Here is a 57,042-nt window from a genome sequence, read left to right as displayed (position 1 = left end):
CGGCTCACCGTCTGCACAGAAAGCTTGAGGTCGTCGGCCAGACGTCGATGGGTCGGCAGCCGCGCGCCATTGGCGAGGCGCCCGTCATGGATGGCGCGCGCGAACTGGTCGGCCAGCGATTGATAGGCCGGGCGCCGGATGAGCGCGGGATCGGGTTGCCACAATGTCATGACTTATTAGAGATCGAAATCAGTGCAATTGACAATCGAAATAATGCGCCGTCATGGTACTCGGACGAAAAGTGAGCTCTGATGACATCCGCGAAACTCGACCCGATCGACCTGAAAATCCTCGACGCCATCCAGCGCGACGGACGCATCACCAAGTTGGCGCTGGCTGAGCAGGTCGGCCTGTCGCCGACGCCGTGCTGGATGCGGCTGCGCAAGCTGGAGAAGGCCGGCATCGTCTCGGGCTATCACGCCAGGATCGCCATGCGCGTCGTCGCACCCGTTGCCACCGTCCTGATGGAGGTGACGCTGGCAAACCACCGCCAGGCCGATTTCGACCGCTTCGAGCGCGTCATCCGCGATGTTCCCGAGATCGTCGCCTGCTGGTCTGTCGGCGGCGGCGTCGACTATGTGGTGAAGGTGATGGCGCGCGACATCGACGCCTATCAGCGGCTGGTCGATGGCTTGCTCGAACGGGAAATCGGCATCGACCGCTACTTCACCTACATCGTCACCAAGACGGTGAAGGACGAGATCGCGCTGCCCATAGCCGACCTGCTGCCGGCGTCGGCTTAAGGCGGAGAGATCATCTGTCGGGGCGGGACAAAAGAGAGAGTCTCTCTCCTTCGAGGCATCCAAACAGCCTCTCTATCTGCATCGGGCGGATAGTCTTCCCGCATCAGTCCGAACCGGGAGGTCTCGACCATGTCCGCGCATTTCGCCCGCTCGCATCGCCATGAAGCGCTCGACCGCCTGACCGACCGCCGGCTGCTGCGTGAACTCGCCTATGTCGATGGCCACTGGACGGCAAGCGAAGCCGCTGAAAGCTTCGAGGTCACCGATCCGGCCACCGGCACGACTGTCGCTTTCGTCGCCGCGCTAGATGCACGGCAGACGACAAAGGCGATCGATGCCGCCGCACGCTCCTTTCCGGCATGGCGGTCGCTGTTGCCGCGGGAGCGCTCCAAAATCCTGCGCAAATGGTTCGAGTTGATCATCGGCGCCAAGGATGATCTGGCTCTGCTGATGACGCTGGAACAGGGCAAGCCGCTGCAGGAATCGCTGGGCGAGATCGACTACGCCGCCTCTTTCATCGAGTGGTATGCCGAGGAAGCAAAACGCCTGAACGCCGAGAGCGTCACCAGCCATCTGCCGAACGCCGAAATGATCGTGCGGCGCGAGCCGCTCGGTGTCGTCGGCATCGTCACGCCGTGGAACTTTCCGTCGGCGATGCTGACCCGCAAGGCTGCGGCAGCCCTTGCCGCCGGCTGCACCATCGTTGCGCATCCGTCCTCGGAAACACCGCTGTCGGCGCTGGCGCTGGCCGAACTCGGTGAGCGCGCCGGCCTGCCCGCAGGCGCCTTCAACATCGTCACCGGCAAGGCTTCGACCATCGTCGGGCGGATGTGCGAAGACCCGCGCGTTCGCGCCATGAGCTTTACCGGCTCGACCGAGATCGGCCGGCTGATCGCCGCGCAGAGTGCTGCGACCATGAAGCGGCTGGTGATGGAGCTTGGCGGCCATGCCCCGCTGATCGTCTTTGCCGATGCCGATCTGGACAAAGCGGTTGATATCGCCATCGACGCCAAATTCGCCACGTCGGGCCAGGACTGCCTCGCCGCCAACCGCATTTACGTCCAGCGTCCGATCTACGATCGGTTCTGCGCCGCCTTCGCCAAGCGCATCGAGACGCTGCGGACCGGCAATGGCCTTGCAGATGACATTGACATCGGGCCACTGATGCATAAGCGCGCCATCAAGAAGGTGGAAGAGCAGGTCGCAGACGCGCTGACCCATGGCGCGCGCTGCCTCACCGGCGGCAAGCGACATCAGGCTGGCCCCCTGTTCTACCAGCCGACACTGCTGGCCGATGTTTCCGACGAGGCGCTGATCATGCGCGAGGAGACGTTTGGCCCGGTTGCCGCCGTGACGCCGTTCGACAGCGAGGATGAAGTGATTGCCCGCGCCAACGCCACCGAGTATGGCCTCGTCGCCTATGTCGTAACGGAGAATGGTGGCCGGCAGCAGCGCATGGGCCGCGCGCTCGACTACGGCATGGTCGCCATCAACCGCGTCAAGATCACCGGCGCGCCGATCCCGTTCGGCGGCGTCAAGCAATCGGGCATCGGGCGCGAAGGCTCGCGCCACGGACTCGAGGCTTTCACCGATCTCAAATATCTCTGCCTCGATGTAGCTTAAGCTGCACCGGAATCACCCTTTTGTCAGGAGTTAAAAGAATGCTCGACCAGTCCAACGAACTCGCCGCCTGGGATCGCGACCACTTCTTCCATCCCTCGACGCATATGGGCACGCATGCGCGGGGCGAAAGCCCGACGCGCATCATGGCCGGCGGCGAAGGCGTCACCGTCTGGGACAACAATGGCAGGAAGAGCCTCGATGCCTTCGCCGGCCTCTATTGCGTCAATGTCGGCTACGGCCGCCAGAAGATCGCCGACGCCATCGCCGCCCAGGCGAAGAACCTCGCCTACTACCACGCCTATGTCGGCCACGGCACCGAAGCCTCGATCACGCTCGCCAAGATGATCATCGACCGCGCGCCGCAAGGCATGTCGAGGGTCTATTTCGGCCTCTCAGGCTCGGATGCCAACGAAACCAACATCAAACTGATCTGGTACTACAACAACGTGCTCGGCCGGCCGGAGAAGAAGAAGATCATCTCGCGCTGGCGCGGCTATCACGGCTCGGGCGTGATGACGGGATCGCTGACCGGGCTCGACCTGTTCCACAACGCCTTCGACCTGCCGCGCGCGCCGATCCTGCACACCGAGGCGCCTTATTATTTCCGCCGCGCCGACCGCTCGATGAGCGAGGAGCAATTTTCGCAGCATTGCGCCGACAAGCTCGAGGAGATGATCCTGGCTGAGGGCCCGGAAACGGTCGCTGCCTTCATCGGCGAGCCGATCCTGGGCACCGGCGGCATCGTGCCGCCGCCGGCCTTCTATTGGGAAAAGATCCAGGCGGTGCTTAAGAAGTACGATGTGCTGCTGGTCGCCGACGAAGTGGTGACGGGCTTCGGCCGGCTGGGCACCATGTTCGGCTCCGACCACTACGGCATCAAGCCGGACCTGATCACCATCGCCAAGGGCCTGACCTCGGCCTATGCGCCGCTGTCGGGCGTCATCGTCGCGGACAAGATGTGGCAGGTGCTGGTTGAAGGCTCCGACAAACTCGGTTCGCTCGGCCATGGCTGGACCTATTCCGCGCATCCGATCTGCGTTGCCGCCGGCGTCGCCAATCTCGAACTGATCGACGAGATGGATCTTGTGACCAATGCCCGCGAGACCGGCGCCTAATTGCGCGCTGAACTGGCCAAGGCGGTCGGCGGCCACAGGTATGTCGGCGACGTCCGCGGCGACGGCATGCTGGCGGCGGTGGAGTTCGTCTCCGACAAGGACGACCGGGTGTTCTTCGACGCTTCGCTCAAGATCGGGCCGCAGGTGGCGACGGCGCTTGCCGCAAGCGGCGTCATCGGCCGCGCCATGCCGCAGGGCGACATTCTGGGCTTTGCGCCGCCGCTCTGCCTGACCCGCGAGGAAGCCGACATCGTCGTGTCGAAGACAGCCGATGCGGTGAAAAACGTGTTTGCCGATCTCTGAGAGTGACTATGAATGCCATGACCAGGACCCTCCCCGCCACCATGGCCGCCGTGCTGCTTACCGGGCACGGCGGACCGGAAAAACTCGTCTACCGCAGCGACGTGAAAGTGCCCTCGCCCGCTCCCGGTGAAGTGCTGGTCAAGGTCAGCGCTTGCGGGATGAACAACACCGATGTCTGGGTGCGCCAGGGCGCCTATGGCACGGAGGAGGACGCTGCCGCCGTGTCGACATGGCGCCGCCAGGGCAACACGCTTGTTTTCCCGCGCATCCAGGGCACGGACACCGTCGGTATCGTCGCCGCTGTCGGCGAAGGAGTGTCGCCGGACCGTATCGGCGAACGGGTGATGGTCGATTTCTCGATCTACAATCGCGACGACGATTCGCTCGCCGACATCGACTATATGGGCCACGGCCGCGACGGTGGTTACGCCGAATATCAGGCCGTGCCGGCCGAGAACGCTCATGTCATCGACACCGACATGAGCGATATCGAACTCGCCACCTTCTGCTGCGCCTATCTGACCGGCGAACAGATGCTGGAACGCGCCGCGCTCAAGGCTGGCGAGCGCGTGCTGGTCACCGGCGCCTCGGGCGGTGTCGGCTCCGGCATCGTGCAGCTGGCACGGGCGCGCGGCGCCATCCCCTATACCGTCGTCGGCAAGGGCAAGGAGCAGGCGGTGCGCGACATCGGCGCCGAGGCTGTCATCACCCGTGGCGTTGCCGACCTGCCGCATGCCGTGCATGAGGCGACCGGCGGCCAGCCGATCGACGTTGTGGCCGACCTCGTTGGCGGCGCCATCTTCAACGACCTCTTGCGCATCCTGCGGCCCGAGGGCCGCTACACCACCGCCGGCGCGATTGCCGGCCCGGTCGTCCAACTCGATCTCAGGACCATGTATCTGAAGCAGTTGCAGCTGCATGGCTCGAGCCAGGGCACGCGCGCCGATTTCCGCCGCATCGTTGGATATATCGAAGCGAAGAAAATCCGGCCACTGGTCGGCGGCGTCTACAAGCTCTCCGATTTCCACCATGCGCAGGCGGATTTCATCGCCAAGGATTTCGTCGGCAAACTGGTGGTGGTGCCGGATGCGATGTGGGGTTCGGCTGGCTGAATAACCCGACTATCCCTCAACCGTGCTGGGCCGCTCTGAGCAGCATGCCAAACAGGTCGCGCGGCTCGTCGGGGTCGGCCAGCATGTCGAGTTCCTGATAGAGGCCGGTCGACTTCAGCTGATCCCTGACATAGCGCAGTGCCGAAAAATCCTCGATGGCGAAGCCGACCGAATCGAACAGTGTGATCTGGGTGGCATCGCGCCGGCCTTGCACGGCGCCTGACATGACCTGCCACAGCTCGGTCACCTTGTGATCCGGCGCAAGCTGCTGGATCTCGCCCTCGATGCGCGTCTGCGGCGGGTATTCGACGAAGATATCGGAGCGCAGCAGGATGTCGCGATGCAGTTCGGTCTTGCCGGGACAGTCGCCACCGACCGCGTTGATGTGGACGCCGGAGCCGACCATGTTGTCGGTGAGGATGGTGGCGTACTGCTTGTCGGCGGTGACGGTGGTGACGATCTGCGCGCCTTCAACCGCCTCTTGGGCGGTGCCGCAGGCGACCATGTCGAAGCCAAGGCCGGCGAGATTACGGATGCATTTTTCGGTGGCCGTGCGGTCGATGTCATAAAGCCTCAGCCTGTCGACGCCGAGCAGCGCCTTGAAGGCCACCGCCTGGAATTCGGCCTGGGCGCCATTGCCGATCAGCGCCATGCAGTTCGAGCCGGTCGGCGCCAGGTATTTGGCCGCAAGCGCCGACATCGCCGCCGTTCGCAGCGCGGTCAGGATCGTCATTTCCGACAGTAATACCGGGTAGCCGTTGTGGACATCGGCGAGCATGCCGAAGGCGGTCACCGTCTGGCGGCCTTCGCGCATGTTCTTGGGGTGGCCGTTGACATATTTGAAGCCGTAGACCTCGCCGTCGCTGGTCGGCATCAGCTCGATGACGCCCTCGGCGCTGTGCGAGGCAACGCGCGGCGTCTTGTCGAACAGCTCCCAGCGGCGGAAATCGTCCTCGATGTAGCCGGCAAGTTCAACGAGGAAGCGTTCGACGCCGATCTTCAGCACCAGCTTCATCATATGATCGACGCTGACGAAGGGCACGATGTTGAGATTGGGGATCATTTTTTCTTATCCTTGCCGCATGCAAACGGTCAGTCCTGGCGATGCGCGTTGTGCGTCTTCATCATCATCGCCAGCGCCGGATCGTTTTGCTCCAGCGCCGTGATGGCTTCGCTCGTGTCGTAGAGGCGCTCATCCTGCCCCATCTTGAACTTGGCCTCGAGCCGCTCGATCGGCAGGTCGAAGCCTATGATACCCGGTATACGCCGCTCCATGCCACCTGGCCCGAGCTCGCGCATGCGCCAGCGGTCGTCGCGATCTTTTTCCAGCACGTCGACAAGCTGCAGGAGATGCCTTGCGGTGGCATGATCGTCGAGCGGAACCGGACGCCCATGGCAATGCACGACGGCAAAGTTCCAGGTCGGCGCGCTGTCGCGCACCGGATTGCGCGGATACCAGGACGGCGAGATGTAACCATGCGGACCGTGGAAGATGGCGGCCGTCTCCCTGCCTTCGCTGATCAAGGTGCTGTGCGGATTGGCCCTGGCGAGATGCGAGACCAGCGTTCCGTTTTCACCACGCGCGCGATCGAGCACGAAGGGAAGATGCGAGACGGCAAGGCCCTGCGGTCCCGCTGTCACCACCGTGGCAAAGGCCGCGGCCTCGATCAGGCCGAACACCTCGTCGCGCGACAGCGGCGCAAATTCAGGCTTTGTATACATCAGGTCAGCTTCGCTGGGCGCGAACCGCCGGGATCAGGCCTTGCGGGCGAACCAGCAGCACGGCGATGACGCCCGACAGCACGATGGCGTCGCGATAAGGGGCGATCGCTCCCGGCAATGTCGCCTGCAACAGCACCTCGATGATGCCTAGCAGGAAACCGCCGGCTACAGCACCGGGCAGGCTGCCGAGCCCGCCGACGACGGCGGCGATGAAGGCCTTCAGCACCGGCGTGAAGCCCATCAGCGGATCGACCGAGGCACGCTGCGCCACCCACAGCATGGCCGCCAGCCCGGCCAGCAGGCCGGAGAGCAGAAAGGCGGTGGCGATGATGCGGCTGGCCGGAATGCCCATCAGGCGCACGACGTCGAAATCTTCCGCCGCGGCGCGCATCGCCGTGCCGGTTACCGAGCGGCGCAGGAAGACTTCGAGCGCAATCAGCGCTAGTGCCGAGACAACGATGGAGATGCTCGGACCAACGCCGATGGTGAAATCGCCGAAGGAGAAGGCGCCCGTCATCCAGCCGGGCATGGCGACGGCCTGCGGCCGCGCCGAGATGCCGTTCTGGAAGACGACCTTCAGCAGGCTGGAGACGGCAAAGCTGGTCAACAGCAGACTGGTGACGCTGGCGCCGCGCATCGGCCTGAAGGCGATACGCTCCATGGCGACTGCGGCGAGCGCGCCGCAGGAGACGGCGACGAGCACCGCCACAGGGAAGGGAAAGCCGAGCACCAGCGAGGCCAGAAGCGCGTAGCCCGACAGCGTCATCAGCTCGCCATGGGCGAAGTTGATGAGGCCGACGATGGAAAAGACGATCGCCAGCCCGAGCGCCAGCAGCGCATAGACGCCGCCGAGGCTCACCGCATTGATGATCTGCTGCGCGATCATGCTTCTCAAGCTCCCAGATAGGCTTGGCGGACGAGGTCCGAGGAGGCGAGTTCTTTTGCCGTGCCCGACAGCACCACCTCGCCATTGGCGAGCACGACGGCGCGGTCGGCGATTTCGAGCGCCAGCGCCACATTCTGTTCGACCAGAAGGATGGTCAGGCCCTTGCGGCGCAGTTCGGCGATCAGGTCGAAGACGGTGTCGATCAGTTGCGGGGCAAGGCCGAGCGAGGGCTCGTCGAGCAGGATCATGCGCGGCTTGCCCATGAGCGCGCGGGCGATGGCCAGCATCTGCTGTTCGCCGCCCGACAGATTGCCGCCCTTGACGCGATGGTAGCGGCGCAGGATCGGGAACAACTCCAGCATCTCCTCCTCGCGCAGCCTTGCCTCGGCCGCCGGCTGATGCACCGCGCCGCCGAGACGCAGATTGTCGGCCACCGTCAGGCTGGCGAAGATACGGCGGCCTTCGGGAACCAGCGCGACGCCCTTGCGGGCTATCGCCTCCGGCGCCAGGCCGGTGATGTCGACACCGTCGAAGACCACCTTGCCGGATGCCGCCGGCACCAACCCGGCGACGGCGCCGAGCGTCGAGCTCTTGCCGGCGCCGTTGGCGCCGACCAGCGCGATGATCTCGCCGCTGCCGACGGCGAGGTCGACGCGGCGTACCACCTCGACCTCGCCGTACCGGATTTTCAGGGCTTCGACGCTCAGCATGACATCACGGCGCGGAAACGTCGGCAGCGTCGGGGATCAGGGTCTGGACATGCTTGCCCTCGCCGCCCTCGTAGCGCATCAGCGCCACTGGCCGCAGCGGCATGCGATCGGTGCCGGCATAGGTGATCTTGCCGGTGATGCCTTCGAAATCCTTGAGGCCGGCGATGGCGTCGCGGATCGCTTTCGGGTCGTCGGAGCCGGCCGTCTTGACCGCCTGGTCGAGGATCAGGCCGATCTCATAGCCATTGACTTCATAGGTCGATTCCGGTGCGTGGCCGGCATATTTGGTGAAGGCGGCGTTGAAGGCCTCGAGCTTGCTGCCCGGCTCGGCATAGCCGGCCGCGGTGTAGACGACGCCGTCGACCAGCTTGCCGAGCGCTTTGATGGTCGGCGTGCCTATGGCATCGGCGCCATAGACCGGGATGGTGACGCCGGCGCCACGCAACTGCTGGATGAAGGCGGGGAAGTCGGGCTCATAGGCCGCCGTCATGATCAGGTCCGGTCTGTCGGCTAGGCCCTTGATGTTGGTGATCTCGGCGGAAAAATCGGGCTGGCCCATGCTGAAGGTGCCGCGGCCGACAATGGCGCCGCCCTTCTTCTCGAACACCTTGCCGAAATATTCCGGCAGATTGGCGGTGTAGGTGGAGTCCGGCGAGGTCAGCAGGAACACCTTCTTCTTGCCTTCGGAGACGGCGAAGTCGGCGACCGCCGTCGCTTGCACATTGTCGGCCGGATAGGTGCCGAACATGACGTCGCCGACCGCGCCGGTCAGCACCGGGGCGGAGCCGCACAGCGTCAGGGTCGGAATGCCGAGCGGCTGGGTGAGCTGGCCGGCAGAAATCGAAGGGTCGGCATCGCAAGGCGTGATCATGATCTTGGCGCCGGCGTCGATCAGCTCCTGGGCGACAGTGGCGGTCTGCGCGGTGTCGGAGCGCGTGTCCTTGATCAGCAGCTTGACGGTGTATTTGCCGCCGAGCCCGCCCTTGGCGTTGAGTTCGTCGAGCGACATGCGCAGGCCGGCAAGTGCCGGCTGGTCGTAAGGGGCAAGGCCGCCGGTCTGCGCGGTCGCGGCACCGATGATGATCTCCTCGGCGCTGGCCGTCGAAACTGCGGCGATGCCGAACACGGCAGCGCACAGGGCGGCGCGATGGAGGCGATAGAGGCTTGGCATGTCGGTTCTCCTTCTGGATTTTTGTGATTGGTTGTCGTTGCAGGTCATGCGGTCTGGTTTTCAGCTGTTGCGGTCTTGGCACGCGCCGTGCGGCTGCCGAGATAGGCGGCGATCACGGCGGGGTTCTTCTGGACGTCGCCGGGCCTGCCGTCAGCGATGACGCGGCCATGATCGATGACGACGATGCGCTCGCACAGGTTCATCACCAGCCGCATGTCATGCTCGATAAGCACGACGCCGATGCGGCGCTCGGTGCGGACCGTCGATAGGATCGAGACCAGTTCGGCGGTCTCGACGGCGTTCATGCCGGCGGCCGGCTCGTCGAGCAGCAGGAAGCGCGGCTTCAACGCCAGGGCGCGCGCCACTTCCACCCGGCGGCGCTGGCCGTAGGCGAGCCTGGCGGCCGGCTGATCGGCAAATCTCTCCAGCCCCATGCGCGCAAGCTCGCTCATCGCCGCCGCCTCGGCATGGCCGAGATCAGGTTCCACCTGGCGTGCTGCGACAACGACATTTTCGAGCACCGTCATGTGCGGAAAAACGCGGATGTTCTGGAAGGTGCGGGCAACGCCGGAGCGGGCGAAGCGGAAGGCCGAAGCCTGCCGGGCCACGCCACCCACCGACACGGTGCCGGCACTTGGCTTGATATCACCGGCCAGCATGTTGAGCAGCGTGGTCTTGCCGGCGCCATTGGGGCCGATGATGCCGGTGATGCTGTCGGTCTGGAAGTTCAGGCTGACGTCGTCGACGGCGACAACGCCGGCATAACGGCGCGACAGATGGTCGGCGGTGAGCCGGTCACTCTCGACATGCCGCGGTGGTGCCGTTGAAGCCATCACGGCCTGATGTCCGGGCCGGCGCAGGAGGTTCAGTTCACGCTCGCCAAACAGACCGGTCGGCCGTCTCCAGATGACCAGGATCATGGCAATGGCCAGCACGCCCTGGGTCAGGCCGAACAGGACAGGCAGATGCAGGCCGAGCACCTCGCCGCCGCCCTCGAAGCGGCGCACCACTTCGACCAAAACGATGGTGACGATGACGCCGGCGAAAGCGCCGAGCGACGAGGTCATGCCGCCGACGATCAGCATGGCGAGCATGGTGAAGCCGAGGTCGAAATAGAAATCACGCGGCGAAAACGCGCCAAGGAATTGCGCCATCATGGCGCCGGCGGCCATGGCGGCGACGACGCCCGCCACCCAGGCGGCCAGACGCGCCGTGCGCTGGTCGACGCCGACGGCGGCCGCACCACGCTCGTCATTGGCGGCGGCGCGGGTGGCAAGGCCGAAGGAGGTTTCGCGAAACAACCTCGCCGCCACCAGCGCCACCGAAGCGACAGCGGCAGCCGTCCACAGCCCGACCTCGCGCGGCACGCCGTAAAATGGCTGGCTGCCGCGGGTGATTTCGCGTCCGGCGACCAGCAGCGTGTAGACGATGATCAGCATGGCAAGCGTTGCGATCGAAGCGCTCGATCCGGAAAGCCTGAGCAGCGGCGTGCCGGTCAACAGGCCGACGATGACCGCGAGAGCAAGGACGACGGCCAGCGCCGCGACAAAGGAGAGTTGATGGCCTGCGAGGAATTGCGGCAGGTCGCGCAGCGCCGTTCGCTGCAATGCGGTCGGCATGGTGAGGATGCCCGTAGCGTAGGCGCCGAGGCCGACAAAGGCGGCCTGGCCGAACGAGACGATGCCGCTGTTGCCGGAGAATATCTGCAGGCCAAGCACCGCCGTCAGCATGATCGCTGCATAGGTGACCACACGTTGCATGGCGGCGCTGCCGAAGACAAAGGCGGCAAGCGCCACCAGCAGCAGCACCGCGACCATGCACAGGGCATCGGCGGTGGCGTTGCGAAACGCGGCCGGCATGAGGCCGCGTGAGTTGCTCTCGCTCATCGTCGGCGACGCCATCACGCGGCCCTGAAGCGATCGGGCGAAAACGGCGCCAGGATCGGCTGTGCTCCCTCGGTGACCAGCCTGGCCACGGCCTCGCCGACGGCTGGACCGGTCTTAAAGCCGTGGCCGGAGGATCCGGCAGAAACGACCAGCCCTTCGACCCCAGGCATGGCGCCGATGACAGGCAGATCGTCGGGGCTCATGTCGTAGAGCCCGGCATAGCCGGGGCGGATGCCAAGTTCGGCCATGGCCGGCAAGCGGGTGGCGAAGGTCTCCAGGATCTCGACCGATTCAGCTTCCTCGACACCTTCCATGTAGTTGTCGGGATTTTCGACAAGGCGCGGACGGCCTGCATGCTCATGGCGCAGGCCGGTGCCGCCGCCGGCCCAGGTGCCGGCCAGGATGACGCCGTCATTGTCGGGCCGTGCATAGTTGCAGGAAATGTCGTCGCACCAGGCGAACGGCATGACCTGCCTTGCCTTGCCGGCAGCGTCCAGCACGGCCATCGGATGGCGCTCGACATGCAGCGGCAGATCGAGGCCCACCGTCGCCAGCAGCCGACGCGTCCACGGCCCAGCGGCCAGGACGACCGTATCGGTCTCTAGCACCGTTCCGTCAGTCAGGATGACGCCGATGATGCGGTCGCCCTGCCGCCGAAGGCTCTCGACCAACGTGTTCTGCAGGATTTTCGCACCGTTGGCGCGGGCGGCGCGGGCGATGGCGTTGGTAGCGCCGAAGGCATCGGCATAGCCATATTCCGGCTCCCACAAAGCCAGCGCGACATTGTCCGGCGCAAAGCCGGGTGCCGCGTCGGCAAAAGCCTGCGGTGACAATGTCTCGATGCGCGCGCCCTCGCCGCGAATACGCTCGGCGGCCGCCGTCCAGCTCGCCTTGTTGTCGTTGCCGCAGACCCACATCATGCCGATTTCGGTGACAAAGGATCCTTCGCCCGCGATTTCCGGCAGCGACACCAGGATCTCTCGGCCACGGATGGACAGCTGCGACAGTTCCGGCATCAGGTAGAAGGCGTGCAGCAGCGCCGACGATTTGCCCGACGGGCCGCCGGCGGGGTGGGTCTGCTCGATAAGGCTGACCTTCACACCGGCCTTGGCCAGGTGATAGGCGGTGCTCGATCCGACAATTCCCGCGCCGACGACGATGACGTCGCTTCCATTTCGCATGGCTGTTCCCCACAGTCTCTTGGTTGCTTTCCGACAAGGTAGGGCCAGCGATCACACAATGTCAACATCTCGTCATTGTTGACCAAGATTCAAATCTCTGTAATAAACTCGACAAAACAAGAGAACATGGATTTCGGGGAGGCCCATGGCGATACGCGATGTTCTGATGCGCGGGGATCTTGCGCTGACGCCGTCGGAAGAGAAGATCGTCCGGCTGCTGTTGACGGACTATCCGACCTCCGGCCTCGGCACCGCTTCGTCGCTTGCGCGGCGCGCTGGCGTCAGCGATCCGACCGTGGTGAGGCTGGTCGTAAAACTCGGCTATGAAGGGTTTCCGGATTTCCAGGCGAAGCTTCTGGCCGAAGTCGAGGCAAGACTGCACTCGCCGCTGCTGATGATGGAGGCCAAGCGGCAGAGCGGTTCCAACGACAGCGCCGTGCTGGCCTATCTCGATAGCGTCACCACGGCCTTGCAGAAAGCCACCGCCGCGACACCCATCCAGACATACGAACGGGCGGCCCGCCTGCTGATGGAGGTCAAGGGCGAGGTCGTGCTGGTTGGCGGCCGGTTCAGCCGCCACATCGCCGGCATGCTGGCCGGCTATCTCGTGCAGTTTCGCTCCGGGGTTCGCGATCTTGGTGTGCTCTCCCCGCAGACCTTCGACACGCTCGCCGACCTCGACCGCCGCAACGTGCTCGTCGTGTTCGACTATCGCCGCTATCAGCTTGATGTGATGGCCTATGCGAGCCAAGCGGCAGCGCTCAATGTGCGCATCGTCCTGTTCACCGACCAATGGCTGTCGCCGATATCAGATCTCGCCGAAGTCACCATCGTCAGCCCGCTCGAAGTCGCCTCGCCCTACGACACGCTGGCGCCGGCGATCGCCCAGATGGAGGCGCTGGTCGCCCATATCGTTTCGACGCTGGGCGACGAGGCCCGCGCCCGCATCGAGCGGCTCGAAAGGGTGCGACATGCCAATGCCGTGACGCTCGACAGCGACCCGCAAGAGAACGGCGCGCGCAAGATACCCGGACCCCGCAAGACGCCGGGACCCAAATCAGCAAAGCAGGACGACAAAGCATGACCCAGGCCCTACCCAAACGAGACGAAGCCTTCCGTGCCGGCGAAACGGCACTGCTGCTCGTCGACATGCAGCGCATCTGGCTGGAGCCGGGCGCCGATCCGTCGCATCCGGAGCGTGGCCCCGATCACTATTTCTACCGGCAGACATCCTCGCGGACGATCCCCAACCAGGAGCGCCTGCTGGCCGCGGCGCGGGCCAATGGCGTCGAGGTGCTGCACACCATCATCCAGAGCCTGACCGAAGACGGCCGCGACCGCTCGCTCGACCACAAGCTGACACCGATCCATATTGCACCCAGCCTCCCCGAGGGACTGCCGGTGGCATCGCTGGCGCCGGTTGGCGACGAGATCATGCTGCCGAAGACGTCGTCGGGCATCTTCAATTCGACCAATGTCGACTATCTCCTCAAGAACCTCGGCATCCGCTATCTTGTCGTGGTCGGCGTGCTGACCGATCAATGCGTCGACATGGCGGTGCGTGACGGCGCCGACCGCGGCTATCTCGTCACCTGCGTATCGGATGCCTGCGCCACCATCACGCAGGAACGCCACGACATCGCGCTCAAGGCCTTCGGGGGCTACTGCTGGGTGGCCGACACCGACACGGTCGTCGCCCGCTTCAACGCTTTGGGAAAACCGGCATGACATCGACCGTCGAGCCTCTGGTTGCCGTCGTCACCACGGATCTCTCCGCCGTCACGCGGGGCCGTTTCGTTGCCGAAAGCAAGTTGCAGAAGACCGCCACGACCGGCGTCGGCTGGCTGCAGGCCAATCTGTCGCTGACGCCGTTCAACTCGATCGTCGATCCCAACCCCTGGGGCTCGTCGGGCGACCTGCGGCTGATCCCCGATCTCGAGGCGCGCTTTCGCACGACACGCACCGGATCGGCGACGCCGTTCGACATGGTCGCCGGCGACATCGTCGAGCTCGACGGCAGCCCATGGCTCGGCTGCACCCGCACGATGCTCAAAGAGGCGTCGGCCGATTTGAAAGCCGCGACCGGCCTGTCGGTCATCGCCGCCTTCGAGCATGAATTCAACGTCGCCGACGGCGGCTTCGCGCCGGCGCATTCGATGTCTTTCGCCGCGCTCAGGCGAACCGACCCCTTCGCGCCCAACCTGATGGCGGCGCTGGAGGAGGCCGGCGTCGCACCCGAAGTGGTCATCGCCGAATTCGGCGACGAGCAGTTCGAGGTGACGCACGAGCCGGCGGACGCGCTGACGGCAGCCGACCGCGCCGTCGCCATCCGCGAAATCACGCGCGAACTGGCGCGCAATGCCGGCTGGCGTGCGAGCTTCGCGCCCAAAACCGCGCCAACTGCCGTCGGCAACGGCGTCCACATCCATTTCAGCTTCGTCGACGAGGCCGGCAAGCCGGTGACATACGATCCGGCACTGGCGGGCGGCCTTTCCGCCAAAGCCGGCGCCTTCTGTGCCGGCGTGCTGCGCCATCTGCCTGGAATGACCGCGATGACGGCGTCGAGCGTGTCGTCCTTCTACCGGCTGAAGCCGCACAGCTGGAGTTCGTCCTATACCTGGCTCGCCGACCGCGACCGCGAGGCGTCGCTGCGCATCTGCCCGACAGTGACGATGGGGGGGCGCGATCCGGCGCGGCAGTACAATATCGAGTACCGGGCGGCGGACGCCACCGGCAATCCCTATCTGTCGCTGGCGGCGATTATCCGCGCCGGGCTGGAAGGGCTGAAGGCGGGCCTGCCGTCGCCACCTTTGGTCACCGGCGACCCGACGCTGATGAGCGAGGCGGAGCGCGCAAGTCTCGGTCTAGTGCGCCTGCCCGAAACCCTGCCCGCGGCACTGGACGCGTTGCTGGCCGACGGCACCGTGACGGGATGGTTCGCGCCTGTCTTCATCGACACTTTCGTCGGCCTCAAGCGACATGAAGCCGAGCGTCTTGCCGGTCTCGATCCGGCCTCCATCTGCGATCTCTACCGGACGCTCTATTGATGACCGCACAGACCGAAAAAGATTGGCCGGAGGCCGTCGAGGTCCTCAACGAGCACGGCCGTTCCGATATCGTGCTGTTGTGCGAGCATGCCTCCAACCACATGCCGGCCGAGTATCGACAGCTCGGCCTCGATGCGAGCCATCTGCAGCGCCACATCGCCTGGGATATCGGCGCCGCCGAGGTGACCCGCCTGCTGTCGTCGAAGCTCGATTCACCAGCTTTCCTCAGCGGCTACTCCCGGCTGCTGATCGACCTCAACCGGCCGCTCAATACCCAGGGCAGCATTCCGGTGCTGTCGGAAGATACCGGCATTCCCGGCAATGTCGGCATCGACGCGACGGAGCGGACCCGGCGTGCCGAGATCATCTTTTCGCCGTTTCATGACCGGGTGACCGCGCATCTCGACTGCCGGGCACAGGCAGGCCGGCGGACGCGGATCGTGACGATCCATTCCTTCACGCCGGTCTTCCTCGGTGTCAGCAGACCCTGGCATGCCGGCGTGCTGCACGACCAAGCAAGAGATCTCGCCGAAGCGATCCTTTCGGGCCTGCGCACCGACGCCGGGCTCAATGTCGCGGCCAACGTGCCCTATGTGATCAGCCGTGACGCCGACTACGCCGTGCCCATCCATGGCGATGATCGCGGCATCGCCGCCGTCCTCATCGAGATCCGGCAGGACCTTTTGTCGACACGGCGCGGCATCGAGGAATGGGCGGACCGGCTGGCGGCGGCACTGCCGGCACAGAAGGCGGAGAAAGTGTCGTGAGCAATCTCAGCTTGCGCGAACGTGACGCCGCGACCATCGCCCAGATCGGCAAGCTGCGTTTCTCGCCGCTCAGCGTCATCGGCGGCCGGGGCAACCGGCTGATCGAGGAAGACGGCCGCTCCTTGCTCGACCTGTCGGGATCGGCCGGTCCGGCGGTGCTCGGCTACGGCCATCCGGCCATCGTCGAAGCGGTCGAGACGTCGATCCGCGACATGGCCGGCGCCAGCCTGCTGCTCTACCCGAACGAGCCCGCCGTATCGCTGGCGGAGCGGCTGCTGGCGATTACGCCCGGAGAAGGCGAACGGCGCGTCTGGTTCGGCCATTCCGGGTCGGATGCCAACGACTGCGCGGTGCGCGTGCTGCAGGCGGCCACCGGCCGTTCGCGCTTCATCTCGTTCATCGGCTCCTATCACGGAAATCTCTCCGGCTCGATGGGCATCAGCGGCCATACCGCCATGACCCACACGCTGCCGCGGCCGGGCGTGCTTCTGCTGCCTTATCCCGATCCGTTCCGACCGAATTTCAGCAGCGAGGACGTGCTTGCCCTGCTCGACTACCAGTTCGAGACCACCTGCCCGCCGCATCAGGTCGCGGCGGTGTTCATCGAGCCGTTGATGTCGGATGGCGGGCTGATCGTGCCGCCGCCTGGCTTTCTCAAGGCGCTGCAGGAGCGTTGCCGCAGGCACGGCATCAAGATTGTCGTCGACGAGGTCAAGGTCGGGCTCGCTCGCAGCGGCATGATGCACTGCTTCCAGCATGAAGGACTGACGCCGGACCTCGTCGTCTTCGGCAAAGGCATCGGCGGTGGCTTGCCGCTGTCGGCCGTGATCGGCCCTAAGGAGATCATGGACCATGCGCCGGCCTTCGCGCTGCAGACAACCGCAGGCAATCCGGTGGCGACATCGGCCGGCAACGCGGTGCTGAAGACGATCGAGACGGACGGCCTGGTCGAGCGCTCGGCGCGGATCGGCATGCTGTTTTCCGACGCGCTGCGAGCCCTTGCCGCCAGGCATGAGATCATCGGTGATGTGCGCGGGCGCGGCCTTGCCATCGGCGTCGACCTGGTCAAGGACCGCACGACACGTGAGCCGGTTGCGGCGGCGACCACGGCCAAGATCATCTATCGCGGCTATGAGCTGGGTGCAGCCTTCACCTATGTCGGGTTGAAGGCCAATGTGCTGGAGTTCATGCCACCGCTGACGCTGACGGAAGACGAAGTGGCGGAGGGCGTGGCGATCGTCGACCAGGCGATCGCCGACGTCAACGCCGGCGAGGTCTCGGACGCGGACGTCGCCTCCTTCATGATGTGGTGAACAGAAAGGCGCGGCCACGGCTGCGGCAGAAATTGCCTAGAGCAGTTCACCGTTTCACGGAAACGGCGACCCGCTCTAACTCCTTGTTTTTACGCAATCCGGACGGAAAAGCGTTTCACACTTTTCCTGAAATTGCTCGAGGCAGCCCCGACTGATTGTTGCGCAGCAACTATTCCGCGATACGCACGATCAGCTTGCCGAAATTCCTGCCTTCGAGAAGGCCAAGAAAGGCCTGAGGCGCATTTTCGATCCATCCACGATATCTTCCCTGTATCGAACCCGGCCGGATGCTATCCAGTCGGCCATCTCGCGGTAGAAGGCCGGGCGCTGGTCGACAAATTCGCGCTGGATGAAACCTCTGATCGTCAGGCTGCGGTGCAGCACTTGCTGCATCAATGTCGGCAACCGGTCGGTGCCGGCATCCGCGATGACGTTGTACTGCGCGATCAGCCCGCAGACCGGCACACGCGCAAACTCGTTCAGCAGCGGAAACACCGCGTCCCAGACAGGACCGCCGACATTCTCGAAATAGATGTCGATGCCGCCGGGGCAAGCTGCCTTCAATTGCTCGGCAAAATCGTCGGCCCGGTGATCGACGACCGCGTCAAAGCCCAGCTCGTCTCGCACGAAGGCGCACTTTTCGGCACCGCCGGCAATGCCGACGGCACGCGCTCCCTTGATGCGCGCGATCTGGCCGACGGCCGACCCGACCGCACCGCTGGCGGCCGCCACGACGACCGTTTCGCCAGGCTTCGGCTGTCCGATGGTGAGCAGACCGGCATAGGCCGTGAAGCCCGGCATTCCGAGCACACCCAGTGCGGTCGTGATGGGCGCCGCCGCGGGATCGAGCTTGCGCAGCCCGACACCGTCGGACAGGGCGAAACTCTGCCATCCGGAGTGGGACAGGACGATGTCGCCTTCAGCAAACTCCGGATGGCGAGAGATCATCACACGCGCGACGGTGCCGCCCTCCATCACACCGTCGACATCGACCGGCTTGGCATAGAATTTGGTGGCGTTCATACGACCGCGCATATAGGGATCGAGCGACAGATAAAGGATCTGCAACAGCAGTTCGCCCTCTCCCGGCTGGTCAAGGTCAACCGTCTCGATGCGGAAATGATCCGGCTTCGGCCGGCCTTGCGGTCGCGCCGCGAGCACGATGCGGGTGTTGGACTGGATTGACATGGAGACCTCTCCGCGAAGGATGTTCTACTCGAAAAACCGGCTGGGCGGCCGCTTCAGGCCGAGATTCTTGCGCAGTGTCGACCCCTCATATTGCCGCCTGAAGATGCCTCGCCGTTGCAATTCCGGCACCACTTTCTCGGCAAAATCATCGAGCCCTGCCGGCAGGTAGGGAAACATGATGTTGAACCCGTCGGAGCCCTCGGCAACCAGCCATTCCTCCATTTCGTCGGCGATTGTTTCAGGCGTGCCGACAAAAGCAAGCCCGGAATAGCCGCCCAGCCGTTGCGCAAGCTGCCTGACGGTCAGGTTCTCCTGGCGTGCCAGTTCGATGACGCGCTCGCGGCCGCTCTTGCTGGCATTGGTTTCGGGAATCTCCGGCAAGGGCGCGTCGGGATCAAAACCGGACGCATCATGTCCGATCGCGATCGACAGCGAGGCGATGCCGCTCTCGTAATAGACGAGGCTGTCGAGCTTGGCCCGTTTGGCCTGCGCGTCCTCGACGCTGTCGCCGACCACGACAAAGGCACCGGGCAGGATTTTGATGTCGTCGCGCGAGCGGCCAAGTTTCTCCGCACGGCCTTTGACGTCGGCGAAGAAACGCTGCCCCGAGGCGAGATCGGCATGGGCGGCGAAAATGACTTCCGCCGTTTCGGCAGCCAGCTGTCGCCCCGCCTCCGAGGCGCCGGCCTGGACGATGACCGGCCAGCCTTGGATAGGCCGCGCAATGTTGAGCGGACCGCGCACCGAAAGATGCTCGCCCTTATGGTCGAGCACATGCAGCTTTGCGGGGTCGAAATAGAGCCCGCTTTCGGCGTCGCGGATGAATGCATCGTCGGCGAAGCTGTCCCACAGGCCGGTGACGACATCGTAGAATTCCCGTGCCCGCCGATAACGCTCATCATGCTCGACATGCTCGTCGAGGCCGAAGTTCAGCGCCGCGTCAGGGTTGGACGTGGTGACAATGTTCCAGCCGGCGCGTCCACCGCTGATATGGTCCAGCGAGGCGAAGCGGCGAGCAACATGATAGGGCGCGTCGAACGTCGTCGATGCGGTAGCGACCAGCCCGATATGGTCGGTGACGGCGGCGAGCGCCGACAGCAGCGTGAATGGCTCGAACGACGTGACCGTGTGGCTGCGCCGCAACGCCTCGATCGGCATGTTGAGAACGGCCAGATGGTCGGCCATGAAGAAGGCGTCGAACTTCGCCGCCTCCAGCGTCTGGGCGAAGCGTTTCAGATGCGCGAAATTGAAATTGGCATCGGGATAGGCGCCCGGGTAACGCCAGGCGCCGGTGTGCAGACTGACGGGGCGCATGAAGGCGCCGAGGCGCAATTGTTTTCGTGTCATGTGGCGGATATCTCGGACGTTGGAGATTGAACAAATCTCGACGAGGATCGACCTCCATCAAGGCACGGGGAAGGTATTGCGTTCCCCCGCCACGCGCTTCCGCAGCATTCGCTTCCCCGCCGCCAGCGCAAAATGGCACAGCGCTCCGCCGGCGAGCTTTATGGGCTCAGTGTCGCTGCGACCGGCGCAGATATGTCTCCAGCCAGAGGCTGTAGCGTGAGCCGCCGAAGCACAGCACGAAATAGATCAGCGCAGCGAACAGATAGGCCTCGTCGTAGTAGCCGAGCCACTGCGGATCGGCCGCCGAGGATCGGGCCGCATTGAGCAGGTCGAAAATGCCGATGACGGCAAGCAGCGATGTCGCCAGCAGGAAGCCGATCGCCAGATTGACCATGCCGGGAATGACCAGACGCAGCGCCTGCGGCAGGACAACGAGCTGCATCGTACGCCAATAGCCGAGGCCAAGCGCAGTCGCGGCCTCGTGCTGGCCCGCCGGTATCGCCTGGAGGCCGGCACGAACGACCTCGGCGACATAGGCCGACCAGAACAGCGTGATCATGATCATCGCCCGGACATTCTTGTCGATCAGCTGGCCATTCGGAATGGCCATTGGCAGGATGAGCATCGCCACATAGAGGATGGCCACCATCGGCGTGCCACGCATCAGTTCGATAAAGGCGATCGCAAGCGTGCGCAGGCCGCCCATGCCGGAACGCCGCGCCAGGGCGAGCAGGATCGCCAGCGGCGTCGCCAGTCCGAAGCAGACCGACCATACGAACAGCGTCACGGCCAGCCCGCCCCACTGGTTCGATGGGACGGCGGGAGGCACCAGCGTGCCGGACATCAAGATCCAGCTGGCGACGATGACGACAGGCCAGGCGACGAGCAATCCCTTGCGCCAAAATCGCGGCTGAGCGGTGATGACGAGGAGCCCCAGCAGCAGCACCATGACGACGAGCGGGCGCCATTGCAGCGCCGGCGGATAGAAGGCGAACAGGATGAAGCGGAATTTCGCCCCCACGAACGCCCAGCATGCGCCGTTGGCGAGTGCACAGTCGGCTGAGGTTCCGGTCCATGTCGCGTCGAATACGCCCCAGCGCAGCAGTGGCGGTACGATCCAGCCCAGCAACGCCACCGTAACCAGGGTGATGACTGAATTGAGCGGGGTGCCGAAAAGCCCGATCTTCAACGTCCGCAGCGTTGCCGACGATCGCCACGGTCGTAGGTAAACAGCGTCGGAGATGCTCATGTCCTCGCAATTCCTCTGAGAGCGACACGCCGGTTGTAGTGGTTCATGGCGGCCGATACGGACAGGTTGATCGCCAGATAGATGCCTATCAGCAGTGTCAGCGCTTCCAGCGACTGCCCGGTCGTGTTGGCGGTGGTGTTGATGATGCTGACGAGATCAGGGTAGCCGATGGCAACCGCAAGGCTGGAATCCTTGGTCAGGTCCAGGTAGCTGGACGTTGTCAGCGGCGTGATGACGCGCAAGGCCTGCGGCAGCACGACGAGCCGCATGATCTGGCCGCTGTGCAGGCCAAGCGCCCGGGACGCTTCCCATTGGCCACGGTCGACCGACTGGATGCCGGCTCGCACGATCTCGGCGATTGCCGCCGAAAACTTGACCACCAGGCCCGTCAACAGTGCCGTGAATTCCGGCGTCAGATTGTAGCCGCCGCGAATGTTGAAGCCAGCCAGCGCCGGTATCTCCCAGCTCGCACCGGCTCCGGTTAGAGGAAAGGTCAGCACAACGCCAGCCAGCAGCCCCGCGGTTGCGATGCCCAGCCGCCTGGCAGGCAAGCTGCCCTCGCGCCGCGCCCTCCAAAGGAAAGCCATATAGGCCAAGGCGAGGCCGACAAGCAGCCAGAGCGTCGGCGCCGACACACCATGAAAGGCGAGCCCGGGAACGAACACGCCCCGGTTGGTGAGGAAGAAACTGCCGAAGACCGAGAGCGCCTGGCGTGGCGAGGGAAACGATTTTGCCAGCGAAATCCAGAAGAACAGCTGAAGCAGAAGCGGCGTGTTGCGGACGATCTCGACATACCAGCGCACGAGCGCGGCCAGCAACAGATTGCCTGAGAGGCCGGCAACACCGAGAGCAACGCCGAGGATCGTGGCGAGCAGACATCCAAGCGCTGCCACCGTCAGCGTGTTCAGAAGACCGGCCAGGATCGCGCGCGCATAGGGGTCGCCCGCCCTGAAGGCGATCGGCGCCTCGCCGATCTCGAAATTCGCCGGCCTGCCGAGGAAGTCGAACCCCGGCGTGATGCCGATGCGCGCCATGGTCGCGGCGGTGTTGTGGCCGAGCAGCCAGAACAGGGCGATGACAGCCGCGATCACCGCGATCTGGGTCAGCGGCCAGTCGCCCCACCACCTGGACAACTTGCGTAACATGCCGGGTCCGTCTGGACCCGGCACGGTTTCGTCCGTCAATGACATTGGCTGAAGGGTCTCAGCGGAACGGCGGTGAGTACAGCAGACCACCGTTGGTCCACAGGCTGTTGTAGCCGCGCTCCCAACCGAGCGGTTTCAGGTTCCGGTCATAGATTTCGCCGTAATTGCCGACGGTCTTGACGATATTATAGGCCCATTTCGGATCGAGGCCGATCGCCTGGGCGAGCGACGGGTCGACGCCGAGAAAGCGCTGGATGGCCGGATCCGGCGATTTCAGGAACTCGTCGACATTCTTGCTGGTGATGCCCCATTCCTCGGCCTGGATGGTTGCGTTGACCGTCCAGTTGACGATTTCGAGCCAGCGGTCGTCGCCACCGGCGATTGCCGGTGCGAGCGGCTCCTTCGACAGCCGCTCGGGCAGGATAATGTAGTCATCGGGCTTCTTCAGCTGGGTGCGCTTGCCAACGAGATCGGACGAGTCCTGCGTGATGGCGTCGACGCGCCCTGTCTCCAGCGCGTTGATGAATTCGCCGGTGTCCTCGATCGTCACCGGTGTGAACTTCTTGCCGGTCTTGCGGAAGAAATCGGCGATGTTCAACTCGCCGGTCGTACCGCTCTGAACGCCGATCGTGGCACCGTCCAGGTCGGCAGCCTTGGTGACGCCGAGGTCCTTGCGCACAAGGATGCCCTGGCCGTCGTAGAAAACCGTCGGACCGAAATGGAAGCCGAGCTGGAAGGCACGCGTGATCGTTACCGTCACGCCCGACAGCAGAATGTCGAACTCACCGGCCTGGAGCGCCGGCAGGCGCTGCTGCGGCGAAGAGTTGGTGAACTCCACCTTGTCCGGGTCGCCAAAGACAGTGATCGCCAGGGCGCGTCCATAGTCGGCGAAGAAGCCTTGCCAGCGACCGTTGCTGTCCGGCGAGAAGAAACCGGGTGTCGTGCCGACACCGACCTTGATGGAGCCACGCTCCTTGATCTTGTCGAGCGTCGGGCCCGCATAGGTCGCGGTCGAAAACAATCCCGCCGCCACCACCAGCGTCGTCGCCAGTGCCGTCCTCCAACCGGCGCCAAGCCGCATTGCAATCGTCATGTCAGTCAACTCCTGAGGTTCATTGTTGTCAGCCGATCGCGGAACGTCCCCCGCTCTGTTCGACTGCCCCGAAGTTAACTCTATAATTTTGGTAGACTAAGGAACGGCAATCCATTTTTTTGCCTGTCCGGAAAGCAGATTGCTTCGAAAATGCACATTGGCGGCGAATGCGAACCGCGCTGTTCCCGAATGGATTGCTTATGCGAAGGATATGTTCGCGCCGCTGAAGATGGAGATTGCGCAGCAAAAAATGGCCGGGCTCGAATACGGCCCGGCCAAAAAGAAGGTCAAAACCTTCAGAGGGGAACACCGTTCGGCGAAATGGGAGGAAACCGCCGAACGATTTTACCTTTTGGGCTTATTTCGAAGCCTTGGCGACGAATGGCATTCCAAAAAACAAATGAAACGGCAAAAATTCATGCGCCGCTGAGCTCACGAACCCGCCGTTCCGGTCTCGAGAAGATCGGCATAGTGGCGGCGTGCCACGTCGGGATGTGAACGCAGCCGGCTTTTGAGCACATTGGTCCCGACATCGCGGAACAACGGGTTGTCGGGATCGCTTGCCGGTCCGCGCGCCTGTGCCGCCAGTTCCTCCGAAAGGCCGAGAAGCGGGATGGTCGCATCGAGCCGCGCGCTGAAGAAGAAGGGGACGGAAATCCGCTCGACGCCGGCAGGCGGCGTCACGACGCGGTGCACGGTGGCCCGTAGATATCCATTCGATGCCAATTCGAGCAGTTCGCCGATGTTGACGACCAGTGTTCCGGGCAGCGGATCCACATTCACCCAGCTTCCGTCATATTCGACCTGCAGCCCCTTGGTGTCGTCCTGCAGCAGCAGGGTCAGGAAACCGCCATCCTTGTGCGCACCGACGCCCTGGTCGCCTTCTGTCGCGTCACGGCCGGGATAACGGACGATCTTCATGCGATGGTTGGGCGAGTCCCGGTAGATCGCGTCGAAGGCGCCCTCGGGCTGATCGAGCGATAGTGCGAAGGCCTTCAGCAGCCGAATCGCCACCGCGGTCGCCTTGGCCTGCCATGCGAGCAGTGCCGGCTTGAGCTCCGGCAGTGCAGACGGCCACTGGTTCGGCCCCTGCAGCCGTGTCCACGGTGCAATTCCGGGCCCCTGCGCGATGGGCTGGCGCTCGACGCCGATGTCGAGTTGCTCACGCCAGTCAGCCGCGCCCCTGGTCAGTTCGCCGCCGGCGCGGGTGTAGCCGCGAAACTGCTGGGATTTGACCATTTCGATCGCCAGCTTGTCGGCCTCCGGCAGCGCGAAGAACCGGCGCGAGGCATCGAGCACGTCGTCGATCTCCGAGGCGGAAATTCCGTGGCCGCTGAGATAGAAGAAGCCAACGTCTCGTGCCGCCGTGCGCAGGTCCAGGAGAAAGGTACGATATTCGGAGGCACCTTGTTCGAGACGGCTCAGATCGAGCACCGGCACAATTCTGGGCATGGTCAGGTTCCTTCTTTTTTCTGCTTTGGATTTTGCATGAAGCTCCCCCACAGAAGCGCGAAGCTGGAAATGGTCGCTCCGGTCCACAACAGTTCGGGCGAATAGCGCCGGATGCCGAGGAAATGCCAAGTCTTGCACAACGACATGGCAAGCGAGCAGCGGTCAGACGTCTGCAGCAGACATGGCAGGGTGCGCTCGATTGGAAATCCGGTGTTCGACATGACCTGTGCGTAGACGATCGCCCACCAGACGAGAGCAATGAGCGTCAGGACAATTCCCGCCGCTTCCAGCCAGCGCGGCGAAAACAGTTTTCTGACCGATGCCGGCGTATTTTCGGTCATGCCGAGAACCCGAGAATCTCGAGGATGTGCTGGCGTTGGGCTACGATGCGCGGATCGTCACGCCGCCGGGGGTAGGGCAGATCGACCGCGACCTCGGCCTTGATGCGTGCCGGGCGCTCGGTCAGCACGATGACGCGCCCGGACAACAGCAGCGCCTCTTCGACATCGTGGGTGACCAGAATGACCGTGTATCCGGCCTGCCGCCAGAGCGCCAAAAGCTCCTCCTGCATGGTCAGCCGGGTGAGTGAGTCCAGCCGGCCCAGCGGCTCATCGAGCAACAGCAGGCGCGGGTCGTTGATCAGGGCACGCGCCAGCGCGGCGCGTTGCGCCATGCCGCCGGACAGCTGGTGCGGAAAGGCGGAGGCGAAAGCCTCGAGCTTGACCAGGCGAAGCGCACCATCGATCCGCTTCTGACTGCCAGGCAGGACGCCGCGCGCTTCCGGCCCGATGGCGACATTGTCGCGAACGGTCCGCCACGGAAACAGCGTCGGGTCCTGAAACACCAGGACGCGCGACGGATCCGGTCTGGCGACGATTGTCCCGTTTGCCAGCACCTCACCGCTGCTTGGCCGTTCCAGCCCTGCCGCCAGCCGCAGCAGGGTCGACTTGCCGCAGCCGGACGGACCGAGCAGCGCCACGAACTCGCCTGGCGCCACGGGCAGGTCGATCTGGCGCAGCACCGGCAAGGGTTGCCCATCCAGATCGTACTGATGCGAGACGCCGTGAAAGTCGACGGAAAGACCGGCAGAGTTATCGACCGCGACGCGAGTGGTGCCGAAGGCTACCATTGTACGACACCCTTCTGCCAACCGAGCAGCCGGTCGCGCGCGACGAACAGCAGCTTGACCAGACCCGAGCAGAGCAATGCCATGACGATCAGCATCGCGTAGACGTTGGCGTAGGCCGAATAGGCCGTCTGGAACTGCAGATACCAGCCCAGACCGTATTTCGCGCCGAGCATTTCGGCGACCACCAGCACGGCAAAGGAATAATACAGCCCCATGAACAGGCCGACGAAGACATGCGGCAGAGCGGCCGGTATCGCCACGCGAAGAACCAGATAGCGGCTGCTGGCGCCAAGCGTACGCGCCACGTCGTAGAAGGAGCGGTTGACCGAGTTGACGCCCGACGCGGTCAGGATCGCGACCGGTATGCCGGATGCAAGCGCGACCAGGAACAGGCTCGCCTGGAACGTCGTCGGGAACAGGAAGAAGGTTGCCGGGATCCAGGCGCTCGCCGGCACGGGGCCGATCAGCTTCAGCACCGGCATGCCCCAATAGGCGAAGTTTTTGGACCAGCCTAGCGCCACGCCGCCGATGAAGCCGACAATGATGCCGCTGAAGAAGCCGATGGTCCACAGCCGCGCGGTGTAGGCGATGCAGATGAGGATGCGTAGCCAGTCGACGATATAGACATGCAGGAGGCCGTGCGGCGGCGTGAAGAATGGTTTTGGCATCCAGCCGAGCTTGGCGGTGATCAACTCCCAGACCGCGAACCAAAGGCCCAGCACAATCAGCCATGGACCGTAGTGCATCAGCCCGCGGCCAAATCCGCCAAGCTTTTCGACGCTGAATGCAAGACCGGCCAGGATCATCGCTCCGGCGACCAGCAGGGCGACGAAGACATCGCGGCTACCCCACGGAACGACATCGGGGAAGGCAATCGTGACAATGGCAGCGAGCAGCCAAGCCGAGGCGGCATAGAGCCCGTGCTTCCACACCGGCCCGGCAGAAGCGGAAGAAACACTCTTTTCGCCTGCGTCCTCGTCGATCGCTGCGCTCATCACCGCAACCGTCAGGCCAGAATGTCGACCGTCACCCGCTGCGCGAGTTCCGCCGGGTCGGTGGTGGGATCGAGCACCTTGATCAGCGACAGATCAGCGGCCGCATGCTTCACCTGATCCTGCAGATCCTTGCCGACCGGATGGTTGTGCAACACCCATGACGCAATCTCGTCGCGGATATCTTCAAAGGGGAAACCCGGGTTGAGATTGTCGACGAACCACTTTGCCACCTCATCTGGATGCGCCGCGGCATATTCGTGGATCTCGATGTCGGCCTCGGCCAACCGCCGGATGGCATCCTTGTTGGCATCCAGGAAAGCCGAATTGACGCCAAGCACACAGCAGACTGCACCTTCGAACGAGCCGGTTTGCGTGTTGGCGACTTCCACAAGGTCGAACTTCTTCTTGTGGGAATAGGCCCACGGATCGAGATGCGCCAGCGCATCGGCCTGACCCTTGCCAACCGTTTCGCCGACCAGATCGAACGGCACGTTGAGCCAGTTCACATCATTTTCGGGATCGAGGCCTGCCTTGGCCAGCGCAACCTGGAAGGAGTGCTTTGGCGGGCTGGCGACGTCATAGGAGACGATGGTCTTGCCCTTCAGACCTTCGAGCGTGGTGACGCCGGAGGCCTCGGACGCCAGCAGCCTTGTACAGCCGCCATGTGAGCCGACGAACAGCTTGACGTCCAGCCCCTGCTCCAGCGGCTTGACCCAGTCATAGAGCAAGCCGGCGCCGGCATCCGTCTTGTTGGTGGCGATCGACTGGATCAGCGTCTGGCCGCTGGCACCTTGATAGTAGAGTTCGATGTCGAGATCATGCCTGGCATAGATGCCCTTCGAAAGGGCGAAGGCGATCGGCGAATGGCAGGCCGCGAACTCGGTCCATGACAACCGCACCTTGGTCGCATTGCCGGCTATGGCGTAGCTGGTCGGCCTGGCGAGCAGGGCCACAGCCGCGGCGCCAACACCGAGTGTGCCGGCGGCGCGCAACACGCCGCGCCGCGAGATCTTCGATGTTGCCCCGATTTTCCTGCTGGAAGTCATTGTACCCTCCTGTGACCGGATCGATGTGGAGCCGACGATTTGTTCGCCAGCAGAAATGCCTCAGGCGGCCTTCAATTCGCGATCGCCGACGGCCTGATCGAGCGCCTGTTCAAGATCGCGAATGATGTCGTCAGGATGCTCGATGCCGACGGAAAGCCTGACATAACCGGGCGTCACGCCGGTCGCGAGCTGCTCTTCCGGCGAAAGCTGCGAGTGGGTCGTGGTCGATGGATGGATAGCCAGCGAGCGCGCATCGCCGATGTTGGCGACGTGATAGAGCAGCTTCAACCCGTTGATGAAGGAACGTCCAGCCTCGCGGCCATCCTTGAGTTCGAACCCGACCAGCGCGCCGTAGCTGCCCTGACGGAAATAGGCGTCGGCCCGGCGCTTGCTCTCGCCGCTTTGGTAGCGTGGGAAGATGACGTTGCTTACCTTTGGATGACCGCGCAGAAACTCCGCCACCTTGATGGCGTTCTCATTGTGTTGACGGAGGCGCAAGGGCAGCGTCTCCAGGCCCTGCAGCAGCTGGAAGGCATTGAACGGGCTGATCGCGGCACCGACGTCGCGCAGAAGCACGGTGCGGATGCGCAGTACATACGCCACCGGTCCAAGCGCTTTGGCCGCCTCGACCCAAACCTTGCCGTGATAGCTTGGATCGGGCTGGTTCAGCGTCGGGAAGCGTTCGGCATGGTCTTCCCATGGGAAGTTGCCGCCATCGATGACGATGCCGCCGATCGAGGTTCCGTGGCCGCCAATGTATTTCGTCGCCGAATAGACCACGACAGCCGCGCCATGGTCGAACGGCCTGATGCTCAGCGGTGCCGCGGTGTTGTCGACGATCAACGGCACGCCGAGCGACCGGCCGATGTCAGCGACTTCCTTGATCGGGAAGACTTGCAGCTTCGGATTGGGCAGCGATTCCGCATAGTAGGCGCGTGTCCGCGCATCGGTGGCACGGCGGAAATTCTCAGGGTCGGACGGATCGACGAACCGTACTTCCACCCCCAGGTGCTTCAGGGTCGCGGCAAAAAGGGCCCAGGTGCCGCCATAGAGATCGGTGGCGGAGACGATGTTGTCGCCGGCGCCGGCAAGGTTCAGCACCGAATAGGCTGAAGCCGCCTGGCCGGAGGACACAAGAAGGGCAGCAGCACCCCCTTCCAGCGCCGCGATGCGGGTCTCCAGCGCATCCTGCGTCGGGTTCGAGACGCGCGTGTAGATATGGCCGATCTCATCGAGGGCGAACAGCCGGTCGGCATGGCCGGTGTCCTGGAACTGGTAAGACGTGGTCTGGTAAATAGGTACGGCAACGGCGCCGGTGGCGGGATCGGCGCGCCAGGAGCCGCCGTGAAGGGCAAGGGTCTCGGGAGAAAGATTTTCCAGGGTCATTTATCGTTCCTTCCTGATGGTTGTTGCGGTCAAGCGACCGGGACAGCTTCGGCGCGTGCCTGGGCGGCCAGCAGATCGGCGTGATGGCGCCGCGCGACGTCGGGATGCGAGCGCAACCGGCTCTTCAGCGCGTTTTGTCCGGAATTGCGGTAGAGCGGATTCTGCGGATCGCGGGTGACCCCGTTCGCCTGCGCTTTCAGGTGCGGCGCCAGATCCAGGAGCGGAATCTCGGCATCGAACGGAGCGCCGAGGAAGAAGGCGACCGACAGCCGGTCGGTGCCGGCTGGCGGCGTTACGACCCGGTGCACGGTGGCCTTCAGGTAGCCATCGGTCGCCATTTCCAGCAGTTCGCCGATGTTGACGACAAAGGTGCCGGCGCGCGGCTCGGCGTCAATCCAATCGCCATCGGCGCTTTCGACCTGCAGCCCCTTCTGCCTTTCCTGAAGCAGGAGCGTCAGGAAGCCGCTGTCCTTGTGCGCACCGACGCCTTGCTCGCTTTCGGTCGCGTCACGGCCGGGATAGCGGATGATCTTGATGAGGTGGTTCGGCGTGCCGGCATAGATGGCTTCGAAAGCACCCTCATCCTGCTCCAGGACAATGGCAAAGGCTTTCAGCAGGCGCGTCGAAAGATCGGTGAGGCGATCCTGCCACTCCAGCAGAAGCGGCTTCAGCTCGGGCAAGGCGGTCGGCCATTGGTTTGGTCCCTGCAGGCGCGTCCAGGCCGGCACCGAGGCATTGCGCGGCAGCGCCGGTGCCTCCGAGCCGATGTCGACCTGCTCGCGCCAGTCCCTCTGTCCTTTCGTCAGTTCCTGTCCAATCCGGTTGTAGCCGCGGAAATGCGGCGAGTTGACCATCTCTATCTGGAGCTTGTCCTTGTCCGGCAAGGCAAAGAAACGTCGTGACGCGCCAAGCACATCGTCAATCAGCGATTGTGCGATGCCATGTCCGGTCAGGTAAAAAAAGCCAACATCGCGTGCAGCGCGCCGCAATCCCTCGATGAATTCTTTGCGAGATGCCGGATCGGCTTCATAGCGGGAAAAATCCAGCACCGGAATCGTTTGTTTACCAGCAGAACTGCTCATTTCGACCTCTTGTTTGGTGATCGAAGCGTCGCACCGCAGGCGATGGAAACAAAGAAAACGCCATCCCTTTCGGTGGCAGGTGGGGAAATTCCAGTATCGCTCGGGCAAGACGGACAGCGCGTTTTTGTTAATTCTACAAGATTGGTAGATTTGTCCTGCGACCGGTATCACGCCTCTATTCCGCGGCGGCCCGGTCGATCTGGCTGCGGCTCCGCTCCCAGGACAGGCCTGGGACCGCCGCCAGCAGCGCACGCGCATAGTCGGATCCGGGACGTGTCAAAACCTGTTCGGCGGGACCGTCCTCGACGATCTTGCCGCTCTGCATGACGACGATGCGGTCGGCGATCGCCGAGGCGACACGAAGATCGTGCGTGATGAACAGCATCGACAGGCCAAGATCGCGTTTGATTTCCGCCAGAAGGTCGAGAATCTGCGCCTGTATCGAGACATCCAGGGCCGAGACCGGTTCGTCGGCGACGAGCAGGTCGGGCTCAAGCATGAGTGCTCGCGCCAGGCCAATACGCTGCCTTTGGCCGCCTGAAAAGGCATGCGGGAAACGATCGGCCGCACCGGGGTCAAGTCCGACGCGGACAAGGAGGCGGGACATGCTCTCCTCCGCCCTCTCGCGTGAAAGGCCGTTGACTATGGCGGCTTCGGTAAGGATGCGGCGGACGCGATGGCGCGGATTGAGGGAGGCGAACGGATCCTGAAACACCATCTGGATACGCGGACGTAAAGTGCGCTCCCGTGTCGTGCCGGCGAGATCGCCACCGTCGAAGCTCAGGCTGCCTTCATCCCAGTCGGCCAGTCCGACGACGCATTGGCCGAGCGTCGTCTTGCCCGAACCGGATTCACCGACGAGGGCGACCGTCTCGCCGCGCCCAATCGTCAAATTGACACCGTCCAGCGCCCTGGTGGCGGAAGCCTGCCGCCGCCAAGGCGCGCGGCGATCACGATAGGTCTTGGTCAGCCCGCGGACAACGAGAAACGGATCCCCTGCGTCCCGTCTTTGAATTGCACTGGTATGAAGAACCGGAACGGCTTCGATCAGGCGGCGTGTGTAGGGCTGCGATGGCGCTTCGAGGACGTCGTCTGCTCTGCCGCTCTCAATCACCCGGCCCTCCTTCATCACCATGACGCGATCGGCGATATCGGCGACCACGCCGATATCATGGGTGATGAACAGAACGGCGAGGCCGAGCCTTTCGCGGATTTCAAGGATCAGCCGCAGGATTTCCGCTTGCGTCGTGACGTCGAGCGCGGTGGTGGGTTCATCGGCGATCAGCAGGTCCGGATCGTTGGCGATCGCCATGGCGATCATCACCCGTTGCCGCTGTCCGCCCGAGAGCTGGTGCGGGTAGCGGTGAATGATCGTCTCGGGATCCGGAAGCCTGGTTGCCCGCGCCAGTTCCAGCACGCGAGCGGTGCGCGCCTTGCGGTCGCCGCCATCATGCGCGGCGAGCGCTTCCTCGATCTGGCGGCCGATGGTCAGCACCGGATTGAGCGCGCTCATCGGTTCCTGGAAGATGAAGCCAATGCGCTTGCCGCGCAGCAGGCGGAACGAAGCCTCGCTGATCCCGGCAATGTCGCGGCCATCGAAACGGATCGTACCGGCGGCGATCCGGAGCTGCTTGGCAGGCAACAGGCCGGCAATGGCCGCGGCCAATACCGATTTGCCAGATCCGGATTCGCCGACCAGGCAGAGCACTTCGCCACGATCGATACGCAACGACACGTCTTCGACGGCCAATGCTCGATCGGCGTGCTCCGGCAAGGCGATGGAGAGACCCGCGATCTCGACCAGAGCCGTCATGCGCGCCCACCGCGATTGCTGTTGCGAGGGTTGAGCCAATGGTTCAGGCCGTCGCCGACGAGGTTCAGGGAAAGGACGGTGAGGAAGATCGCCAGGCCCGGAATGGTCGACAGCCACCAGTTGACGCGAAAGGCGGTCCTGCCGGTGCCGAGCAGATAGCCCCAGGAGACGAACTCGCGATTGCCCAGACCAAGGAAGCTGATGCCCGATTCGATCAGGATGACGGTCGCCGTCATCAACGAAGCGGCAACGATCACCGGCGACAGCACGTTGGGAAGGATGTGCCCCCAGATGATCCGGGCAGTCGACAGCCCGCCAACCCGTGCCGCCCGCACGAAGTCCTGGTTGACGAGGCTCAGCACCTCGGCCCGGACCAGCCGGGCGATCTGCGGCCAGCTGACGATTGCGATGGCCAGGATGATCGAAGCCAGCGAAGGCGCGACGATCGCAACGATGACGACCGTCAGCAGGAAGCTCGGGATGGTCTGGAAGAACTCGGTGAACCGCATGGCGACGTCGTCGACCCAGCCGCCGAAATAGCCGGCGACAGCACCTATCGCCGTGCCGAAGGCGATGGCGAGCAGCGTCACCGCCAGAGCGATCAGCAGCGTGACCTGCGCCCCGTGGGCGATGCCGGCCGCAAGATCACGGCCGAGCATGTCGGTGCCGAACAGATGACCCGGGCTGAAGGGCGGCAGGTTCGGGCGCGCAACCATGCGCCAGGGATCGCCCGGAAAGAGGATACCGGCGAAGATCGCCATCAGGAGGATCGCGATCAGGATCAGCGCGCCGGCGACGGCGCCCGGATGCCTGAGGAACGGGGTTCGCGGCAAGGCCATCGCCTCAAGCTCCCATTTCGATGCGCGGATCGGCGGCAACGTAGAGAAAATCCGCGGCCAGGTTGATGACGACGACGATTGTCGAGGTGATGAAGAAGATCGCCAGCAAGAGGTTGTAGTCCCGCTGCATGAGGGCATCGAAGGCGAGACGCCCGACGCCCGGCCAGGCGAACACCGTCTCGATCAGGATCGACCCGCCAATCAGTTGTCCGGCCTGCAAGGAGGCGAAGGTGATGATCGGCAGCAGCGCGTTCCTCAGCACATGCTGGCGCCAGATCAATCCCGGTTTCAGGCCCTTGGCCCTGGCGGTACGGACAAAATCGCGATCGAGCACGTCGAGCACCGAGGCGCGCGTCACGCGCATGTAGATGGCCATGTAGAACAGGCCGAGCGTCAGAGCCGGAAGAATGAGATGAACGGCGACATCCCCGACAAGCGAGAGATCCGACCCGCCCTCGCCCACCGTCTGCATGCCGTAGGACGGCAGCCAGTTCAGCCAGACCGAAAACAGCAGGATCGCCATCAGGCCGGTCCAGAACAGCGGCATGGCAAAGAACATCACCGAAATGCCGGTCAGCACGGTGTCGAGCAGACTGCCGGCGTGCCGAGCGGCGATAGACCCGAGCGCAATGCCGGTCCCCAACGCAAAGCAAAAGGCGGTCAATGTCAGAAGCAGTGTGGCCGGCAGCCTTTCCGCGATGATATCGACAACAGGACGCTGGTCGCGGTAGGATTGGCCGAAGTCGAGACGCGCCAGCGACTTGGTGTAGATCCACAATTGCTCGGGCACGGAGCGATCAAGCCCGAGATCGTGGCGCAGTTCCGCGACAAAGGCCGGGTCGGCCGCACCCTGGTCTCCGGCCAGGACGGATGCCGCATCTCCCGGTGCGAGGCGCAGCAGCACGAAGTTGAGCACGATAACCCCAAACAGGATGAGAACCGCGCGGGCGGCCCGTCCCGTCAGGAAGCCAAGACGATCCATCCTACCCAGCCCCGCCAGCTATTTCGCCAGCCAGACATCGGCGAAGTTTTCATCTGTGCCGAGACCGGTCGCGATCAGATTGTGAACCTTGGTTCGGTAGAGCGTCGGAAAGACGATGTCGTGCGTCCAGATGAGCGGCACGTCGGCGGAGATGATCTTCTGGGCTTGCGAATAGAGCGCCTTGCGCTTGTCGAAGTCGTTCTCATGGGCGGCGTCGGCCAGCAGTCTGTCGACCTCGGGGTTGGAATAGCCATGGACATTGCCGCCGGTCGTGCCCGCATTGTCGCCTTCGAGCGTGGTGTAGGCATAGCTGATGCCGATTGCCGGGTCGGGGGTGGTGTAGACAAAGTTTTCGGCAAGATCATAGTCGAAGGTGGTCAGCCGCTTGAACCAGCCCGGCACGTCGGTCGCCACGATGTTGACCTTGATGCCGACAGACGCCAGCGCCTCCCGGACATATTCCGCCTCGCGTTGCCACAGCTCGCCATAAGGCAGCGGAACGAACTGCAGTTCGAAGCGCACGCCGTTGGCGTCGGGCTTCAGGCCGGCCTCGTCGAGGATGGCGTTCGCCTTGGCCAGGTCGAATTCATATTTCGTTTCGACCGATGTGTCCTTGAACCGCGACAGACGCGACAGCGGGCCGTTGGTCTCGTGGCCGAATCCACCAAAGATCGTGTCGATGATGAACTGGCGGTCGATCGCATGCGCGATCGCCCGGCGCACCCGCGCATCGTCGAGCGGCTTGTGGCGGTTGTTGAGGTGGATGTAGCCGACCGGTTGAAGAAATTCCCAGCCTGCCTCGGTCAGTTGCACGCCATCGAGCCCGGCCAACCGCGTAATGTCGAAGTTCTCGACGTCGCCTGCGCGCAGCACATCCACCTGACCGGTTTCGAAAGCGATGGCGCGGCTGTTGGCGTCAGGGATGACGTGGAAGAAGATGTCGTTCAGATGGGGCTTGCCGGCATCCCAATAGTCAGGGTTGCGGACAAGGTGGATGAAGGACCCCTTCTTCCACTCGGCGAATTTGAACGGCCCGGTGCCGATGAACTTGCTGTTTGCCTCGGCGGTGCGAAAGTCGCTCACCCCTTCATAGAGATGGGCCGGCAGCACGGCGGTGTTGTGGACGTAGATAAAGGCTGGGTACGGCGCCTTGAGCGTGAACACCACGGTGTGGTCGTCCGGCGTGGCGATGCCCTTCACCTCCGCCAGGTTGAGTCGCGAGCGGGCCTGAAGTGCCGGCAGAAACTTCTGGAAGCTGAACACCACGTCCTTGGCCGTGAACGGCTGGCCGTCATGCCATTTTACATCGCGGCGCAGGTTGAAGGTGTAGACGAGGCCGTCATCCGAAATCGACCAGCTTTGCGCCAGGCGCGGCAGCGGCTTCAGATCGGCCGAATAGGTCAACAGGCTCTCGTAGATCTTGTTGCCGACATAGGTCGTCGGCCCGAGGCGATTGACGCCGATATTGACCGTCGGCGGCTCAGGCTGGACGATCAGGTTGAGCGTCCCGCCCGCCTCCTGTGCCGCAAGTCCGGTCAGCGTCAGAAGCGTGGCTGCCAGAGACAGCATGATGGTTCGCAACAGGCGGGAGATCATCGTGAATTCACCTTGTCGAATGATTTATCGCGGAGCCTGAGATGTCGCTCCGCGGGAGTGTGGCTCCGCCGGATGGCGCAGCTGACCTGCCTCTTGCGAGTTGCGGCGTACTTTGTGCACTAAGATTATAGACAAAGGGGATTATGATAAGGGAACATGCTTCATCGATGTCAGCCAGAGCGAATATTTTTCCCAATATCCGTGCTGAAATGAGAGCGAATTGCCTGATGGCGGGCGGTCACGACAGGCTCGCCGGGTCGCGCCATCTGGTTGTGATGTCGACGGCGAAGGTGCAGAACACGAACGATGCCGCGGCGAAGATCGTCGTCCCGATGACGACCGGAAAATCGCCTTCAAGCGCCGAGTTGATCGCCAGCCGGCCGACGCCGTCCAATCCGAAGATCGTCTCCGTGACGATCGCCCCACCCATGATGACGGCAAGCTCCAGGCCACCCAGCGTGATCACCGGATTGAGCGCGGCCTTCAACGCATGATCGTAATAGACCCGCCATTCCGGAACACCCTTGGCGCGCGCCGTCCTTATGTAGTCCTCGCCCAGAACCTCAAGCATGCTTGCGCGGATCAGCTGCTGGAAAATGCCGATCTCGGCAAGTGCCAGCGTCAGCCACGGCAGGGCCAGATGCCGGGCCCATTCGAACGGATCTTTCGTCAGCGGCACATAACCGCTGCTTGGAAACCAGAAGACCCCATGGTTGGAGAGCTGGAAGAACAGGAAATAGGAGATCAGGATGCCGGAGAGGAACGTCGGCACCGACAGGCTCGCATAGGCGAAGCCCGATATCAGCCTGTCCAGCCAGGAGCCCTGCCGGCGCGCGGCAATCACGCCAAGCAGGATCGACAGCGTCATCCAAATGACGACGGCACCAAGGGCGAGCGAAAGCGTCACCGGCACCTTGGACAGGATGAGGTCTGTCACCGGTGTCTGCTTGCGGAAGGAGTAGCCCAGCGCCGGCGGCCAGTGAGCGATCCCCATCGGCGCGCCCTGGATGTCGGGGCCGCGGTAGAGATAGTACCACAACTGCAGATACCATGGCTCGTTGAGCCGCAGCGCGTGTGCTATGGCATCGATCGCCTGCTGGCTGGCGTTGCGCGGCGCCAGCATCGCGGCCGGATTGCGATAGGCTATGCGGGTGATGAAGAACGCGATCACCAGCACGATCAGCAGCGTCGAGAGCGCCCGGAAGATCAGCCCGCCTGTGTGCCGGATCATGGCGTCACCCGCTGCGGCGATGGGGGTCGAGGACGTTGCGCAGGCCAGCGCTCAGCGTGTTGAAGCCGGCCACAGTCAGAAACAGCGCGATGCCGGGTCCGAGCAGGAACCATGGCTGCAACTGGTAGAGGGATGAGCGCTGCGCCTCGGCGATCATATTGCCCCAGCTCGGCTGCGGCGCCTGCACGCCGACGCCGAGGAAGGAGAGCGTCGCTTCGGCGATGATGTTGGTCGGCAGTTGTACCGCCCAGTAGACCAGGATGACCGGCGCGATGTTGGGCAGGATCTCGCGCATGATGATCCTGGCCTTCGAGGCGCCGATCGTCTGCGCGGCTTCCACCAGCGGGCTGCGGCGCAGGACAAACACCAGGCCACGCGTCAGCCGGGCAAAGTAGGTCCAGGAAAACAGGGTTATGATCAGCACCACCACCAGGGAGGGCGCAACAAACGGCTTGCCATCGACGCCCCGGTTCAGCGACAGGAGGCTGAGCGCGGTGACGATGAACGGGAACGACAAAGCGACGTCCACCGCCTGCGAAATGACGCGGTCGACGCGACCGGCAAGAAATCCGCTGACGAGGCCGATGGCGGTGCCGATGATCATGGCAAGCGTGGTCGCCGGGATGGCGATGGCCAGCGATACGCGCGCGCCGTAGAGCGTTCTGACCAGCACGTCGCGGCCGTTGCCGTCGGCGCCAAGTGGAAATTCGAACGTGGGGCCAGTCGGCAGTCCCATCTCGGTCAACGCCGTATCGCGGAACTGCTCCGTCACCCCGTGCCCCAGCAGCCACGCGACCACTGGCGCCAGCAGCGCACCGGCGGTGACGAAGCCTATGATCAGCGCGCCGATGCGAAAGGACCGTTCGCGCAGCAGCGCTCGCACAAGCAGCGACCTGTAGGAATTCACCACCTCGCCATGCCCCAGCAGGACGTGGTCCTGGACGGACGCCAGGGCACGGATCTCAGGCATGCGCGGCGATCCGCTCGGGAACCGGGTTGCGCCGCAGGACCTTGCCGGGGATCGCGTCTATCAGCCTGACCGTGTAGGGATGCCGGGGAGCGCCGAAGACACGGCCTGTCTCGCCGGCTTCCACGATGACGCCCTTCTCCAGCACGATGACGCGGTCGCACAGTTCCGACACGACGCCGAGATCATGCGAGATGAAGAGCAACGACAGGCCTCGCTGCCGGCGAATGGTCTGCAGCAGCCTGATGATCTTCGCCTGCGTCGTGATGTCGAGTGCCGATACCGGCTCGTCGGCGACGATCAGCGAGGGTTCGAGCGCGATGGCGCGCGCAATGGCGACACGCTGCCGCTGGCCACCTGAAAGCTGGGCCGGGAAACGATCCAGCACGTCGTCGGGAAGTTCCACGTCGCGCACCAGATCCTGCACGCGCCGGCGTATCGCCGCGGCGTCCAGTCTGGTGCCGATGATGAAGGGTTCCGCCAGAATGGACCGGATGCGCCGCCGCGGGTTGAGGCTTGCATAGGGGTCTTGAAAGATAACCTGTATGTCCGACCGCAATTGCCGGTCGATGGCGATCCCGCCGACACCCGAACGCGAATAGATACGCTCCCGCAGGGAGATGCTGCCCTCGTCCGGCCGGTCGAGCCCGGCGATCAGCCGGCCGATTGTCGACTTGCCGGAACCGGATTCGCCGACGAGGCCGACGATCTCGTTTTCGCGGACGGTGAACGAGATATTCGTGAGCACCGGCCTGATCAGACCGCCTGCGGCGGAGCGGCCTGCGAACGAACGCGCGATTGCCGAGACGGAGAGCAAATCGGGCATCGACGGCAGCGCCGGGAGTAGCGATGATCGCGCCGCGCGGGCCACCAGGCCGCCAAGCCGCGCCGCACCGAGCAGCTCCCTGGTGTAGGCTTGGCGCGGTGCCCTGTAGATCAGCTCGGCCGGCGCCTGCTCCACGACGTGCCCCGCGCGCATCACCAGGACATCGTCGGCAATGTCCGAAACGACGGCCAGATCGTGGCTGACGAAGATCATTGCCGTGCCGTGGTCCTGCTGGATTCGTTTCAGCAGATCGAGGATCGACGCCTGCACGGTCACGTCGAGCGCGGTCGTCGGTTCGTCGGCGATGATCAGACCGGGATTGAGCGCGATCGCCGCTGCGATCATCACGCGCTGGCGCATGCCGCCGGAGAACTGCCTGGGATAGTCGTTCACGCGGGCCGCAGGATCGGGGATGCCGACATCGGCCAGAAGATCGAGAACGCGCTGACGCAGCTCCCCGCGTCCCACCTTGCGGTGGGCGGTGATCGCTTCGGCGATCTGCTGGCCGATGGTCTTTAGCGGATGAAGGTTGCTGAGCGGGTCCTGGAAGATGAAGCCGATATCGGCGCCTCTCCGCCGGCGCAGGTCGCCGGCGGAGAGGCCCAGTATCTCATCGCCCTTGTGCAGCACGCTGCCGCGAACACTCGCCGCCGGTGGCAGAAGGCCGGTGGCGCCGAGCAGCGACACGCTCTTGCCCGAGCCCGATTCACCGACGATGGCAAGCGTCCTGCCCGGCTCGACGGAAAACGAGACGCCATGCACCACGTCCACGCCGCCGAACGCGACGCGCAGATCGGCGACAGAGAAGATGGGCACGCGCGCCTCCTTTTGCCGGTCCGGCCTTGCTACTGCTTGAGAGCGATGTTGGTGATGTCGGCATTGACCGCCAGCGACGACCACACCCAGTTGGCGAGGCGATCGGAAGTGACCACGACCTTGCGCTTCTCGAACAACGGAATCCATGGCAGGTCGGCGGAGACGAGCTTGTCGGCCTTGGTCCAGATCGGTCCCGGATCGTCGGACGGATAGGCCTGCGCCGCTAGCTTGTTGAGTTCCGGATTGCTGTAGCAAATGGCGTGGACGTTGCCGGTGCCGCAAGGTGCCGCGTCCGAATTCAGCCAGCCGCCAAGCAGCATGCGCGTGCTCGGTCCCTGCCAGTCCGGGGAGAATGTGCCGCCGAGGGACACGTCCCAGCGGCTCTTCGGATCCTGGATGAAGGCGTACCACTGCGTCGGCGGGATCGGGATCAGGTTGAGCGTGATACCCGCTGCTTCCAGATCCTCCTTCAGCGTCACGGCAATCGCTTCGAACTGCGCGTTGCCCCTGTAGATCGCGTCGAACGCAATGCCATTCGGATATCCCGCTTCGGCGAGCAGTTCCTTTGCCTTGGCCGGATCATCCCTGTAGCTTTCGGTCGGATACGGGTCGAACTTCTCGTAGCCGAGAATGGTCGAGGTGATGATCTGGGTGAGCGGCACCGCGCCGATCGAACCGGCCTGCGTCTGCGCCAGATGTTCGCGGTTCACCGCATAGGTCAGCGCCTGCCGGACCTTCAGCTTGCGCAACGCCTCGGCCCCGTCGCTCTTGACCTCCGGCCGCTGGTTGAAGGTGATGAAGTTCGCCGATCCACTGTTCGTCACATGGATGTCGGGGCTCTTCTGCGACAGGAAGCGCTGGATCGTCGGAATGGGCGGGATGTCGAGATAGAGCGACAGATCAGCCTCACCGGCGATGATCTTCTGGACGACGCTGTCCTCGCTGTTGGCGGTGAAATCGATATCGATCTCATCGGCATAGGCCCTGCGCGCCTGGTCGGACTCCGCCTTGAAATTCTTTGCCTTCTTCAGAACCAGCTTCTGACCCTGCTCATAGGTGTCGACATAGTAAGGGCCGCTGGACGGCAGGTTCTTGCGCGACTCCAGCGAGTCCGGGAAATATTTGGACGCGATCTCGGGCGCCACCGGGGACACGAAATTCATCGAAAGGATGTTGAGGAAGTCGTAGTTCTTGGTGTCCGACTTGATGACCAGCGTGTGCTCGTCGGGAGCCGAGACGCCGGCAATCTCGTGCGTGTCGGTGAAAGCCTTGGTCGCAGCGAGATCACCTGTCGGCACTTTCGCGAATTCCTTGCAATAGTCGACGAAGCCGGAGATCACGAGGTTGAAATAGTTGATGGCGGCGACCTGCTTGTTGGGATCGCAGAAGCGCTTGACGCCATAGACGAAATCACTGGCGACGATCTTGCGCTCGATGCTGCCGGAGAAGAACACGTCGTCCTTCAAATGGAAGGTGTAGACCTTGCCGTCGTCGCTGATGTCCCAGGACTTGGCGAGATCCGGCACGAGCGTGGTGTCCTCCTTGAGGCCGGCTGGCGAGCCGGGATAGGTCACCAACTGGCGCGTTGTTGCGCGCAGGATTTCCCAGGAATCGATGCTGTAGCCGGTGAGCGGATCGAACGCATCGAGATCGGACTGGATCGAAGCAATCCGCAGGACCCCGCCATGTTTCAGATCTTCCGCTTGCGCGGATGAACCAAGAACATAAATCGACAGAATGCCACCTGCAATTCCCAATAGTAAATTACGCGCAACATGTGTTGTCATTACTTCTCTCCGATTATAAATAATTCTTCAAAATACCATTGCATTTAGCGAGAATAATTTTGAGATAAAATTACCCATTTTTCAAACACACTTTCAAAATACATTTTATATTAGCTCCGCCTGTCAAAACATTGTTCCGGAATGAGGCAAGGCCGGCGCCGTGAACAGCGTGTCGAGCGTTTCGACCGCAGCCCGGTCGAAGTCGCCGAGGCGCCCCGTCTGCGCGAGCTGCCACCACTTCACGCCGCCGAGATAGGCCGCCGAAACCGCGGCCACGTCCGTCACCACGGCGGCGGACAGATTGGTGCGCTCGGCTCCTTCTGGCGAGAGGCGCAGCCTGGTCGCGTTCTCGGGCAGGATGGCATCGGAGACTTCCAGCACGACGCTGCCCTGCCCGGCATAGGACCGGGCTGTTAGAGCCTTTTCAGCGTCCAGGAGCCGCAGCCATGTTTCGTCGCGCGCCGCCGAAACGCGAACGCTTCGAAAATCCTCGAACAGCCACGGCAGCAGATCGTCCGCGGGACGGCTCCAGAAGACGATGCGATGCGGCAGGTCGACCGCCAGCAGATGTGCGACCAGCGCGACATAGGCGGCCGGACTGTAGGCCACGATATCATCGACCACGATGGTGCGTTCCGAGCTGGTGAACCAGCTGTCGAGGCCGACAGGGTGATAGCGCACGAACCCGGTTTCCGAACCCTTGTCGCCGTGAACGGCGACGTAGTTAGGCGTGCCGCTGTGCGTCTGGCGCAACGCCTGAAAATCCCACCAATAGGCCGAGCGTGTGATGACGCCCGCGCGCGAAACAGGCTGACCCGCGTAGATGCGCGCCTGTATCGCCCAGGCATCGTCGCTGTCGATCAGCCGAATCTTGTCGGAGTACGTCAGCCCTGCCCGCAGGCGCGCGCGCTGGGTGTCGACTTCCAGGCTGACAGAAGTATTGGCGATCGCATAGCCAAAGTTGCCGTAGATGCGCGCGTCGGAGGCCCGCAAGGTGGCCGCCGCCTCGCCCTGTTCGCGCGCGGCGCGCAGCTGCGCCTTGAACAGCGCCGTGGCGGCGCCACGCCGCGTATGGGTGGGCAGCACGCCGACATGGGTGACCGCGGCCTGCGGCAACCAGGCGCCGCCGGGAACCGCGATCCGTCCCGAATAGGAGTCGGTTGTGCCAACGAGCGTCTCGCCGTCGAAGGCGCCCCAGGTGCGATCCGGCTCGAACAGTCTGTCGATCAGCGCGTCGTCGATCGGGCCGAGCGGCGGCAGGCCGACCATGGCCGTGCGGAAGGTGCGTGCGGCCTGCGCGAGTTCGGCCTTCCCGGTCAGCAGGCGCACATCCGATATCATGATGCCTTCCGCGTGGGCACGGCTTCAGGCTTGTGCGCTTCCGGCTGCGGCGGCTGCGCATAGGTTCGCGGTCTCGGCAGCGTTTCGGCCAGCAGATATGTGCCGACCTCGCGCGCCCGGTAGGAGACCGGATCGTGGACGGTATGGGTGCGCGCGTTGCGCCAATAGATGTCGAGGCCATATTTGTTGGCCGTCGAGCGCGCGCCCGTCGCTTCGAAGATGCGCGCCGTCACGTCGAGCACGACGTCGTTGGCGACGATCTTGCCCTGGTCGATGATCGTTGCGAGTTCGCCCCATTGCTGCGCCGTCACCGACGCTCCGGCATGCAGTGCCGCCTCGTAAAGCGCCGCGGCCTTGTCGGCGATTGCTATGCCCGCCGCAATGCCGGCGGATAGCCGGCCGAACAGCACCAGATGGTAGGGATCGTCGATCGCCCGTTCCAGCCCGGACTCCGGCCAGGGCCGGCCGAAGCGGCGGACATGATCGGCGGCGGCGGCAAGAGCGCCCTCGGCGATGCCGAGATAGAAATTGATGAAGATGAGCTGGCTGAACAGGACGCGCAGGCCATCGCGCAATTCGACATCGCCCTCATAATCGTCGAGGGCGCTGAGCAGCTCATCCTCGAAGACTTCGACACGGTCGAAAGTGACACTGCCGCTCGCTGTCAGTCTCTGGCCGAGATTGTCCCAGTCGCCGCCGAAGCTGATGCCCTTGCGCGTCGGCGGGATCTGATAGTGAGCGCGTTTGCCGTTGTCCCAGAGGCTGACGGTGATGACCTGGGCCACCGAGGCGCCGGTTGCGAAGGTGCGCCTGCCGTTCAGGAATCGGCGGTCGCCGACATGCTCGATCTCGTTCCACTGGTCGCGCGGGTTGCTGACGCCGCCCTGGAACCAGCCTTGTGCGCCGACGCCACGCGCCGTCTTTTCCCACTGCTCGGCCGTGCCGAGAATGTAGGTCCAGACACCGTTGGAATAATGATAGGCGATCAGTTGTCCGATCGACCCGTCGGCGGCGGCGATGATGCGGCTGATCTTAAGCGCCTGGACAAGGTTTGCGCCGGCGCCGCCGAATTCGCGTGGCGCAGCCAGGCCAAGCAAGCCGCTGTCGCGCAGCAGCGCCAGTTCTTCCACCGGGTCCTTGTTTGCCCGGTCGCGTTCGAGCGCCGTTGCCGCGAGTTGCCGCGCCACGTCGCGGGCCTTCTCGGCCCAGGTCTCGAATTCGGCGTCGCTGAGGCCCGGATAGATCTGAATGTCCGACATTGTCTTCTCGTCATGCTCCATTGTCGCGACCACCAAAGGCCGCACATGTTTCAGGCTGCGAGCAGCCCCTTCGATTTCAAGACCGCCAGCGCGCCTTCGGCGAAATGATAGGCTTCCTCGACATGCGGCTGGCCCGACAGGATGAAGTGGTCGAAACCGACGGCGTGGTACTCCTCGATGAGCGACGCCACCTGCTCGTGGCTGCCGACGATCGCGGTGCCGGCGCCGCCGCGAACCAGGCCGTAGCCGGCCCACAGATGCGGCGATATTTCGAGATCGCGCACGCTGCGCGCGGTGAGCGCCGCGGTGCCGCTGTCGCTATGCAACGCGTTCATCCGGCGCTGGCCGGCCGATTCCGTGCGCGCCAGGATTGCCTGCGCCTGCGCGATCCGCTCCGGCGTCAGTCTCTCCAGCAGCCTCTCGGCCTCCTCCCAGGCCTGCGCCTCGGTATCGCGACTGATGACATGCAGGCGTATGCCGAAGCTTAGTTTGCGGCCCTGCGCGGCGGCGAGTTCCCGCACATGGCCTATCCGGGCAGCCTCGGTTGCCGGGCTCTCGCCCCAGACCAGATAGGTGTCGACATGGCGCGCGGCGACCGCTTGCGCAGCACCACTTGCGCCACCGAAGAAGATATCGGGAAGCGGCCATTTGCCGAAATCGATCTGGGCGCCTTCGATGTCATAGTGCTTTCCCCTGAAATCGAAGCGCCGGCCCGAACCGGCTGGCAGGACCACGCCGCGCAGGATCTCGAGGAACTCTCCCGTGCGTTCATAGCGCTGGTCGTGGCCGAGATGATCGCCGAAGCGTTTCTGCTCCAGCGGATCGCCTCCGGTGACGACGTTGAGCAGCAGCCGCCCACCCGATATGCGCTGAAGGGTCGCCGCCTGGTGGGCGACCAGCGTCGGCGAGATCAGGCCGGGACGGAAGGCGACGAGGAACTTCAACCGCGTGGTGACCTGCGCCAGTGCTGCCGTGACTATCCAGGCATCCTCGCACCAGGTTCCGGTCGGCGTCAGCACGGCTTCGAAGCCCAACGTCTCCGCGGTCTTGGCGACCAGCGAGAGATAATCGAGGCTCGCTTCCCGAAACCGCGATCGTGACGGGCCGTTGCCGAGATGGGAATCATCGCCAGAGCCGACGATTTCCCGGCTGTCGCCGTTGGTCGGCAGATACCAGTGGAGATGGATGCCGCTCACTCGGCCGCCTCGACGATGGTACCCCAGTTCGAGCGGTCGCGTGCGGCTGTTCCCGGATGGTCGTCGCGCAGCAGCCGCTGGCCCGCTCCCTGGAAGCGCTCGCGGATCGTGGTGCCGGGCGCGCCACGTTCCCGGATGCGACCCCGCCGCCGCAGCTCCGGGACGACGAATTCGATGAAGTCCTCGAACGTGCCCGGACTGACGACATAGGCCAGGTTGAAGCCGTCGACGCCGGATTCATCGGCGATGCGTTCGAGCTCGTCGGCGATCCTCTGCGGTGAGCCGACCAGCTTGGGATGGATGCCGCCGAGCCCGATATACTCGGCGATCCCGGCCACGGTCCAGCGCCGGTCGGCATCGATCCGCGTCAGATTGGCAAGGGCTGAACGGCCGGCATTTGTCTCGATATATTCGAGCGGGTGGTCGAGTGGGTATTGCGACCAGTCGACGCCGGTCCATGCCGAAAACAGCGCCAGGGCCGCTTCGACACTGGTGTAGGATAGATAGTCCTTGTGCTTGGCCTCGGCCTCTTCGTCCGTGGCTCCGGTAATGACGGTGACCGCGGTGATAAACTTTATCGCATCCGGCGCCCGTCCGAGTTCGACGGCGCGGGCACGGATCGCCTCGACCGAGCGGCGGATGGAGGCGGTGCTGGTGCCGCCGAGGAACACCACCTCGCCGTTGCGAGCAGCGAATTCGCGCCCGCGCGGCGAGGTTCCCGCCTGGAACAGAAGCGGCGTGCGCTGCGGACTGGGCTGCGCGAGATGCGCGCCGGGCACGGAGAAATATTTGCCGTGATGGCCGATCGGATGGATTTTGAAAGGGTCGGTGTAGAGCCCCTTCTCGCGATCGTGCACGACCGCCCCGTCCTCCCAGGATCCCTCCCAGAGCTTGTAGGTGACATCCAGGAATTCCTGCGCCAGATCGTAACGCTCGTCATGGTCGATCTGGCGCTCCAGGCCGAGATTCTTCGCCGCCGATTCCAGAACCGAGGTGACGACGTTCCAGGCAATGCGGCCCTTGGTCAGATGATCCAGCGTGGTGAACTTGCGGGCCAGGAGATAGGGCTGCTCGTAAGTGGTCGACACGGTGATGCCGAAGCCGAGATGCCTGGTGGCGGCGGCCATTGCCGAGACCAGCAGCAGCGGGTCGTTGACCGGCGACTGGGCTGCGGTGCGCAGCGACGCATCCGGTGTCCCCCGGAAGACATCGAGGTGGCCAAGCGCGTCAGCGAGGAACAGCGCGTCGAAGCCGCCGTCGTCGAGCAGCTTGGCCAGCGAGGTCCAGTATTCGAGGCTGGTGTAGGTGTTGGCGCGGTCGCTCGGATGACGCCAGAGGCCCGCCGACACGTGACCGACCACGGTCATACCGAAGCCGTTGAGGATGAGAGGCTTGACCGCCTTATGGGTGGAACTTGCCATGCTTCGGCTCACGAATAGTAGGTTGGCGGCGGCACACGGCCGTTAAGCGCGAAGTCACCGACTTCCAGCACCTTGTAGTGGACGGGATCATGCAGGCTGTGGGTGCGGACGTTGCGCCAGTAGCGGTCGAAGCCGAACGAGCGCGCCGTCGAGCGGGCGCCGGTGAGCTCGAATATCCGCGACGTCACTTCTAGGGCGACCTCGGTCGAATGCACCTTCGACTGGTAGGCGATTGCCGCGGCATGGCCACGCTCTTCCGCGGTGAGATCCCTGCCTCGCTCGAAGGCGCGCTGCACGGCCTCGCCGGCGGCGTCCGCGAGCGCCTGCGCGGACGCCAGCGCGATCGAAAGCCGGCCGAAGCGCTCGACAACCAGCGTGTCCTCGGAGGCTTTCTTTGCCGGCGAGGACAGCCATGGCCTGCCGCGTTGGGTGATGTAATCCCTGGCGTCTTCCAGGGCGGCAAGGGCGGTGCCGAGATAAAGTTCGCCGAAGGCTGCATGAACGATCGGCACATGCAGCGTGGCATGCGGCGGATGAACCGTATCATCAGGCCAATGCCCGACCAGATCGTCGGCGGATGCGGCGACATTTTCGAGCGCCGCACTGCCGCTCACCGTCAGCCTCTGGCCGATATTGTCCCAGTCATTGCCGAAGCTGAGGCCTGACGTGGGGTTGGCGACGATGAACTGGCCGATATGACCGCTGGCATCGGTGCCGGCGATCCGCGTGCTCCCGGCAAAGCGCACCCAGACCTGCAGCGTGTCGGCCACCTGCGCACCACTGGTGAAAGGCTTGGCGCCGTTGAGCACGAAACCGCCGTCCACCTGCCTCGCCTCGACAAGCGGCTCATAGGCGGCCTGCGCGATGCCGGCATGAAACCAGCCCTTGGAGAGAAAGCCTTGAAGCCGTCTTTCGATCAGGGACTTGTTGTCGCCGTCCAATCCGATTGCCGTGCCGAAGAGATGGTAGATGACGATCTGGGCTATCGATGTATCGCCCCTGGCCAGGATGCGGACGATCCTGAGCACTTCGGCCGGCGTCGCGCCACCGCCGCCAAATCGCTTGGGAATATAGATCGTCAGCAGGCCGGCCAGACGCAAAAGGTCTATCTCGGCATGCGGGGCGGCCCCGGCCAGATCGCGCGCTGCAGCTGTTCGCTTGAGTTCGCGCACGACCTCCTCGGCCTTCTCGGCCCAGCCTTGGAAATCGCTGCGCTGTTCATGCTGAACGGTGGCGTGGATGGTCATGATGCCAAAGCCTCCGGCTGACGGCCCTGCGAGAAAGCGTGTTGCGCCGCCGGATGATCGGCGGGCACCCGGTTGTCACGCCCGAAGAGCCTGGACCGCAGCGAGGGACCGACATCCTCGCGAATTCGTCCGCGCTTCCGCAGCTCGGGAACGACGTGGGCGGAGAAATCGATGAAGCTGCCGGGGCTGACCACATGCGTCAAATTGATGCCGTCGGTGTCGGTGGCTTCCAGCCATTGCTCGAGCTCGTCGGCAACGGTCTTGGGGCCGCCGACAAAGGACTTGCCGCGCCCGAAACCGCCCTCCGGCGAGAACGCCTGGCGCAAGGTCCACTGGCGGCCCGACGACGGGTCATCGAACATGCGCAGCAGGGAACGGTTGGAATCGGTTTCGGTGTAGCGGATAGGCTGGTCGAGATCGTGCCTGGAAAAATCGATGCCGGTCGTTGCCGAATAATGCACCAGCGCGCCTTCGACATCGTAGTGCGACCTGTAGTCAGCGAGCTTGGCGGCCGCGGCGGCGTCGGTTTCATCCGTGATCACCGAGACCGCGGATATGAACTTGATGCTGCCTGGAGCCCTGCCTTCATCGCGGGCAAGCCGCTTCACCTCAGCGACATTGCGGCGGATGCCATCGACATCGGCACCGGCGACAAAGACCACCTCCGCGTGACGAGCGGCAAAGCGCTGGCCGCGCGGCGAACCGCCCGCCTGGAACAGCACCGGCACCCTCTGCGGACTGGGCTCCGAGAGATGCGGACCCGGAACGTTGAAGTAGCGACCGGAATGACCGATCGGATGGACCTTTTCCGGATCCGTATAGAGACCGTCCGGGTTGGCGGCGCTGCCGCGATCACGCACCAGGGCACCGTCTTCCCAGGAACCCTGCCAGAGCTTGTAGGCGACATCCATGAACTCGTCGGCGATCTCGTAGCGCTCGTCATGCGCCACCTGCCTGTCGAGACCGAGATTGCGCGCCGCGCTGTCGAGCTGCGAGGTGACGACGTTCCAGGCGATCCGCCCCTTGGTGAGATGATCGAGCGTGGTGAATTTGCGCGCCAGCAGATATGGCTTTTCGTAGGTCGTCGAAACGGTGACGCCGAAACCCAGCCGGCTTGTCGCGCCGGCAAGCGCTGAGACCAGCAACAGCGGATCGTTGACGGGGGACTGCACGCCCTTTGCCAGCGAGGCGTCGTATCCACCGCCATAGACGTCGAGAAGGCCCAGCGCGTCGGCGATGAACAAGCAATCGAAGCCGCCCTCCTCCAGTGCTTTGGCAAGTTCGATCCAGTAGTCCAGCTCGGCATGTCGATAGGCCTGGTCGGCCGGATGACGCCAAAGGCCGTAGGCGACATGGGAGACGGCATTCATGGTGAAGCCATTGAGAATAATAGGAGATTTTGCCATATGACAACCCAGACAAACGCGCTCAGCACGGGATCGATCTTTGTCTATGGATTTAGTGTAATTCAAAGCATCGCGCGTGGAGATTTTTCCTAAAGATCGCAGTGTTTGTGACAATCCATTACTGGATGGTGTCGAAGCGGCCAGTGTCGAGCCGCATCACCAAGTTTGTCGTCAAGCCATGCGGACAATCCATGCCCAGCTTCGCCGAACTGCGGCAGCGCATGGCTGCCCTGGCGCGATGCGGCCCAGGGCGTTTCTCATCAATGTGGCATATAAGCACCGCGGGAGTGCAAAAACGGCGCGATAGTTCAGATCCTGCCAGCCGAATTGAGGGAACCACTCAAGCCAGTTCGAACCGCTCGATGGCGCGCATGATGCCACGCAGCTCGGCGAGGCCTTTCAGCCGGCCGATCAGCGAATAGCCGGGATTGATCCTGGTCTTGCCGATATCGTCGGCGAGCAGATGGCCATGGTCGGGCCGCATCGGAATACGCCAGTCGGCACGGCCCTCCCGGCGGCGGCGCGCCTCTTCCTGCATCAGAGCCAGGATCACATGCGCCATGTCGGTGCCGCCCTCGAGATGCTCGGCCTCGTGGAACGAGCCGTCATCCTCGATGGTGATGTTGCGCAGATGGGCGAAATGGATGCGGTCCGCGAATTCCTTGACCATGGCGACGATGTCGTTGTCGGCGCGCGTGCCATAAGAGCCGGTGCAGAACGTCAGGCCGTTGGCGGGGCTGTCGACGGCGTCGAGGATGAAACGCGCATCCTCGGCGGTCGAAACGATGCGTGGCAGGCCATAGAGCGAGAAAGGCGGGTCGTCGGGATGGATGCACATGCGCACCCCCTCCTCTTCGGCCACCGGAATGATCTCGCGCAGGAACCAGGCAAGGTTGTCGCGCAGCTCCTTTGGTCCGATCGCGTCGTATTCCGCCAGGGCCTCGCGAAAACTGTCCCTGTCATAGCTGCGCTCGGTTGCCGGCAGGCCGGCGATCAGGTTGCGCTCGATCCTGTCGATAGCTTCGCTGCTCAATTCCTTCAGCCGCGCTTCCGCCTCGGCGATGCGGGCGGGGGTATAGCCGGCCTCGGCATTGACGCGCTTCAGCACGAACAAATCGTAGGCCGCGAAATCGATGGCGTCGAAACGCAGTGCATAGCCCGTCGTCGAAAGCCGATAGGCGAGATCCGTACGGGTCCAGTCGACCACCGGCATGAAATTGTAGCAGACCGTCGCAATGCCGGCCTTGGCGAGCGCGCGAATTGAGTCGCGATAGTAGCCGGCATAGCGCTCGCGTTCCGGCGCGCCGATCTTGAAGGAGTTGTGGACCGGAATGCTCTCGACCACCGACCATGTCAGGCCGGCGGCCTCGATGACACGCTTGCGCTCCAGAATGCTCTCGAGCGGCCAGGCGCGACCGTCGTAGATATCGTGCAAGGCGCTCACCACGCCGGTCGCACCGGCCTGCCTGACATGATCGAGCGTTACCGGATCGTTCGGTCCATACCAGCGCCAGCACTGTTCCATTGCCGCTTCCTTCTGCGAGAGGATGGCAACCTATTGTTGGACCACAATGGGTGTCAAACTAGGAACCGGTTTCGGACAGCGAATGAAGGAGTTTTCCCAATGAAGGATTTCGACGGCAAGGTTGTCTTGGTGACGGGGACGACCGGGATTGGCCTCGCCACCGCCAGACGCCTCGCTGCAGGGGGCGCTGCGATCGTCGCTTGCGGCATCGACCGCGCGGCCAACGCTGCCCTGCAAGCGGAACTGGAAAGCTCCGCAGCCGGGGCGCTGGTCATAAGCGCCGACGTCTCCGCGCCCGATCAGGTTCGCGACGCGGTCGCGGCCGGCGTGGAGCGGTTCGGCGGCCTTGATATCGTCGTCAATTCGGCGGCGGTGCATCCGTACGGAACCGCCGTCAGCACCGATTTCGAGACCTGGAACAAGGCGATGTCGGTCAATGTCGGGTCGATCTATCTGACAGCGCATTTCGGTATTCCGGAAATGGTCCGCAGGGGCGGCGGCGCCATCGTCAACGTCGCTTCGGTGCAGGGCTTTTCCTGCCAGCAAAACGTCGCCGCCTATGCCACCACAAAGGGCGCCATCCACACGCTGACGCGCGCCCTGGCCCTCGACCACGCGCGCTCCGGCATCCGCGTCAATTCCGTCAGCCCCGGCTCGATCCGCACTCCGATCCTGGAAAAGGCCGCGCGTGGCGACAATGGCAGCGATGCCGATGTAGAGGCCGCCTACAAGCGCTTCGGCGAAGCGCATCCCATCGGGCGCATCGGCGAGCCGGAGGAGGTGGCGGAACTCATCGCTTTCCTGTGTTCGTCGAAGGCCGGCTTCTGCACCGGCGCGGACTACAAGATCGATGGCGGCCTGACCGCCGGCATCGGCGTGAAGTAAATCATGAGGGGTCGGGCGACCGGGAGTCGTTGACGTCCGACTATTTACACTTCGCCATTGAAGGCCGAGACAGGCTGCACGGTGAGCGCGCCCCGGCGCCGCACCCTAGCGAAATTTCGGAAACGCGCCGCCAGCCGGCGCGTTGGCCCAGCTCTGCAAGGTCTGGCCGCCGTCGATCAGCCAATCCACGCCTGTGACGTGCCTCGCCTCGTCGGAGGCCAGGAAAGCCACGGCGGCCGCGACATCGTCCGGCTGGCCGATGCGGCGCAACGGAATGCGGTCGGCGAAATGCTGGACGCTGCTCTTGAATTCGCCGTCGCCGGAAACCGGCACGCCAAGCGTCGTCTCGATCACGCCGGGGCAGATGGCGTTGACGCGTATGCCGTAAGGCGCGGCATCGAGCGCTGCGACCCGCGTCAGGCCGACCACCCCGTGTTTGGAAGCGACATAGCCGGCACCACCCGAAAGGATGTCCCAACCGGCCATGGACGAGCCCATGTTGACGATCGAGCCTTCGGTCCCGGCCTCGATCATCGCCCGAAGCGACGCCTGCAGCACGAGGAAGATGCCGCGCAGATTGATGCGGATGGTCGTATCCCAGTCTTCGACCGGCAGGTCGTGAACGGGAGCGACGACGCCGGAAATTCCGGCATTGTTGAACACCACGTCGAGGCCGCCGAACGCCTCGACGATCGTTGCGACGGCGCGCCGCACATCCGCTTCATCGGTGACGTCAGCCTCGATCGCCAGGGCGTCGTCGCCGAGGGAGCTGGCCAATTGCCGCGCCGCCGCGCCATTGCGGTCGACAATGGCGACCCGCGCGCCTTCGTCAAGGAAACGCCGCACCGCTGCGCTGCCGATCGCGCCGGCGCCGCCGGTGACGAGGACCTTTTTCTGGTCGAACCGTTTCATCCTTCGGTCTCCGGCTTTGGATAGGAACGCCATGAATACTTTGGTTCGAAACCGATCGTTTCGCGCGCATGGACCGTGTCGAGCACGGCGCCGAAGCCGGCGATCGGCCGCGACAGAGCGACATTAGGATAGACCCGGCGCACGAGCGCTTCGGTCTCCTCTTCCATGAATGTGTCGGCGGCGCTCAGGAGGACGCGCAGATGGCCATCGCCTTGCCATTCAAGCGCCCGCAGGAAGCCCTGCCCGGCGTCGCGCGCATCGAGATAGGCCCACAGGTCGCGGGCACTGTCGGCGGTGGCGCGGCGCGGCCCGACGCCCTCGAAAAAAGAACCCGGCGTCTGGATCCACGGCATGCGGATACTGACCGCCGAGAAGGCCCCCCGGCGCACCGCCGCGTCGACGATTTCCTCGCCCAGCCATTTCGACAGGCCGTACGGGTCCTGCGCGCCGACCGGATGGTTCAAGTCGACCGGCAGATAGGGCGGCCGCACAGGTTTCTCGAAAAAGGGATAGCCGAAAACGCTGAAGGACGAGGCATAGACGAAGCGCCTGGCGCCGGCCATGGCAGCTGCCTCGACCACATTGTAGGCGGTCGTGATGTTGGTCTTGAACACCTCGCCGCCGGCCCGGCCGGTCGGCCGCGGAATGGCCGCGACATGCACAACGGCATCGCAATCGCGCACCAGCTGCAGTGTCGATCCCAGATCGGTCAAATCGGCGGTTGCGTGGCGCCATGCGACCTCACTCGGCACCACGGCATCGACACCAAGCACATCGTGGCCGGCCGCAACCAGAGCCTCGGCCACATGGCGGCCAAGCAGGCCGCTGGCTCCGGTGACGATGGTTTTCATATCTCGGCCTCGGCTCCGCAATTAAGCGGCTTGAATATTGTTGATGGTCATACAAATCGAGCACATGCCTGACAAGCGTTGTCAAGGCCATTTCGCGATGGACAAATAGCGCATACGCTTGTCGGAGCGCGGTGCGCAAGGCCGACCAGCACGCTTTGCGTCGAACGGGATTGACTTGGCATCCGCTAGGGTTTTTTGTATGAGCATCAACGATCGGTCAAAGGAGCTCGCCATGTCCGTGGACAGTTTTTCCTCACATCGGCACGATGACGCGGTGCGCCTCGATCCACGCCGTGCAGCCGTTGTCGTCATCGATATGGTCAATGAGTTCTGCAAGCCCGGCGGGGCCATGGTCCTGCCTGGGTACGAGACGCTGGTCGCGCCGCAACTGGCCGTGATCGAGGCCGCGCGCGCCGCCGGCGTGCCGGTGATCTGGGTCCATGACAGCCACCGGCCGGGCATGCGACGCGAGCGCGAATGGCTGAAGCGCACACCGCATTGCCTGGATGGAAGCTGGGGGCCGGAGATCATCGAGGATCTCGGCGCCCGCGATGACGAGATCCATGTGATCAAGCGGCGCTACTCGGCCTTCTTTCAAACCGACCTCGACCTGACGCTGAAAGACATGCAGACCGATCAGTTGATCATCTTCGGCGTGGTCACCAACATCTGTGTGCGCTCGACCGTCCATGATGCCTTTTTCGAGGGCTATGAGGTGGTGGTGCCAAGCGATTGCTGCGCGGCGACGGGACCACGCGAGCAGGAAAGCTCGCTCTATGACATAGCGACCCATTTCGGCGTGGTCAGCGATTCGGCTGATGTCGTCGCAGCCCTCCGCGACGGGAGGTCGCTTCAACCAGCGGAGGTCGCGGCTTGAGCTTTTTTCAAACCGGCGACATCCAAGACAGCGGCGATAGGAGTCCGGTGTGACGACTGAAAAGAAACCGCAATCCGAAAAAGGCGCGACGCCGAAAACGCCGAGCGGCGATGCACCCCCGAGCCGCGAGCAAGTGCTGCAACAATACGCCGAGACCGGCTATGAATTGGACCGCCACCCGGCGCACGTCATCCGCCGGGCGCATCAGCGCGCGACGTTGCGCTTCCAGCAGGTGATGGCCGGCGAAGACCTTTCGCCAACGCAATTCGCGGCGCTCGCCACGATCCTCAAGCATGGCGAAGTCTCGCAGAACCATCTCGGCCGGCTGACGGCGATGGACCCGTCGACCATCAGCATCGTCATGCGCAAACTGCTCAAACACGGGCTGATCACGCGCAGCGCCTCCGAAACCGACCAACGCCTGACGATGATCGCGCTGACCGGCAAAGGGACCGACTATACGCTGGAGCGGCTCGAACGCAGCGTCGAGGTCGGGCGGCGGTTCCTGTCGCCGCTCTCACCGGCTGAGCAGGCGACGCTGCTTCGCCTGCTCCAGCGCATCAACGACGACGACCCATCGAATGGCGACGGCGGCAAATAAGCCGCGTCCAGTCCTTTTTTCCATAACAGCAAAAGTGAGAACCGATGTCGTCCGACTCCCAGTCGTCTGCCAACACGCTCGTCGTCCGCAATATCGGTCTCATGCTGAGTGGCGATCTCGCACAACCGATCATCGACGCCGACACCATCGTCGTGAGCGATGGACGCATCACCAGCATTGGCAAGGCAGGCGACATTGATGGCGGCAGCGCGGCGACGATCATCGATGCGATGGGCTGTGCGGTCTCGCCGGGTCTTATCGATAACCACGCCCATCCGGTGGCCGGCGACTGGACGCCTCGGCAGAACCAGATCGGCTGGATGGATTCGACTGTGCATGGCGGCGTCACCACCATGATCTCGGCGGGTGAAGTCCACACGCCGGGCCGACCGCGCGACCTTGTCGGGCTGAAGGCGCTGGCGATCGCTGCCCAACGCACCTTCTCCAACTTCCGTCCGAACGGCATGAAGATCCTGGCCGGGGCACCGATCCTGGAACCCGGCCTTACCGAGGAAGACTTCCGCAGTCTCGCCGAGGCCGGCGTGACGCTTGTCGGCGAGGTCGGACTTGGCGGCGTCAAGGACGGGCCGACCGGCCGGCAGATGATCGCCTGGGCGCGCAAATACGGCATGACCTCGATGACCCACACGGGCGGTCCATCCCTGCCCGGCTCCGGCCGCATCGGCGCGGATGTCGTGCTGGAGGTCGACGCCGACATCGTCGCGCACGTCAATGGCGGGCCAACCGCCCTGCCCGACGCGGAAATACGGCAGATCTGCGAGAAGGGCTCGAGGGCGCTTGAAATCGTCCATAACGGCAATTTGCGCACCGGACTGTTCGTGCTCGACCTGGCAAGGCAGCGCGGCGAACTTTCGCGCGTCATCCTCGGCACCGACAGCCCGGCCGGATCCGGCGTGCAGCCGCTCGGCATCCTGCGAACCCTGACCATGCTGGCTTCGCTGGGTGGTATCGCGCCGGAAGTGGCGTTCTGTCTTGCCAGCGGCAACACGGCGCGTGTGCGCGGACTGGATGATCGCGGCATCATCGAGGCCGGTCGCGCCGCCGACCTGATCTTCATGGATCAAGCGATCGGCGGTGCCGGCGACGGGCTGCTCGACAGCGTGGCGCTGGGCAATCTTCCAGGCATTGGAATGGTCGTCATCGACGGCGTGGTGCGGACCGGCCGGAGCAGAAATACGCCTCCGGCGATGCGGGTGCCGGAAGTCCTGGCGGCCTGACGGTCAGCCGACGCCGTCAATCCCGACAATCTTGTCCTTGGTCAGCCCGCCGACGCGCGGGTGCGGCCTGCCGGAATCGGTGACGGCGATAGCGACGACGATCTCGTCGGCCCGCGGTGCGTCGGGAACACGAACCTCCATGCCGTCGAAATGGCTGCGCACCCGCGCCGCATCCTTGTGACCGAGCGGAATATCGAGCGGCACGCCGAGGCCGCCGCGCTTCTTCGATGAAGGAATGAGCGCGGCCCCCTTGCCGAGCACATCGCGGAACGGGGCACCGAGCTTTGGATGAAGGATGGCGGCGGCATGTTCGAGCTCACCGTCGGCGCCGACGGCGGCGGCCTTGCCGAAGCTCTCGACCCGGTCGCCGGCAATGCCCAGAGCAGCGACGGCGCGCTTGGGCAAGATATCTCCCAATGCTTCGCCTATGGCGCTCAGTGCCGACAGGTCCTCGACGTAGGTACCCGCATAGGGGTTGCGGATCACCGCGATGGCTGCGGCACGCCGCGTCGGCGGATCGACGGGCCGCCCGCCTTCGATCCGGGTTTCCTCGACGATGGTGATGATACGGCGGATTTCCGGGTTCATCGCAATCCGTCCTCGCCCTTGATGTCGGGCGCGGCCCAGGCAGCCACCCCACGCAAATAGAATGCCCCCGTGGTAAAAGACACAAATACCAACCAAAAATAACCAGCCCGCGCCAACGCAAAGAAGATAACGGTAAAGAAGAAAATA

General features: G+C 63.9%; 50 protein-coding genes and 2 pseudogenes (1 of these 52 only partly in view). 14 read left to right on the top strand and 38 right to left on the bottom strand.

Annotated elements, in window-relative coordinates; translation table 11 throughout:
* Positions 1 to 170: the 5' end (the start) of a MocR-like ectoine utilization transcription factor EhuR gene (ehuR, locus tag NKJ04_RS14875; RefSeq protein ID WP_352675986.1), read on the bottom strand. The gene continues 1,216 nt to the left of window position 1, outside the view; the window shows 170 of its 1,386 coding nt (coding positions 1–170); it begins with the start codon at positions 168 to 170; its stop codon lies off the left edge, out of view.
* Between the two features lie 81 nt (positions 171 to 251).
* Here ehuR and NKJ04_RS14870 point away from each other — a divergent pair, with 81 nt between their 5' ends.
* From NKJ04_RS14870 to NKJ04_RS14855, 4 genes and pseudogenes are all read left to right on the top strand, one after another.
* Complete coding sequence (locus tag NKJ04_RS14870) at positions 252 to 743, top strand: Lrp/AsnC family transcriptional regulator (RefSeq protein ID WP_023809051.1); 492 nt, start codon at positions 252 to 254, stop codon at positions 741 to 743.
* Between the two features lie 129 nt (positions 744 to 872).
* Positions 873 to 2,366 carry an NAD-dependent succinate-semialdehyde dehydrogenase gene (locus NKJ04_RS14865; protein WP_352675983.1) on the top strand — a complete coding sequence of 498 codons (1,494 nt, stop codon included), beginning with the start codon at positions 873 to 875 and terminating at the stop codon, positions 2,364 to 2,366.
* Between the two features lie 38 nt (positions 2,367 to 2,404).
* Positions 2,405 to 3,784: pseudogene (locus NKJ04_RS14860) on the top strand (aspartate aminotransferase family protein).
* Positions 3,785 to 3,792: 8 nt separating this feature from the next.
* The gene (locus NKJ04_RS14855) at positions 3,793 to 4,896 is read left to right on the top strand and encodes an alcohol dehydrogenase family protein (protein ID WP_352675980.1); all 1,104 of its coding nucleotides are present in this window, start codon (positions 3,793 to 3,795) and stop codon (positions 4,894 to 4,896) included.
* Between the two features lie 16 nt (positions 4,897 to 4,912).
* Here NKJ04_RS14855 and ocd read toward each other — a convergent pair whose 3' ends face one another.
* The 7 genes from ocd to NKJ04_RS14820 are packed head-to-tail and all read right to left on the bottom strand — an operon-like array spanning position 4,913 to position 12,452.
* Positions 4,913 to 5,959, bottom strand: a complete 1,047-nt coding sequence (ocd, locus tag NKJ04_RS14850) for an ornithine cyclodeaminase (protein ID WP_352675977.1) — start codon at positions 5,957 to 5,959, stop codon at positions 4,913 to 4,915.
* A gap of 29 nt (positions 5,960 to 5,988) precedes the next feature.
* Complete coding sequence (locus NKJ04_RS14845) at positions 5,989 to 6,618, bottom strand: FMN-binding negative transcriptional regulator (protein WP_352675974.1); 630 nt, start codon at positions 6,616 to 6,618, stop codon at positions 5,989 to 5,991.
* Between the two features lie 4 nt (positions 6,619 to 6,622).
* Positions 6,623 to 7,504, bottom strand: coding sequence for a branched-chain amino acid ABC transporter permease (locus NKJ04_RS14840; protein WP_027035600.1), 882 nt, complete (start codon positions 7,502 to 7,504; stop codon positions 6,623 to 6,625).
* Between the two features lie 5 nt (positions 7,505 to 7,509).
* A complete protein-coding gene (locus NKJ04_RS14835; protein WP_352675971.1) occupies positions 7,510 to 8,214 on the bottom strand; it encodes an ABC transporter ATP-binding protein in 705 nt (234 codons plus the stop codon).
* 4 nt (positions 8,215 to 8,218) lie between these two features.
* Positions 8,219 to 9,385 (bottom strand): ABC transporter substrate-binding protein, encoded by a 1,167-nt coding sequence (locus NKJ04_RS14830; protein WP_352675969.1) that lies wholly within the window; start codon positions 9,383 to 9,385, stop codon positions 8,219 to 8,221.
* Positions 9,386 to 9,429: 44 nt separating this feature from the next.
* Positions 9,430 to 11,271: a branched-chain amino acid ABC transporter ATP-binding protein/permease gene (locus tag NKJ04_RS14825; RefSeq protein ID WP_352675966.1), complete on the bottom strand. Its 1,842-nt coding sequence runs from the start codon at positions 11,269 to 11,271 to the stop codon at positions 9,430 to 9,432.
* A 14-nt stretch (positions 11,272 to 11,285) separates the two neighbouring features.
* Entirely contained in the window at positions 11,286 to 12,452 is a 1,167-nt protein-coding gene (locus NKJ04_RS14820; RefSeq protein ID WP_352675963.1) for an NAD(P)/FAD-dependent oxidoreductase, read from the bottom strand.
* 145 nt (positions 12,453 to 12,597) lie between these two features.
* Here NKJ04_RS14820 and NKJ04_RS14815 point away from each other — a divergent pair, with 145 nt between their 5' ends.
* From NKJ04_RS14815 to NKJ04_RS14795, 5 genes are read left to right on the top strand one after another with little or no spacing between them, the layout of a single operon-like run.
* A complete protein-coding gene (locus tag NKJ04_RS14815) occupies positions 12,598 to 13,536 on the top strand; it encodes a MurR/RpiR family transcriptional regulator (RefSeq protein WP_352440720.1) in 939 nt (312 codons plus the stop codon).
* Complete coding sequence (locus NKJ04_RS14810) at positions 13,533 to 14,180, top strand: cysteine hydrolase family protein (RefSeq protein WP_352675961.1); 648 nt, start codon at positions 13,533 to 13,535, stop codon at positions 14,178 to 14,180. The genes NKJ04_RS14815 and NKJ04_RS14810 overlap by 4 nt, the downstream gene beginning before the upstream one ends.
* Positions 14,177 to 15,499: a type I glutamate--ammonia ligase gene (locus tag NKJ04_RS14805; RefSeq protein WP_352675957.1), complete on the top strand. Its 1,323-nt coding sequence runs from the start codon at positions 14,177 to 14,179 to the stop codon at positions 15,497 to 15,499. The genes NKJ04_RS14810 and NKJ04_RS14805 overlap by 4 nt, the downstream gene beginning before the upstream one ends.
* The gene (locus NKJ04_RS14800) at positions 15,499 to 16,266 is read left to right on the top strand and encodes an N-formylglutamate amidohydrolase (RefSeq protein ID WP_352675954.1); all 768 of its coding nucleotides are present in this window, start codon (positions 15,499 to 15,501) and stop codon (positions 16,264 to 16,266) included. The genes NKJ04_RS14805 and NKJ04_RS14800 overlap by 1 nt, the downstream gene beginning before the upstream one ends.
* Entirely contained in the window at positions 16,263 to 17,579 is a 1,317-nt protein-coding gene (locus NKJ04_RS14795; protein ID WP_352675951.1) for an aspartate aminotransferase family protein, read from the top strand. The genes NKJ04_RS14800 and NKJ04_RS14795 overlap by 4 nt, the downstream gene beginning before the upstream one ends.
* Before the next feature lie 169 nt (positions 17,580 to 17,748).
* Here NKJ04_RS14795 and curA read toward each other — a convergent pair.
* The 5 genes and pseudogenes from curA to NKJ04_RS14770 all read right to left on the bottom strand — a co-directional run bounded on the left by curA (position 17,749) and on the right by NKJ04_RS14770 (position 23,589).
* Positions 17,749 to 18,767, bottom strand: a pseudogene (gene curA / locus NKJ04_RS14790) (NADPH-dependent curcumin/dihydrocurcumin reductase).
* 24 nt (positions 18,768 to 18,791) lie between these two features.
* Complete coding sequence (locus tag NKJ04_RS14785; RefSeq protein WP_352675948.1) at positions 18,792 to 20,114, bottom strand: LLM class flavin-dependent oxidoreductase; 1,323 nt, start codon at positions 20,112 to 20,114, stop codon at positions 18,792 to 18,794.
* 166 nt (positions 20,115 to 20,280) lie between these two features.
* A complete protein-coding gene (locus NKJ04_RS14780) occupies positions 20,281 to 21,363 on the bottom strand; it encodes an amino acid ABC transporter permease (protein WP_352675945.1) in 1,083 nt (360 codons plus the stop codon).
* Complete coding sequence (locus NKJ04_RS14775) at positions 21,360 to 22,508, bottom strand: amino acid ABC transporter permease (protein ID WP_352553657.1); 1,149 nt, start codon at positions 22,506 to 22,508, stop codon at positions 21,360 to 21,362. Before NKJ04_RS14775 ends, NKJ04_RS14780 begins: the two co-directional genes overlap by 4 nt.
* Positions 22,509 to 22,566: 58 nt before the next feature.
* Positions 22,567 to 23,589, bottom strand: a complete 1,023-nt coding sequence (locus NKJ04_RS14770) for an amino acid ABC transporter substrate-binding protein (RefSeq protein WP_127293017.1) — start codon at positions 23,587 to 23,589, stop codon at positions 22,567 to 22,569.
* A 169-nt stretch (positions 23,590 to 23,758) separates the two neighbouring features.
* Here NKJ04_RS14770 and NKJ04_RS14765 point away from each other — a divergent pair, with 169 nt between their 5' ends.
* Complete coding sequence (locus NKJ04_RS14765) at positions 23,759 to 24,031, top strand: hypothetical protein (RefSeq protein ID WP_352675941.1); 273 nt, start codon at positions 23,759 to 23,761, stop codon at positions 24,029 to 24,031.
* 2 nt (positions 24,032 to 24,033) lie between these two features.
* Here NKJ04_RS14765 and NKJ04_RS14760 read toward each other — a convergent pair whose 3' ends face one another.
* The 22 genes from NKJ04_RS14760 to uxuA form a co-directional block, all read right to left on the bottom strand.
* Positions 24,034 to 25,053 (bottom strand): isopenicillin N synthase family dioxygenase, encoded by a 1,020-nt coding sequence (locus tag NKJ04_RS14760; protein WP_352675939.1) that lies wholly within the window; start codon positions 25,051 to 25,053, stop codon positions 24,034 to 24,036.
* A 2-nt stretch (positions 25,054 to 25,055) separates the two neighbouring features.
* Positions 25,056 to 25,394 (bottom strand): hypothetical protein, encoded by a 339-nt coding sequence (locus NKJ04_RS14755; protein WP_352675937.1) that lies wholly within the window; start codon positions 25,392 to 25,394, stop codon positions 25,056 to 25,058.
* Positions 25,391 to 26,182 (bottom strand): ABC transporter ATP-binding protein, encoded by a 792-nt coding sequence (locus NKJ04_RS14750; protein WP_352675935.1) that lies wholly within the window; start codon positions 26,180 to 26,182, stop codon positions 25,391 to 25,393. The genes NKJ04_RS14755 and NKJ04_RS14750 overlap by 4 nt, the downstream gene beginning before the upstream one ends.
* Positions 26,176 to 27,177, bottom strand: a complete 1,002-nt coding sequence (locus NKJ04_RS14745) for an ABC transporter permease (protein WP_352675932.1) — start codon at positions 27,175 to 27,177, stop codon at positions 26,176 to 26,178. Before NKJ04_RS14745 ends, NKJ04_RS14750 begins: the two co-directional genes overlap by 7 nt.
* Before the next feature lie 11 nt (positions 27,178 to 27,188).
* Positions 27,189 to 28,223, bottom strand: a complete 1,035-nt coding sequence (locus NKJ04_RS14740) for an ABC transporter substrate-binding protein (protein WP_023809077.1) — start codon at positions 28,221 to 28,223, stop codon at positions 27,189 to 27,191.
* 60 nt (positions 28,224 to 28,283) lie between these two features.
* The gene (locus NKJ04_RS14735; RefSeq protein WP_023809078.1) at positions 28,284 to 29,609 is read right to left on the bottom strand and encodes an O-acetylhomoserine aminocarboxypropyltransferase/cysteine synthase family protein; all 1,326 of its coding nucleotides are present in this window, start codon (positions 29,607 to 29,609) and stop codon (positions 28,284 to 28,286) included.
* A 29-nt stretch (positions 29,610 to 29,638) separates the two neighbouring features.
* Positions 29,639 to 30,691 carry an isopenicillin N synthase family dioxygenase gene (locus NKJ04_RS14730; RefSeq protein WP_352675929.1) on the bottom strand — a complete coding sequence of 351 codons (1,053 nt, stop codon included), beginning with the start codon at positions 30,689 to 30,691 and terminating at the stop codon, positions 29,639 to 29,641.
* Positions 30,692 to 30,866: 175 nt separating this feature from the next.
* Positions 30,867 to 32,504, bottom strand: coding sequence for a dipeptide ABC transporter ATP-binding protein (locus NKJ04_RS14725; protein ID WP_352675927.1), 1,638 nt, complete (start codon positions 32,502 to 32,504; stop codon positions 30,867 to 30,869).
* Positions 32,501 to 33,343: an ABC transporter permease gene (locus NKJ04_RS14720; protein ID WP_352675924.1), complete on the bottom strand. Its 843-nt coding sequence runs from the start codon at positions 33,341 to 33,343 to the stop codon at positions 32,501 to 32,503. The genes NKJ04_RS14725 and NKJ04_RS14720 overlap by 4 nt, the downstream gene beginning before the upstream one ends.
* 4 nt (positions 33,344 to 33,347) lie before the next feature.
* The gene (locus NKJ04_RS14715) at positions 33,348 to 34,325 is read right to left on the bottom strand and encodes an ABC transporter permease (protein ID WP_023809082.1); all 978 of its coding nucleotides are present in this window, start codon (positions 34,323 to 34,325) and stop codon (positions 33,348 to 33,350) included.
* An 18-nt stretch (positions 34,326 to 34,343) separates the two neighbouring features.
* On the bottom strand, positions 34,344 to 35,921 hold the full coding sequence (locus tag NKJ04_RS14710) for an ABC transporter substrate-binding protein (RefSeq protein ID WP_023809083.1): 1,578 nt from the start codon (positions 35,919 to 35,921) through the stop codon (positions 34,344 to 34,346).
* Between the two features lie 238 nt (positions 35,922 to 36,159).
* Positions 36,160 to 37,152 carry an ABC transporter permease gene (locus NKJ04_RS14705; protein WP_023809084.1) on the bottom strand — a complete coding sequence of 331 codons (993 nt, stop codon included), beginning with the start codon at positions 37,150 to 37,152 and terminating at the stop codon, positions 36,160 to 36,162.
* Positions 37,153 to 37,156: 4 nt separating this feature from the next.
* Entirely contained in the window at positions 37,157 to 38,122 is a 966-nt protein-coding gene (locus tag NKJ04_RS14700; protein ID WP_352440730.1) for an ABC transporter permease, read from the bottom strand.
* Positions 38,115 to 39,761: a dipeptide ABC transporter ATP-binding protein gene (locus tag NKJ04_RS14695; protein WP_352675920.1), complete on the bottom strand. Its 1,647-nt coding sequence runs from the start codon at positions 39,759 to 39,761 to the stop codon at positions 38,115 to 38,117. Before NKJ04_RS14695 ends, NKJ04_RS14700 begins: the two co-directional genes overlap by 8 nt.
* 29 nt (positions 39,762 to 39,790) lie before the next feature.
* Entirely contained in the window at positions 39,791 to 41,548 is a 1,758-nt protein-coding gene (locus NKJ04_RS14690) for an ABC transporter substrate-binding protein (protein WP_352675918.1), read from the bottom strand.
* 123 nt (positions 41,549 to 41,671) lie between these two features.
* On the bottom strand, positions 41,672 to 42,889 hold the full coding sequence (locus tag NKJ04_RS14685) for a GNAT family N-acetyltransferase (RefSeq protein WP_128302608.1): 1,218 nt from the start codon (positions 42,887 to 42,889) through the stop codon (positions 41,672 to 41,674).
* Positions 42,886 to 44,148 carry an acyl-CoA dehydrogenase family protein gene (locus NKJ04_RS14680; RefSeq protein WP_352609993.1) on the bottom strand — a complete coding sequence of 421 codons (1,263 nt, stop codon included), beginning with the start codon at positions 44,146 to 44,148 and terminating at the stop codon, positions 42,886 to 42,888. Before NKJ04_RS14680 ends, NKJ04_RS14685 begins: the two co-directional genes overlap by 4 nt.
* A 50-nt stretch (positions 44,149 to 44,198) precedes the next feature.
* Positions 44,199 to 45,344 carry an LLM class flavin-dependent oxidoreductase gene (locus NKJ04_RS14675; RefSeq protein ID WP_164892822.1) on the bottom strand — a complete coding sequence of 382 codons (1,146 nt, stop codon included), beginning with the start codon at positions 45,342 to 45,344 and terminating at the stop codon, positions 44,199 to 44,201.
* Complete coding sequence (locus NKJ04_RS14670; RefSeq protein WP_352675914.1) at positions 45,341 to 46,765, bottom strand: LLM class flavin-dependent oxidoreductase; 1,425 nt, start codon at positions 46,763 to 46,765, stop codon at positions 45,341 to 45,343. Before NKJ04_RS14670 ends, NKJ04_RS14675 begins: the two co-directional genes overlap by 4 nt.
* 8 nt (positions 46,766 to 46,773) lie before the next feature.
* A complete protein-coding gene (locus NKJ04_RS14665) occupies positions 46,774 to 48,012 on the bottom strand; it encodes an acyl-CoA dehydrogenase family protein (RefSeq protein ID WP_352554984.1) in 1,239 nt (412 codons plus the stop codon).
* Positions 48,009 to 49,418: an LLM class flavin-dependent oxidoreductase gene (locus NKJ04_RS14660; protein WP_352609986.1), complete on the bottom strand. Its 1,410-nt coding sequence runs from the start codon at positions 49,416 to 49,418 to the stop codon at positions 48,009 to 48,011. Before NKJ04_RS14660 ends, NKJ04_RS14665 begins: the two co-directional genes overlap by 4 nt.
* A 340-nt stretch (positions 49,419 to 49,758) precedes the next feature.
* Entirely contained in the window at positions 49,759 to 50,943 is a 1,185-nt protein-coding gene (uxuA, locus tag NKJ04_RS14655; protein ID WP_352675911.1) for a mannonate dehydratase, read from the bottom strand.
* 99 nt (positions 50,944 to 51,042) lie between these two features.
* On the opposite strand from uxuA, the gene NKJ04_RS14650 reads away from it, so the two are divergent.
* On the top strand, positions 51,043 to 51,828 hold the full coding sequence (locus NKJ04_RS14650; RefSeq protein WP_352675908.1) for an SDR family NAD(P)-dependent oxidoreductase: 786 nt from the start codon (positions 51,043 to 51,045) through the stop codon (positions 51,826 to 51,828).
* A 105-nt stretch (positions 51,829 to 51,933) separates the two neighbouring features.
* Here the strand turns inward: NKJ04_RS14650 and NKJ04_RS14645 are convergent, their stop codons facing one another.
* Together NKJ04_RS14645 and NKJ04_RS14640 are read right to left on the bottom strand one after the other, a co-directional pair.
* Complete coding sequence (locus NKJ04_RS14645) at positions 51,934 to 52,740, bottom strand: SDR family NAD(P)-dependent oxidoreductase (protein WP_023809097.1); 807 nt, start codon at positions 52,738 to 52,740, stop codon at positions 51,934 to 51,936.
* A complete protein-coding gene (locus NKJ04_RS14640; protein WP_352675904.1) occupies positions 52,737 to 53,591 on the bottom strand; it encodes an NAD-dependent epimerase/dehydratase family protein in 855 nt (284 codons plus the stop codon). Before NKJ04_RS14640 ends, NKJ04_RS14645 begins: the two co-directional genes overlap by 4 nt.
* 232 nt (positions 53,592 to 53,823) lie before the next feature.
* Here NKJ04_RS14640 and NKJ04_RS14635 point away from each other — a divergent pair, with 232 nt between their 5' ends.
* The 3 genes from NKJ04_RS14635 to NKJ04_RS14625 are packed head-to-tail and all read left to right on the top strand — an operon-like array spanning position 53,824 to position 56,307.
* Positions 53,824 to 54,468 carry a cysteine hydrolase family protein gene (locus tag NKJ04_RS14635; RefSeq protein ID WP_352675901.1) on the top strand — a complete coding sequence of 215 codons (645 nt, stop codon included), beginning with the start codon at positions 53,824 to 53,826 and terminating at the stop codon, positions 54,466 to 54,468.
* A 49-nt stretch (positions 54,469 to 54,517) separates the two neighbouring features.
* Positions 54,518 to 55,069, top strand: a complete 552-nt coding sequence (locus NKJ04_RS14630) for a MarR family winged helix-turn-helix transcriptional regulator (RefSeq protein WP_023809100.1) — start codon at positions 54,518 to 54,520, stop codon at positions 55,067 to 55,069.
* A 44-nt stretch (positions 55,070 to 55,113) separates the two neighbouring features.
* Positions 55,114 to 56,307 (top strand): amidohydrolase family protein, encoded by a 1,194-nt coding sequence (locus NKJ04_RS14625; protein ID WP_023809101.1) that lies wholly within the window; start codon positions 55,114 to 55,116, stop codon positions 56,305 to 56,307.
* Between the two features lie 3 nt (positions 56,308 to 56,310).
* Here the strand turns inward: NKJ04_RS14625 and NKJ04_RS14620 are convergent, their stop codons facing one another.
* The gene (locus NKJ04_RS14620; protein WP_023809102.1) at positions 56,311 to 56,895 is read right to left on the bottom strand and encodes an amino acid synthesis family protein; all 585 of its coding nucleotides are present in this window, start codon (positions 56,893 to 56,895) and stop codon (positions 56,311 to 56,313) included.
* Positions 56,896 to 57,042 lie beyond the last annotated feature (147 nt).

Origin of the sequence: Mesorhizobium sp. M0618 (assembly GCF_040320765.1) — a bacterium.
GTDB lineage: Bacteria > Pseudomonadota > Alphaproteobacteria > Rhizobiales > Rhizobiaceae > Mesorhizobium.
This window is presented reverse-complemented; position numbering and strand designations above follow the sequence as displayed.

Bases quoted from the DNA above. Each gene is read 5' to 3' on its own strand.
- NKJ04_RS14845 (WP_352675974.1), bottom strand. From the start codon at position 6,618: ATGTATACAAAGCCTGAATTTGCGCCGCTGTCGCGCGACGAGGTGTTC.
- NKJ04_RS14730 (WP_352675929.1), bottom strand. From the start codon at position 30,691: ATGAGCAGTTCTGCTGGTAAACAAACGATTCCGGTGCTGGATTTTTCC.
- NKJ04_RS14715 (WP_023809082.1), bottom strand. From the start codon at position 34,325: ATGGATCGTCTTGGCTTCCTGACGGGACGGGCCGCCCGCGCGGTTCTC.
- NKJ04_RS14690 (WP_352675918.1), bottom strand. From the start codon at position 41,548: ATGACAACACATGTTGCGCGTAATTTACTATTGGGAATTGCAGGTGGC.
- NKJ04_RS14700 (WP_352440730.1), bottom strand. From the start codon at position 38,122: ATGCCTGAGATCCGTGCCCTGGCGTCCGTCCAGGACCACGTCCTGCTG.
- NKJ04_RS14760 (WP_352675939.1), bottom strand. From the start codon at position 25,053: ATGCCCAGAATTGTGCCGGTGCTCGATCTGAGCCGTCTCGAACAAGGT.
- NKJ04_RS14625 (WP_023809101.1), top strand. From the start codon at position 55,114: ATGTCGTCCGACTCCCAGTCGTCTGCCAACACGCTCGTCGTCCGCAAT.
- NKJ04_RS14685 (WP_128302608.1), bottom strand. From the start codon at position 42,889: ATGATATCGGATGTGCGCCTGCTGACCGGGAAGGCCGAACTCGCGCAG.
- NKJ04_RS14710 (WP_023809083.1), bottom strand. From the start codon at position 35,921: ATGATCTCCCGCCTGTTGCGAACCATCATGCTGTCTCTGGCAGCCACG.
- NKJ04_RS14720 (WP_352675924.1), bottom strand. From the start codon at position 33,343: ATGGCCTTGCCGCGAACCCCGTTCCTCAGGCATCCGGGCGCCGTCGCC.
- NKJ04_RS14820 (WP_352675963.1), bottom strand. From the start codon at position 12,452: ATGCGAAATGGAAGCGACGTCATCGTCGTCGGCGCGGGAATTGTCGGA.
- NKJ04_RS14640 (WP_352675904.1), bottom strand. From the start codon at position 53,591: ATGAAAACCATCGTCACCGGAGCCAGCGGCCTGCTTGGCCGCCATGTG.
- ocd (WP_352675977.1), bottom strand. From the start codon at position 5,959: ATGATCCCCAATCTCAACATCGTGCCCTTCGTCAGCGTCGATCATATG.
- NKJ04_RS14855 (WP_352675980.1), top strand. From the start codon at position 3,793: ATGAATGCCATGACCAGGACCCTCCCCGCCACCATGGCCGCCGTGCTG.
- NKJ04_RS14835 (WP_352675971.1), bottom strand. From the start codon at position 8,214: ATGCTGAGCGTCGAAGCCCTGAAAATCCGGTACGGCGAGGTCGAGGTG.
- NKJ04_RS14665 (WP_352554984.1), bottom strand. From the start codon at position 48,012: ATGACCATCCACGCCACCGTTCAGCATGAACAGCGCAGCGATTTCCAA.
- NKJ04_RS14830 (WP_352675969.1), bottom strand. From the start codon at position 9,385: ATGCCAAGCCTCTATCGCCTCCATCGCGCCGCCCTGTGCGCTGCCGTG.
- NKJ04_RS14680 (WP_352609993.1), bottom strand. From the start codon at position 44,148: ATGTCGGACATTCAGATCTATCCGGGCCTCAGCGACGCCGAATTCGAG.
- NKJ04_RS14750 (WP_352675935.1), bottom strand. From the start codon at position 26,182: ATGGTAGCCTTCGGCACCACTCGCGTCGCGGTCGATAACTCTGCCGGT.
- NKJ04_RS14635 (WP_352675901.1), top strand. From the start codon at position 53,824: ATGTCCGTGGACAGTTTTTCCTCACATCGGCACGATGACGCGGTGCGC.
- NKJ04_RS14800 (WP_352675954.1), top strand. From the start codon at position 15,499: ATGACCGCACAGACCGAAAAAGATTGGCCGGAGGCCGTCGAGGTCCTC.
- NKJ04_RS14785 (WP_352675948.1), bottom strand. From the start codon at position 20,114: ATGACACGAAAACAATTGCGCCTCGGCGCCTTCATGCGCCCCGTCAGT.
- NKJ04_RS14740 (WP_023809077.1), bottom strand. From the start codon at position 28,223: ATGACTTCCAGCAGGAAAATCGGGGCAACATCGAAGATCTCGCGGCGC.
- NKJ04_RS14705 (WP_023809084.1), bottom strand. From the start codon at position 37,152: ATGATCCGGCACACAGGCGGGCTGATCTTCCGGGCGCTCTCGACGCTG.
- NKJ04_RS14865 (WP_352675983.1), top strand. From the start codon at position 873: ATGTCCGCGCATTTCGCCCGCTCGCATCGCCATGAAGCGCTCGACCGC.
- NKJ04_RS14775 (WP_352553657.1), bottom strand. From the start codon at position 22,508: ATGTTACGCAAGTTGTCCAGGTGGTGGGGCGACTGGCCGCTGACCCAG.
- NKJ04_RS14645 (WP_023809097.1), bottom strand. From the start codon at position 52,740: ATGAAACGGTTCGACCAGAAAAAGGTCCTCGTCACCGGCGGCGCCGGC.
- NKJ04_RS14650 (WP_352675908.1), top strand. From the start codon at position 51,043: ATGAAGGATTTCGACGGCAAGGTTGTCTTGGTGACGGGGACGACCGGG.
- NKJ04_RS14755 (WP_352675937.1), bottom strand. From the start codon at position 25,394: ATGACCGAAAATACGCCGGCATCGGTCAGAAAACTGTTTTCGCCGCGC.
- NKJ04_RS14745 (WP_352675932.1), bottom strand. From the start codon at position 27,177: ATGAGCGCAGCGATCGACGAGGACGCAGGCGAAAAGAGTGTTTCTTCC.
- NKJ04_RS14870 (WP_023809051.1), top strand. From the start codon at position 252: ATGACATCCGCGAAACTCGACCCGATCGACCTGAAAATCCTCGACGCC.
- uxuA (WP_352675911.1), bottom strand. From the start codon at position 50,943: ATGGAACAGTGCTGGCGCTGGTATGGACCGAACGATCCGGTAACGCTC.
- NKJ04_RS14670 (WP_352675914.1), bottom strand. From the start codon at position 46,765: ATGGCAAGTTCCACCCATAAGGCGGTCAAGCCTCTCATCCTCAACGGC.
- NKJ04_RS14780 (WP_352675945.1), bottom strand. From the start codon at position 21,363: ATGAGCATCTCCGACGCTGTTTACCTACGACCGTGGCGATCGTCGGCA.
- NKJ04_RS14725 (WP_352675927.1), bottom strand. From the start codon at position 32,504: ATGACGGCTCTGGTCGAGATCGCGGGTCTCTCCATCGCCTTGCCGGAG.
- NKJ04_RS14825 (WP_352675966.1), bottom strand. From the start codon at position 11,271: ATGAGCGAGAGCAACTCACGCGGCCTCATGCCGGCCGCGTTTCGCAAC.
- NKJ04_RS14805 (WP_352675957.1), top strand. From the start codon at position 14,177: ATGACATCGACCGTCGAGCCTCTGGTTGCCGTCGTCACCACGGATCTC.
- NKJ04_RS14770 (WP_127293017.1), bottom strand. From the start codon at position 23,589: ATGCGGCTTGGCGCCGGTTGGAGGACGGCACTGGCGACGACGCTGGTG.
- NKJ04_RS14620 (WP_023809102.1), bottom strand. From the start codon at position 56,895: ATGAACCCGGAAATCCGCCGTATCATCACCATCGTCGAGGAAACCCGG.
- NKJ04_RS14660 (WP_352609986.1), bottom strand. From the start codon at position 49,418: ATGGCAAAATCTCCTATTATTCTCAATGGCTTCACCATGAATGCCGTC.
- NKJ04_RS14735 (WP_023809078.1), bottom strand. From the start codon at position 29,609: ATGACCCTGGAAAATCTTTCTCCCGAGACCCTTGCCCTTCACGGCGGC.
- NKJ04_RS14810 (WP_352675961.1), top strand. From the start codon at position 13,533: ATGACCCAGGCCCTACCCAAACGAGACGAAGCCTTCCGTGCCGGCGAA.
- NKJ04_RS14840 (WP_027035600.1), bottom strand. From the start codon at position 7,504: ATGATCGCGCAGCAGATCATCAATGCGGTGAGCCTCGGCGGCGTCTAT.
- NKJ04_RS14815 (WP_352440720.1), top strand. From the start codon at position 12,598: ATGGCGATACGCGATGTTCTGATGCGCGGGGATCTTGCGCTGACGCCG.